Annotated in this window: 53 protein-coding genes and 1 pseudogene (1 of these 54 only partly in view); 22 read left to right on the forward strand and 32 right to left on the reverse strand. The window is 70.1% G+C overall.

Features of this window, described 5'->3' with window-relative positions; translation table 11 throughout:
• Positions 1–2 precede the first annotated feature (2 nt).
• Both ABN273_RS40930 and ABN273_RS40935 read right to left on the reverse strand, forming a co-directional pair.
• Entirely contained in the window at positions 3–1643 is a 1641-nt protein-coding gene (locus ABN273_RS40930; protein ID WP_502911203.1) for a monocarboxylic acid transporter, read from the reverse strand.
• Positions 1640–1930: a DUF485 domain-containing protein gene (locus tag ABN273_RS40935; protein ID WP_349454747.1), complete on the reverse strand. Its 291-nt coding sequence runs from the start codon at positions 1928–1930 to the stop codon at positions 1640–1642. Before ABN273_RS40935 ends, ABN273_RS40930 begins: the two co-directional genes overlap by 4 nt.
• Positions 1931–2769: 839 nt before the next feature.
• Between ABN273_RS40935 and iscB the strand changes: the two genes are divergently transcribed.
• Both iscB and ABN273_RS40945 read left to right on the forward strand, forming a co-directional pair.
• Complete coding sequence (gene iscB, locus ABN273_RS40940) at positions 2770–4077, forward strand: RNA-guided endonuclease IscB (RefSeq protein ID WP_349454748.1); 1308 nt, start codon at positions 2770–2772, stop codon at positions 4075–4077.
• Positions 4078–4200: 123 nt separating this feature from the next.
• A complete protein-coding gene (locus tag ABN273_RS40945; RefSeq protein WP_349454750.1) occupies positions 4201–4572 on the forward strand; it encodes a substrate-binding domain-containing protein in 372 nt (123 codons plus the stop codon).
• Positions 4573–4608: 36 nt separating this feature from the next.
• Here the strand turns inward: ABN273_RS40945 and ABN273_RS40950 are convergent, their stop codons facing one another.
• From ABN273_RS40950 to ABN273_RS40995, 10 genes are all read right to left on the reverse strand, one after another.
• Entirely contained in the window at positions 4609–6096 is a 1488-nt protein-coding gene (locus tag ABN273_RS40950; RefSeq protein ID WP_349454752.1) for a sodium/solute symporter, read from the reverse strand.
• On the reverse strand, positions 6093–6521 hold the full coding sequence (locus ABN273_RS40955; RefSeq protein ID WP_349454828.1) for a hypothetical protein: 429 nt from the start codon (positions 6519–6521) through the stop codon (positions 6093–6095). Before ABN273_RS40955 ends, ABN273_RS40950 begins: the two co-directional genes overlap by 4 nt.
• Positions 6521–7273, reverse strand: a complete 753-nt coding sequence (locus ABN273_RS40960; RefSeq protein ID WP_349454754.1) for a LytR/AlgR family response regulator transcription factor — start codon at positions 7271–7273, stop codon at positions 6521–6523. The genes ABN273_RS40955 and ABN273_RS40960 overlap by 1 nt, the downstream gene beginning before the upstream one ends.
• A 33-nt stretch (positions 7274–7306) precedes the next feature.
• On the reverse strand, positions 7307–8485 hold the full coding sequence (locus tag ABN273_RS40965; RefSeq protein WP_349454756.1) for a sensor histidine kinase: 1179 nt from the start codon (positions 8483–8485) through the stop codon (positions 7307–7309).
• Between the two features lie 15 nt (positions 8486–8500).
• Positions 8501–8905 (reverse strand): HIT family protein, encoded by a 405-nt coding sequence (locus tag ABN273_RS40970; protein ID WP_349454757.1) that lies wholly within the window; start codon positions 8903–8905, stop codon positions 8501–8503.
• A complete protein-coding gene (locus ABN273_RS40975; protein WP_349454759.1) occupies positions 8895–9608 on the reverse strand; it encodes a DUF1838 family protein in 714 nt (237 codons plus the stop codon). The genes ABN273_RS40970 and ABN273_RS40975 overlap by 11 nt, the downstream gene beginning before the upstream one ends.
• 87 nt (positions 9609–9695) lie before the next feature.
• Entirely contained in the window at positions 9696–10121 is a 426-nt protein-coding gene (locus ABN273_RS40980; RefSeq protein WP_349454760.1) for a protease inhibitor I42 family protein, read from the reverse strand.
• Positions 10122–10154: 33 nt separating this feature from the next.
• Positions 10155–10757: a DUF3618 domain-containing protein gene (locus ABN273_RS40985; protein ID WP_349454761.1), complete on the reverse strand. Its 603-nt coding sequence runs from the start codon at positions 10755–10757 to the stop codon at positions 10155–10157.
• On the reverse strand, positions 10754–11134 hold the full coding sequence (locus ABN273_RS40990) for a phage holin family protein (RefSeq protein ID WP_349454763.1): 381 nt from the start codon (positions 11132–11134) through the stop codon (positions 10754–10756). Before ABN273_RS40990 ends, ABN273_RS40985 begins: the two co-directional genes overlap by 4 nt.
• A gap of 245 nt (positions 11135–11379) precedes the next feature.
• Positions 11380–12141: a class I SAM-dependent methyltransferase gene (locus tag ABN273_RS40995; RefSeq protein ID WP_349454764.1), complete on the reverse strand. Its 762-nt coding sequence runs from the start codon at positions 12139–12141 to the stop codon at positions 11380–11382.
• Positions 12142–12320: 179 nt separating this feature from the next.
• On the opposite strand from ABN273_RS40995, the gene ABN273_RS41000 reads away from it, so the two are divergent.
• The 4 genes from ABN273_RS41000 to ABN273_RS41015 all read left to right on the forward strand — a co-directional run bounded on the left by ABN273_RS41000 (position 12321) and on the right by ABN273_RS41015 (position 16052).
• On the forward strand, positions 12321–13259 hold the full coding sequence (locus ABN273_RS41000) for a diacylglycerol/lipid kinase family protein (RefSeq protein ID WP_349454765.1): 939 nt from the start codon (positions 12321–12323) through the stop codon (positions 13257–13259).
• A gap of 317 nt (positions 13260–13576) precedes the next feature.
• Positions 13577–14173 (forward strand): recombinase family protein, encoded by a 597-nt coding sequence (locus ABN273_RS41005; RefSeq protein WP_349454767.1) that lies wholly within the window; start codon positions 13577–13579, stop codon positions 14171–14173.
• Positions 14174–14304: 131 nt separating this feature from the next.
• The gene (locus ABN273_RS41010; RefSeq protein WP_349454769.1) at positions 14305–14868 is read left to right on the forward strand and encodes an RNA polymerase sigma factor; all 564 of its coding nucleotides are present in this window, start codon (positions 14305–14307) and stop codon (positions 14866–14868) included.
• Positions 14865–16052 carry a CU044_5270 family protein gene (locus ABN273_RS41015; RefSeq protein WP_349454770.1) on the forward strand — a complete coding sequence of 396 codons (1188 nt, stop codon included), beginning with the start codon at positions 14865–14867 and terminating at the stop codon, positions 16050–16052. The genes ABN273_RS41010 and ABN273_RS41015 overlap by 4 nt, the downstream gene beginning before the upstream one ends.
• Positions 16053–16324: 272 nt before the next feature.
• On the opposite strand, the gene ABN273_RS41020 is transcribed toward ABN273_RS41015, so the two are convergent.
• The 3 genes and pseudogenes from ABN273_RS41020 to ABN273_RS59840 form a co-directional block, all read right to left on the reverse strand.
• Positions 16325–17101, reverse strand: coding sequence for an SWIM zinc finger family protein (locus ABN273_RS41020; protein ID WP_349454771.1), 777 nt, complete (start codon positions 17099–17101; stop codon positions 16325–16327).
• A 2-nt stretch (positions 17102–17103) separates the two neighbouring features.
• Positions 17104–20241 carry a DEAD/DEAH box helicase gene (locus ABN273_RS41025; protein WP_349454773.1) on the reverse strand — a complete coding sequence of 1046 codons (3138 nt, stop codon included), beginning with the start codon at positions 20239–20241 and terminating at the stop codon, positions 17104–17106.
• Between the two features lie 130 nt (positions 20242–20371).
• Positions 20372–20470 (reverse strand): annotated as a pseudogene (locus ABN273_RS59840) (transposase); the annotation flags it as partial.
• 160 nt (positions 20471–20630) lie between these two features.
• On the opposite strand from ABN273_RS59840, the gene ABN273_RS41035 reads away from it, so the two are divergent.
• A complete protein-coding gene (locus tag ABN273_RS41035) occupies positions 20631–21935 on the forward strand; it encodes an RNA-guided endonuclease InsQ/TnpB family protein (RefSeq protein ID WP_349454774.1) in 1305 nt (434 codons plus the stop codon).
• A 42-nt stretch (positions 21936–21977) separates the two neighbouring features.
• Here the strand turns inward: ABN273_RS41035 and ABN273_RS41040 are convergent, their stop codons facing one another.
• The 7 genes from ABN273_RS41040 to ctaD form a co-directional block, all read right to left on the reverse strand.
• Positions 21978–24722, reverse strand: a complete 2745-nt coding sequence (locus ABN273_RS41040) for an immune inhibitor A domain-containing protein (RefSeq protein ID WP_349454775.1) — start codon at positions 24720–24722, stop codon at positions 21978–21980.
• 144 nt (positions 24723–24866) lie between these two features.
• On the reverse strand, positions 24867–25208 hold the full coding sequence (gene frdD / locus ABN273_RS41045) for a fumarate reductase subunit FrdD (protein ID WP_349454776.1): 342 nt from the start codon (positions 25206–25208) through the stop codon (positions 24867–24869).
• Positions 25205–25588, reverse strand: a complete 384-nt coding sequence (locus ABN273_RS41050; RefSeq protein WP_349454778.1) for a hypothetical protein — start codon at positions 25586–25588, stop codon at positions 25205–25207. Before ABN273_RS41050 ends, frdD begins: the two co-directional genes overlap by 4 nt.
• The gene (gene sdhB, locus ABN273_RS41055) at positions 25585–26337 is read right to left on the reverse strand and encodes a succinate dehydrogenase iron-sulfur subunit (protein WP_349454780.1); all 753 of its coding nucleotides are present in this window, start codon (positions 26335–26337) and stop codon (positions 25585–25587) included. The genes ABN273_RS41050 and sdhB overlap by 4 nt, the downstream gene beginning before the upstream one ends.
• A gap of 76 nt (positions 26338–26413) precedes the next feature.
• Positions 26414–28159, reverse strand: a complete 1746-nt coding sequence (frdA, locus tag ABN273_RS41060; protein ID WP_349454782.1) for a fumarate reductase (quinol) flavoprotein subunit — start codon at positions 28157–28159, stop codon at positions 26414–26416.
• A gap of 5 nt (positions 28160–28164) precedes the next feature.
• Positions 28165–28398, reverse strand: coding sequence for a hypothetical protein (locus tag ABN273_RS41065; protein ID WP_349454783.1), 234 nt, complete (start codon positions 28396–28398; stop codon positions 28165–28167).
• 32 nt (positions 28399–28430) lie between these two features.
• Positions 28431–30143: an aa3-type cytochrome oxidase subunit I gene (ctaD, locus tag ABN273_RS41070; protein WP_349454784.1), complete on the reverse strand. Its 1713-nt coding sequence runs from the start codon at positions 30141–30143 to the stop codon at positions 28431–28433.
• A gap of 252 nt (positions 30144–30395) precedes the next feature.
• On the opposite strand from ctaD, the gene ABN273_RS41075 reads away from it, so the two are divergent.
• On the forward strand, positions 30396–31601 hold the full coding sequence (locus tag ABN273_RS41075; RefSeq protein WP_349454785.1) for an aspartate aminotransferase type Ic: 1206 nt from the start codon (positions 30396–30398) through the stop codon (positions 31599–31601).
• Here ABN273_RS41075 and ABN273_RS41080 read toward each other — a convergent pair whose 3' ends face one another.
• Entirely contained in the window at positions 31602–32156 is a 555-nt protein-coding gene (locus ABN273_RS41080; protein ID WP_349454787.1) for a hypothetical protein, read from the reverse strand.
• A gap of 97 nt (positions 32157–32253) precedes the next feature.
• Here ABN273_RS41080 and ABN273_RS41085 point away from each other — a divergent pair, with 97 nt between their 5' ends.
• The 6 genes from ABN273_RS41085 to ABN273_RS41110 all read left to right on the forward strand — a co-directional run bounded on the left by ABN273_RS41085 (position 32254) and on the right by ABN273_RS41110 (position 42092).
• Positions 32254–33648 (forward strand): FAD-binding oxidoreductase, encoded by a 1395-nt coding sequence (locus tag ABN273_RS41085; protein ID WP_349454788.1) that lies wholly within the window; start codon positions 32254–32256, stop codon positions 33646–33648.
• Between the two features lie 157 nt (positions 33649–33805).
• Positions 33806–36037 (forward strand): serine/threonine-protein kinase, encoded by a 2232-nt coding sequence (locus ABN273_RS41090; RefSeq protein ID WP_349454789.1) that lies wholly within the window; start codon positions 33806–33808, stop codon positions 36035–36037.
• 118 nt (positions 36038–36155) lie between these two features.
• Positions 36156–37688 carry an acyl-CoA carboxylase subunit beta gene (locus ABN273_RS41095; RefSeq protein WP_349454829.1) on the forward strand — a complete coding sequence of 511 codons (1533 nt, stop codon included), beginning with the start codon at positions 36156–36158 and terminating at the stop codon, positions 37686–37688.
• Complete coding sequence (locus ABN273_RS41100; protein WP_349454791.1) at positions 37685–39562, forward strand: ATP-binding protein; 1878 nt, start codon at positions 37685–37687, stop codon at positions 39560–39562. The genes ABN273_RS41095 and ABN273_RS41100 overlap by 4 nt, the downstream gene beginning before the upstream one ends.
• On the forward strand, positions 39559–40320 hold the full coding sequence (locus ABN273_RS41105; RefSeq protein WP_349454792.1) for an enoyl-CoA hydratase-related protein: 762 nt from the start codon (positions 39559–39561) through the stop codon (positions 40318–40320). Before ABN273_RS41100 ends, ABN273_RS41105 begins: the two co-directional genes overlap by 4 nt.
• The gene (locus ABN273_RS41110; RefSeq protein ID WP_349454830.1) at positions 40320–42092 is read left to right on the forward strand and encodes an acyclic terpene utilization AtuA family protein; all 1773 of its coding nucleotides are present in this window, start codon (positions 40320–40322) and stop codon (positions 42090–42092) included. The genes ABN273_RS41105 and ABN273_RS41110 overlap by 1 nt, the downstream gene beginning before the upstream one ends.
• Here the strand turns inward: ABN273_RS41110 and ABN273_RS41115 are convergent.
• Entirely contained in the window at positions 42081–42944 is an 864-nt protein-coding gene (locus ABN273_RS41115; RefSeq protein ID WP_349454793.1) for an ROK family protein, read from the reverse strand. The genes ABN273_RS41110 and ABN273_RS41115 overlap by 12 nt on opposite strands.
• 27 nt (positions 42945–42971) lie before the next feature.
• Between ABN273_RS41115 and ABN273_RS41120 the strand changes: the two genes are divergently transcribed.
• The 5 genes from ABN273_RS41120 (at position 42972) to ABN273_RS41140 (ending at position 46516) form a co-directional block, all read left to right on the forward strand.
• Positions 42972–43778: a GNAT family N-acetyltransferase gene (locus ABN273_RS41120; protein ID WP_349454794.1), complete on the forward strand. Its 807-nt coding sequence runs from the start codon at positions 42972–42974 to the stop codon at positions 43776–43778.
• Positions 43779–43916: 138 nt separating this feature from the next.
• The gene (locus ABN273_RS41125; protein WP_349454795.1) at positions 43917–44930 is read left to right on the forward strand and encodes a phosphotransferase family protein; all 1014 of its coding nucleotides are present in this window, start codon (positions 43917–43919) and stop codon (positions 44928–44930) included.
• A gap of 81 nt (positions 44931–45011) precedes the next feature.
• Positions 45012–45272 (forward strand): hypothetical protein, encoded by a 261-nt coding sequence (locus ABN273_RS41130; protein ID WP_349454796.1) that lies wholly within the window; start codon positions 45012–45014, stop codon positions 45270–45272.
• Positions 45273–45329: 57 nt separating this feature from the next.
• On the forward strand, positions 45330–46181 hold the full coding sequence (locus ABN273_RS41135; protein ID WP_349454797.1) for a helix-turn-helix domain-containing protein: 852 nt from the start codon (positions 45330–45332) through the stop codon (positions 46179–46181).
• A gap of 68 nt (positions 46182–46249) precedes the next feature.
• Complete coding sequence (locus ABN273_RS41140) at positions 46250–46516, forward strand: hypothetical protein (RefSeq protein ID WP_349454798.1); 267 nt, start codon at positions 46250–46252, stop codon at positions 46514–46516.
• A 49-nt stretch (positions 46517–46565) separates the two neighbouring features.
• Here the strand turns inward: ABN273_RS41140 and ABN273_RS41145 are convergent, their stop codons facing one another.
• From ABN273_RS41145 to ABN273_RS41175, 7 genes are all read right to left on the reverse strand, one after another.
• Complete coding sequence (locus ABN273_RS41145) at positions 46566–46745, reverse strand: hypothetical protein (protein ID WP_349454800.1); 180 nt, start codon at positions 46743–46745, stop codon at positions 46566–46568.
• Positions 46746–46900: 155 nt separating this feature from the next.
• Positions 46901–47032 (reverse strand): hypothetical protein, encoded by a 132-nt coding sequence (locus ABN273_RS41150; protein WP_349454801.1) that lies wholly within the window; start codon positions 47030–47032, stop codon positions 46901–46903.
• Positions 47033–47204: 172 nt separating this feature from the next.
• Complete coding sequence (locus ABN273_RS41155; RefSeq protein WP_349454802.1) at positions 47205–47588, reverse strand: VOC family protein; 384 nt, start codon at positions 47586–47588, stop codon at positions 47205–47207.
• Complete coding sequence (locus ABN273_RS41160; protein WP_349454803.1) at positions 47585–47947, reverse strand: ArsR/SmtB family transcription factor; 363 nt, start codon at positions 47945–47947, stop codon at positions 47585–47587. Before ABN273_RS41160 ends, ABN273_RS41155 begins: the two co-directional genes overlap by 4 nt.
• Positions 47934–48368 (reverse strand): SRPBCC domain-containing protein, encoded by a 435-nt coding sequence (locus tag ABN273_RS41165; protein WP_349454804.1) that lies wholly within the window; start codon positions 48366–48368, stop codon positions 47934–47936. Before ABN273_RS41165 ends, ABN273_RS41160 begins: the two co-directional genes overlap by 14 nt.
• A 253-nt stretch (positions 48369–48621) precedes the next feature.
• Positions 48622–49212 (reverse strand): ATP-binding cassette domain-containing protein, encoded by a 591-nt coding sequence (locus ABN273_RS41170; RefSeq protein WP_349454805.1) that lies wholly within the window; start codon positions 49210–49212, stop codon positions 48622–48624.
• Positions 49213–49257: 45 nt separating this feature from the next.
• Positions 49258–51630: a GMC oxidoreductase gene (locus ABN273_RS41175; protein ID WP_349454806.1), complete on the reverse strand. Its 2373-nt coding sequence runs from the start codon at positions 51628–51630 to the stop codon at positions 49258–49260.
• A 130-nt stretch (positions 51631–51760) separates the two neighbouring features.
• On the opposite strand from ABN273_RS41175, the gene ABN273_RS41180 reads away from it, so the two are divergent.
• The 3 genes from ABN273_RS41180 to ABN273_RS41190 are packed head-to-tail and all read left to right on the forward strand — an operon-like array spanning position 51761 to position 55658.
• Positions 51761–52825, forward strand: a complete 1065-nt coding sequence (locus tag ABN273_RS41180) for an alpha/beta hydrolase (protein WP_349454807.1) — start codon at positions 51761–51763, stop codon at positions 52823–52825.
• Positions 52822–53721 carry an acetoacetate decarboxylase family protein gene (locus ABN273_RS41185; RefSeq protein ID WP_349454808.1) on the forward strand — a complete coding sequence of 300 codons (900 nt, stop codon included), beginning with the start codon at positions 52822–52824 and terminating at the stop codon, positions 53719–53721. Before ABN273_RS41180 ends, ABN273_RS41185 begins: the two co-directional genes overlap by 4 nt.
• 23 nt (positions 53722–53744) lie before the next feature.
• On the forward strand, positions 53745–55658 hold the full coding sequence (locus tag ABN273_RS41190) for a peroxidase family protein (protein WP_349454810.1): 1914 nt from the start codon (positions 53745–53747) through the stop codon (positions 55656–55658).
• A 62-nt stretch (positions 55659–55720) separates the two neighbouring features.
• Here ABN273_RS41190 and ABN273_RS41195 read toward each other — a convergent pair whose 3' ends face one another.
• A protein-coding gene (locus ABN273_RS41195; RefSeq protein ID WP_349454811.1) for an ArnT family glycosyltransferase crosses the window boundary here: on the reverse strand, positions 55721–57671 show its 3' portion. It continues 137 nt past the right edge of the window; only the last 1951 of its 2088 coding nucleotides appear in the window; its start codon lies beyond the right edge, outside the window — the gene reads right to left on this strand; the stop codon is at positions 55721–55723.

Below are 57671 nucleotides of genomic sequence, written 5' to 3' on the forward strand. Positions count from 1 at the left end.
CGTCAGTGCTGGCTGGCCTTCTCCGCACCGACACCGGTGAGGGAGCGGACCTCCATCTCGGCGTACTTCGCGGCGTTGTACTCCTTGCTGAGGACCGTCCCGAGCCACCCGCACAGGAAGCCGATGGGGATCGACACGATGCCGGGGTTGCTCAGCGGGAACCAGTGGAAGTCCACGCCCGCGATCAGCGCCGTCACCGCGGTCCCGGGCGGGGGCGGCGGCGCGGAGACGACGGGCGAGAAGATGACCAGGATCAACGCGGACCCCAGGCCGCCGTAGATGGCCGAGACGGCGCCCGTCGTGTTGAACCGCTTCCAGAACAGGCTGTAGAGGATCGCGGGCAGGTTGCCGGAGGCGGCGACGGCGAAGGCCAGGGCGACCAGGAAGGCGACGTTCTGCCCCTGGGCCAGGATCCCCAGGCCGATCGCGACGGCGCCGATGACCAGGGCGGACAGGCGGGCCACCACGACCTCCTGCCGCTCGGTGGCCTGGCCGCGCTTGAAGACGTGCGCGTACAGGTCGTGGGAGAAGCTGGAGGAGGAGGCCAGCGTGAGGCCGGCCACCACGGCGAGGATCGTGGCGAAGGCGACGGAGCCGATGAGGGCCAGCAGGATCGTGCCGCCGACCGGGCCGAAGATCTCCTGGCCGACGCGCTCGGCCAGCATCGGGGCGGCCGTGTTGCCCGCCTTGTCGCCCTTGACGATCGCCTCCTTGCCGACCAGGGCCGCCGCGCCGAAGCCGAGGACCAGGGTCAGCAGGTAGAAGACGCCGATGATGCCGATGCCCCACAGGACCGACTTGCGGGCGTCCTTGGCGGTGGGGACGGTGTAGAAGCGGATGAGGATGTGCGGCAGGCCCGCGGTGCCGAGGACGAGGGCGAGGCCCAGGCTGATGAGGTCGATCTTGCCGGCCAGGCCCTGGGCGTCCGTGCCGTACTTCAGGCCGGGGATGAGGAAGTTGCCGGGGTTCGCCTTGGGGCCGCTGGTGGCGGCGGCCTGGCCGAGCAGGGACGACAGGTTGAAGCCGAACTTGCCCAGCACCAGCACCGTCACGAGCGCGGCGCCGCCCATGAGCAGCACGGCCTTGACGATCTGCACCCAGGTGGTGCCCTTCATGCCGCCGAACACCACGTACACGATCATCAGCGCGCCCACGCCGACGATCGTCCACGCCTTGCCCGCCTCGCTGGTGATGCCGAGCAGCAGGCCGACCAGCGCGCCCGCGCCCACCATCTGGGCCAGCAGGTAGAAGATGCTCACCACGATCGTGGACACGCCGGCCGCCGTGCGCACGGGGCGCGGGCTCATCCTGAACGCGAGCACGTCGGCCATGGTGAACTTGCCGGAGTTCCGCATCAGCTCGGCCACCAGCAGCAGCGCGACCAGCCAGGCGACCAGGAACCCGATCGAGTACAGGAACCCGTCGTAGCCGGACAGCGCGATGATGCCCGCGATGCCGAGGAAGGAGGCGGCCGACATGTAGTCGCCGCCGATGGCCAGGCCGTTCTGCACGCCGCTGAACGACCGGCCGCCCGCGTAGTAGTCGGCGGCCGTCTTGGTCTGGCGGCTCGCCCAGAACGTGATCCCCAGCGTCGCGGCGACGAAGGCGAGGAAGAGGATCATCCCCAGGGTCGTGGAGCTCACTTGGACTTCTCCTCAACCTCGTGGCGGAGCTTGTCGGCGATCGGGTCGAGCTTCTTCTCGGCGTGCCTGGAGTACGCCCACGCGATGAGGAACGTGGAGACGAACTGGAGCAAACCGAAGACAAGGCCGACGTTGATGTCGCCGAGCAGCTTGATCCCCATGAAGCCGCGCGCCCATCCGGACAGCACCACATAGAGCAGGTACCACACGAGGAACGCCACGGTCATGGGGAACGTCCAGGCGCGGAAGCGCCGTTTCAATTCCTGGAACTCACTGCTCTCCTGCACTTGTTCATATACCGACGTGTCATGTTCTCTAGTCGTCACGAGACCTCCAGTGTGATGCGGATCACGCCCAACGTAAGAGCGCAACCTACCTGTCGTGGAGGTCCGTGGCGGGGTTGTTCGGCGAGCCGCTGGGGTCCGGCGCTTAGTTGGGCATGGCTTGCGGTGAAAGGTCCTTCCAGCGCGACGAACGGTCGGTTATCCCTTTATCTCACCATGGCCTCCCTCGACCCCATGGGCATACCGACACCAGCGCATGTCGCACTCAAGGTCAACCGGGCGAGCCGGGGTGCGCCCGAGCGCCAATCCAGCATTTTCGAATCGCTCAAACATTCGACATACACGTCAAGTGACGGTAATCTTACGGTCACTCAACGTGAAGATTTGAAGAGTCCGGAGGTCCTGCAGGGGCTACGTATTCTCTTTCATATCGGACGTTCTGTACTCGTTCCCGGAACCGTTAACAGCGCCCAAAGCTCATCCTCACACAGCCGACCACAGATCCATTCGTCATCCGTCACTCGCTCCTTGGGCTGAAGGTCGGGGCTTGTCCCGCTGAAGTGGGGCGGCCGGAGTGACCAGACCTAGCCATCACCGATAGGGAGGTGACCTTGGTGGCTACGTTGGACACACGTCAGCAGATCCACTCCGCCGTGCTTCCTCAGCGGCGGACCCTGGAATCCGCGTCAGCAGACAACCCAGGAACAGGGACGAAACGAGGAGCGGACGCCGTTAGGCAGCGGAGTGCCCAACATGGTCGAGGGGAGATCCTCACCGCCTCACCTGGCGGGGAGGGCGTCACCCGCGCAAGCGGAGCCCGCGGTCGTGAGACCGCACCTCGCGTGTTCGTCCTGGCATCAGACGGCACGCCGCTGGATCCGTGCCATCCCGCCCGGGCCCGCAAGCTCCTGAAGGAGGGGCGGGCGGTGGTGGCCCGGCATACCCCGTTCGCCATTCGACTGAAGGACCGCACTGCGGAGCAGTCCGAGGTCGAGGGCGTGGAGGTGGCCCTGGATCCCGGCAGCAGGAGCACCGGCATCAGCGTGTTCCAGGCTCACGATGGCACCCGGCATGGCTTGTACAGCATCCAACTCGACCATCGCGGCGGCAAGATCCGCGACAAGCTTGCGGCTCGCTCGGCCTATCGCAGGCGTCGTCGCACGGCGAACCTGCGTTACCGCGCCCCCCGCTTCGCCAACCGCCGCCGCCCGAACGGCTGGCTGCCGCCGAGCCTGCAGCACCAGATCGACACCGCGATGAGTTGGGTACAGCGGCTATGTCGTCTGGCCCCCGTCCGCGCGATCCACGTGGAGACCGCGCGGTTCGACACCCACGCCCTCGCCGCTGGCAGGCCGCTGGACGGCGTGGCGTACCAGCACGGCACGTTGCACGGCTCTGAGGTGCGCGAATACCTGCTGGAGAAATGGGGGCGGGCGTGCGCCTACTGCGGAGCGAGCGGCGCCCCGTTGAACATCGACCACATCCAGCCCCGATCCCGAGGCGGCTCCGACCGGGTCAACAACCTGACCGTGGCGTGCGTGCCCTGCAACCAGGCCAAAGGCAGCATGCCAGTCACCGAGTTCCTGGCCGACCGCCCGGCGGTTCTGGCCCGGGTGCTCACCCAGGTCAAGGCACCGCTTCGGGACGCTGCTGCCGTGAACGCCACCCGCTGGGCACTCTATGGGGCATTGACGGCGATCAAGCTGCCTGTGCGTTGCGCCAGCGGCGGCCGCACCAAATGGAACCGGCACCGCACCGGCGCCGCCAAATCCCACACCCTGGACGCGTTGCACGTAGGTGAGCTCAACCACGTGGCATCCTGGCCAAGCCAGGTGCTGACAGTTGTGGCCACCGGGCGAGGCTCGTATTGCCGGACCCGCACCGACGCCTTCGGCTTCCCCCGGCTGCGACTGCCCCGCACCAAGCAGATCTTCGGCTACCAGACGGGGGATCTCGTGCGCGCGATCGTGCGGAAGGGCAAGCACCCAGGAATTCACACCGGACGGGTCGCCGTCCGCACCAGCGGCAGCCACACTGTACAGACAGCGCATGGCCCCATCACAACCTCGCACAAGAATCTTCGCCTGCTGCATCGAGCCGACGGCTACTCCTACACGACCAAGAAGGAAGAACATCCGTGCGCACCCTGACGGTGGTTCGCCCGGCGGCGAACCACCGTCCCCTGCCCGCTACGTGGGAGTCCGTCTCTTGCCCGGCCTGAAGGCCGGAGTATCAACGGAAAGGTCAGATGACAGCGCCGCCTGGAGAAGGGCATGAACGCCCATAGGCCGATCGTGGCCGAGGTGGTGCGCGGGATCTTCGACCCGTGGCGGGTCTCGCACGAGGTCAGCCGACTCCTCGACCTCGCCGACCCGCCGACGGCCTTCTTCGCCACCAACAACCGCGCCGCGATCGGCATCCTCCAGGCGCTGCGGGAGCGACCCGAGCGGCCCGCGTACGTGGGGTTCGACGACTTCGCCCTGGCGGACGTCTTCAACCCGGGGGTGACGGTGGTCCGCTACGACACGACCCGCCTGGCCCGCAGCGCGGTGGACCTGCTGCTGAACCCGTCACCGTCGCCCCGCCGGGTCAAGGTTCCGGTGGAGCTGGTGGCGAGGGGCTCGGGCGAGCTGTCGCCTTCCTGACCACTGTGCTCCGGCGAGCCGTGATCATCAGCGGGATCACGACGAGCGGGGCCGCCAGTCGCCGCGGTCGAGGTCGAGGTCTTCCGGGGCGTGCAGCCGCACCATGGTCCTGGCCACCCCGGGCGGCACCCGGTGCGGCGTCAGGAACGACACCGACACCATCACCGCGAACGCGACCGGCACCGTCCACGCCGCCGGCTGGGCGAGTAGAGCCCCCGCCGGCCCGTCGTGCGGGCCGGCGGTGATCGTGACGAGCACCGCCGCGCACGCCAGCCCCCCGCCCACGAGCAGCCCGGCCAGGGCCCCCGTGGTGGACAGGCGGCGCCACCAGATGCCCAGCACGAGCAGCGGGCAGAACGACGAGGCCGCCACCGCGAACGCCAGCCCCACCACGTCCGCCACCGGCAGCGCCCGCGCCCACAGCGCCAGGGCCAGCGGCACCACCACCGCCATCAGCGTGGCGATCCTGAACGAGCGCACCCCGCCCTTGAGCAGGTCCTGCGCGATCACGCCCGCCACGGACACGGTCAGCCCCGACGAGGTGGACAGGAACGCGGCGAACGCCCCCGCCGTGACCAGCGCCGTCAGCACGTCGCCGAGCGTGCCGCCGACCATCCGCGCGGGCAGCGTCAGCACGACCGTGTCGGTACGCACCAGGTCGGTCGCATAGAGCCGGCCGAGCCAGCCGTAGACGGCGGGCAGCAGGTAGAAGGCCCCGAGCAGGGACAGCACGACCAGCGTGGTACGCCGCGCGGCCCGGCCGTCCGGGTTGGTGTAGAACCGCACCAGCACGTGCGGCAAGCCCATGGTGCCCAGGAACGTGGCCAGGATCAGCGAGTACGTCGAGTACAGCCCGTACTCCTTGCCGCCGGACAGCGGCACCTGCCAGGTGGCGGCGTCCTGCGCGCTCACCGCGGGCGTCCCGCCGGCCTTCCACGCCATCATCAGGAACACCAGCGGCACGGCCAGCGCCGTCAGCTTGAGCCAGTACTGGAACGCCTGCACGAACGTGATCGACCGCATGCCGCCGGACAGCACGTTCACCGCCACCACGACCGCGACCAGCAGCCCGCCGACCCACACCGGTGCGCCGGTGATCGTGCGCAGCACCAGGCCGGCGCTCTGGAACTGCGGCATGAGGTAGAGCCAGCCGATCAGCACGACGAGCACGCTCGCGGTGCGGCGCACGGTCATCGACTCGAGCCTGGCCTCGGCGAAGTCCGGCAGCGTGTACGCCCCCGAGCGCCGCAGCGGCGCCGACACCAGCACCAGCAGCACGAGGTACCCGCCGGTCCAGCCGACGGGCAGCCAGAGCATGTCCACGCCGAACGACAGGATGAGCCCGGCGATGCCCAGGAACGAGGCCGCCGACAGGTACTCGCCGCCGATGGCCGAGGCGTTCCAGAGCGGGCTGACCGTGCGGGAGGCGACGTAGAAGTCGGAGGTGGTACGGGAGAACCTGATCCCGAACGCTCCGATGAGCACGGCCGCCACCACGACGACCAGCACCGCCGTCAGACTCATCGGCGTTCGACCAGCTCGGCGAAGTGGCGTTCGTTGCGCTCGGCCTGGCGCACGTACAGCCAGGCACCGATGACGAAGGCCGGGTAGATGAGCCCGCCGAGCACCGCCCACGGGAGCGGGACGCCGAGCAGGTGCACCGAGCGCAGCTGCGGGATGAGCAGGAACAGCAGCGGCAGCCCGCCGACCACGCAGGCCAGCACCGTGCACACGAACAGCGCCAGCCTGAACTGGGTACGCAGGTACGAGCGCATGTAGACCTCGCCGAGCCGGGTCTGCTCGTCGATCTCCCTCGTGGCCGGGTAACGGGGGCGGCGCGCGGCGGCCGTGCGCGGGCTCATCACGGCCACCCTGCGCGGGGTCTCCCGCCGCGAGGCGTCGGTCTTGGGCAGGGGCACGCGGCGTCCGGGCCGCGGCTCGGGGCTCATCACGGCGCCGACCTCGCCTTCCTGGCTCGCCGGACCAGCAGGTCCCGTAGTTCGCGGGTGTGGCGGCGGCTGACCGGCAGCTCCGTGTCGCCGACCCGCACCGCGCACTTGCCCGAGTCGATGTGCAGCTCCTCGATGTGCTTGACCGCCACCAGATGGCTGCGGTGCACGCGGACGAACCCGGCCGAGGCCCACCGCTCCTCCAGGGTGGCCAGCGGGATGCGGACCAGATGGCTGCCCGCCGCCGTGTGCAGCCGCGCGTAGTCCCCCTGCGCCTCCACGTAGATCACGTCGGCGCTGGACACGAACCGCGTCACCCCGCCCAGCTCCACCGGGATGGTGTCCGTCTCCCCGCCCTCCACGGGCACGTCGGCGGAGACCGCCACCCGCCTGATCGCCTCCGCCAGCCGCTCCGGGCGTACGGGCTTGAGCAGGTAGTCCTCGGCCTTGATCTCGAACGCGTCCACGGCGTGCTCCTCGTACGCCGTCACGAACACCACCCGCGGCGGGTTCGCGAACTGCGACAGCAGCCGCCCGAGCACCACCCCGTCGAGCCCGCGCATGCGGATGTCGAGGAACACCGCGTCGATCGGCCGCCCCTCGGCGATGGCGCGGTCGAGCAGCCGCAGCGCCGCCGCGCCGTCCCTGGCGGTGGCCACCTCGCCGATGCGGGGATCGGCACGCAGCAGGTACGACAGGTCTTCGAGGGCAGGCAGTTCGTCGTCGACCGCGAGAACCCGTAGTTGTGCCATAGACAGTGATAAAACCGACAACAAAGATCGAGGTCAACGGGCAGAGACGCCTGGGTGATATTTCGGCAACCTGACGTTGACCTTAGTGCCCGCCCCCTGGGCGGTCTCGACGACGAGGCCGTACTCGTCGCCGTACACCTGACGCAGCCGCTCGTCCACGTTGGCCAGCCCGACGCCGCCCGAGGCGGGGATGTCACCCGCGAGGATGCGGCGCAGCCGGTCGGGGTCCATGCCGAGCCCGTCGTCCTCGACGCTGATGCGGCACTCAGCCCCCGCATCCTCGGCGATGATCGTGATGCGGCCGACGCCGTTGCGGCTCTCCAGGCCGTGCCTGACGGCATTCTCGACCAGCGGCTGCAGACACAGGAACGGCACCGCGACCGGCAGCACCTCGGGCGCGATGCGCAGCGTCACCTGGAGCTGGTCGCCGAACCTGGCCCGCTCCAGGATCAGGTAGCGGTCGATCGAGCGCAGCTCCTCGGCGAGCGTGGTGAACTCACCGTGCCTGCGGAAGGAGTAGCGGGTGAAGTCGGCGAACTCCAGCAGCAGCTCCCTGGCCCGCTCCGGGTCGGTGCGGACGAAGGAGGCGATCGTGGTGAGCGAGTTGTAGATGAAGTGCGGCGAGATCTGCGCGCGCAGCGCCCGCACCTCGGCCTCCATGAGCAGCGTGCGCGAGCGGTCCAGCTCGGCCAGCTCCAGCTGGGAGTCGACCCACCCGGCCACCTCCTGCGCCGCCCTCACCAGACCCGCGGAGGCGGTCTGCCCGTAGGCGGCCAGGGCGCCGACCACCCGGTCGTCGGTGGTGAGCGGGACGACCACGGCGTGGTGGATCGGGCATTCGAGCAGTTGGCAGTCGATGGTCAGCACTTGGGTGCGGCCGTCCTTCAAGGTGGCGGCCGCGTGCTCGAACGCCTGGCCGGCGTGGTGGTCCCCGGCGCCGTCGTACACGAGCAGCCGCTCGCCGTCGGTGATGGCGAGGGCGGCGCAACCGAGCAGCGCGCGCAGGTGCCGCGAGGCGCGCTCGGCGCCGTCGGCGGTCAGCCCGGCCCGCAGCGGCGGCCCGGCCAGTGAGGCGGTGTGCAGCGTCTCGAACGTGGCCCGCTCCGCCGGGCTGGTGCCCAGCTCGCGGCGGCCCCGCATGACGCGCCAGAGCACGATCGCGGGCACGCTGACGAGCACCGCCACCACGACGACGCCGACCACGTACTCCACGCAGCGGAGCTTACTTCAGAGTGCTTTGGCGATCAGATCCGCGTACGACCCGGCCTCCTCGGCGGAGTCGTACTTGGTCCGCGGCCAGAAGAAGCCACGCAGCCCGTCCTTGTTGTTGCGCGGCACGATGTGCACGTGCAGGTGGGGCACGCTCTGGCTGACGCGGTTGTTCATGGCCACGAACGTGCCGGCGACCTGCAGCCCCTGCTCCACCGCCCTGGCCATGGCCTGCACCCGCTCGAAGAACGGCCCCACGTTGGTCAGGTCGGCGAGCGTCTCCACGTGGACCCTGGGCACCACCAGCACGTGCCCCTTGAAGACCGGCCGGGCGTCCAGGAACGAGACGGCCACCTCGTCGGAGTGGACCATGGTCGCCGGTCGATCACCCGCGATGATCTCGCAGAACAGGTCAGTGCTCACGCCTGACCTTATCCACAAAGGCCGTCCAACTGGTCATATTGGGCGCCGACCAGTCGGTGGGGGCGTGCAGGAACCGCTCGCCCACCCGCTCGCGCAGGCGCTGCGGCACCTCGGCCACCTTGGCACCCCTGCAGTGGTAGACCAGCCCGCCCCCGCGCTGCCCCATCGCCATCCACGGCAGCCACGGCGACACCCGGCACCACGAGAACACGCACGGCACGTCCGGCACGCCCGAGTCGAGGTCCTTGGCCGAGACGAAGAACTGGAACAGCTCCAGCGCCCGGTACGTGTCACTCGCCGAGTTCTCGGGATGGTCTGCGACCTTCAGCGGCGAAGGGTAGGCCAGCCGGATGTCCACGTTGTAGACGATCTGGTCGCCCAGGCGGGTCGTGGGCACCGGGTAGGCGCCGAGCCGCTGGTTGACCGGGTCGTTGAAGACGTGCTGCACCTCGACCGTGCGTTCGGTGAACGGGTTGTCCCAGGAGTCGAGCACTTCCCTGCTCTTGGGGTCGAGGTAGAGGGCGGCCTCCCTGGTCAGCAGCTGCCAGCCGCCGTCGGCCTCGACCGCCCTGGCCACGTTGAGCCCCTCGAACCCGAACAGGTGGTGCGGCCCGCCGTCGTCCTGCCAGCCGTACACGTCGCCGGTCCAATAGGAGATCGTCTCCGCACCGTCGGAGGACGCGCGCACCCGGATGAAATCCATGATCCCCACAGTACCCGCTGCTTCGTGACATGTTGTCACCATCTTCGGCGACGGTTCAGTCGCACTGGACGAGCGTCAGGGAAGACGTCAATGCACGGTGACGGAGAATACGGCCTCGCCCGACTGCTGCCTGCTCTCCTCGTTGGGCGGCGTCGTGGACTGGCCGCACCGCCAGCAGTTGCGCAGCCTGATCTCCGTCGTTCCGGGGCGCTTGCTGTTGAACACGAAGTAGGTGGTGCGGCCCGCCCCGACCCCCTCGCCCTTGCTCTCGTGCTCCTCGCTGATGAACGAGGCCACCTTCGGGTCCGGGACCGCCACCAGGTCCCAGTTGTCGCCCACCGACGGGTTGTCGGCGACGGCCAGCGAGAACCGCTGCCCGGGGCGCAGCTCGGCACGTACGGTCGAGCCCTTGGCACCCTTGACCACGGTGCCGAGGTCGCTCACCGCTGAGCCCCCGCCGCACCCCGCCACCAGCAGAGCCAGCATGGCGGCGGCGGCCGTTCGACGAATCATTCCGGCAGGCTATCGGCCCGCACCTGCGCGTCCTTATCTGGACCTGCGGCGATGGTCCCGCATCATGCTGCGCACGGCGAAGGCGGCCGCGGCGCCCCCGGCGGCCATCAGCAGCAGGGGCCGCTTGCCCGCCGACGCCTTCCCTTTGACGGACCCGGCCACGCCCGCCGCTCTTTCCTTGACGGACCCGGCCGCGTGGCTCGCACGGGCCTTCACGTCCGCCTTGGCGGCCAGCGCGCTGAGGGTGTCGCCCAGCTCTCGCCGGGTCTCCTCGATGTCCTTGCGTACGTCGCCCTTCTCCTGGTGGCGCGTCCCCGTGGACGTCGACGAGTGGCGCACCCCATGGAGCGGGGAGGACTCGTCATGGAGCGGCGATCTGTGTGGCGTGGGCACGGTCTCCTCCTCGGCTCGCTGGCTCTCGGCGACCTCGGCCCGCTCGTCGCGGATGGGGGGTTCGGGGATGAATGTCTCGTGCTCCGCACGGGCGTCCTCCGCGTGCTGGGCGTTCTCCGCCGCGCCCGGCCTGGTCGGAGGCACGTTGATGGACTCGCGCTCGGTCGGTGTGCCCACCATCGCCCGGCGGGCGCCTACGTTGCCCGCGTGTTGCTCGCTGTATCCGGGGTCGGTCTCGCTCATCGCCGTGCCCTCTCCTTGACCATGTCGATGTCGGCCTTGACGCTCGCGAGGGTCTCGTACGGGACGGGTGGGCCGACTCGTTTCACCTGGCTCCTACCGGTCAGGCCGAGCAGCCCGGCGACGATGAACAGCGCTCCCGCCACGATGGCGGCGGCCGCCCAGCCGGGGAGCGCCAGGGCGAGCAGCAGGATGACGGCGGTCACGAGCGCGGCACCACCGAAGAACGCGGCCGTCCCCGCCGCGCCGAACAGCCCCGCGCCGAACCCCGCGCGCTTGCCCTTTTCCGCCAGCTCCATCCTGGCCAGGCGGAACTCGTCCCTCACGAGCCTGGAGACCTGCTCGGAGAGGTCGTTGACCAGCTTGTGGGTGTCGTTCACGACGTTCGCCTCCTCCGCTGAGGAAGGCGACTACCCAGGCAAACGGTCTTCTATCACCGGCTATTACGCTTGGCGACCTTCAGCAGGAGCCCCAGAGCGGACACCACAGGGTCCTTCTCCACCTCGCACCAGCTGTCCGGCTGCTTCGGCTTGCTCCATGGAGACGGGAGCTCGCAGGAAGGAGCCTGTGGCTCGGGCCGCTCACACCACGATCCCGGAGGTTTCATACCAAATATTCTACAACTTCAGGTATGGCTTATATAAGTCTTCTCGCAGATGAGGTGAGTCAGCGCGGCCACCCTCCGATAGGGGTCGGTCCTGCCCGCCCGCTCCTCCGCCGCCAGCAACTCCTCGAGGTCGTCCGGGACAGGCTCGTCGTCGGGCACGGCGTCGCAGAACACGCGCACGCCGTACCACTCACGTACCTTCAGCCCGTGTACGGCGAGCCGCCGCGTGAGCTCGCCGAGCCGGTCGGCCCTGGCCTGGACGCCGAGCCTGTTGACGTAGTGGTCGCCCTCGAACGCCCGCAGCGCCTCCGGCCAGGCGCCCATGAGCCCGGGCCGCATGGCGAGGGCGTCGCCGTTGCGGACGAGGAGGGAGAGCATGCCTCCGGAGGTCAGGAGGCGGGCGAGATCGGCGAGGAGCGGGCCGGGGTCGTCGAAGTACATCAGCAAGCCGTGGCAGAGGACGACGTCGAAGCTGCCCGGCTCGAACAGCTCTCCCAGCCGCTCGGCCTCGGCCTGGACCGTGCGGACGGCCATGCCCGGCTGGATCCCGGCCTCCAGGAGGCGAAGGAGGTCGCGGGAGGCGTCGAGCGCGATGACGTGATGGCCCCTGGCGGCCATCCTGAGCGCCTGCGTGCCCTGGCCGGAGCCCACGTCGAGGACGTGGCAGGGGGACTTCGGGAGGTGCTCGGCGAGCTGGCGGGTGACGAGGTCCTGCCGGACGACGTCGCGCAGCGTGCCCAGCCGCGCGCGCCACTTGTCCTCCGCCCCCGAAAACCTCATGTCAGGATCCTAAGCGGGCCCGATCTTCCACCTGGCGGCGCGGGGGGGCATGCGGACCTGATCTTCCATCCACGGCGGTAAGCTCAAGAGGCCGCCGGGCCACCCCGGCGGACCCCTATGGTCAGTCGCGTTCAGCGGGCGGCCACAGGTAGCGGGGTCTTGCACCTACGATGATGACCATGAGCGAACTGCGCACCAAGGACGAGCACACCGAGGCGATCCAGAGGGATCGCAAGGTGGCAGTGGTGGTGAACACTCGCTCGCGCCGTGGCCGCCGCCACTACTTCGAGGTCATCGAGCAGATCCACAACCTCGGGTTCGAGCCGCTGGCCGAGCTGTCGGTCTACAACCCCAAGCGGCTGCGCGAACTGCTCGACACGGCCCTGGCCACCGACCCCGACCTGCTCATCGTGGGCGGCGGCGACGGCACCCTCTCCTCCGCCGTCCGCCACGTGGCCCACCGCGACGTGGCGCTCGGCGTGCTGCCGCTCGGCACCACCAACAACTTCGCCAGAAGCCTCGGCCTCCCGCTCGACCTGGCCGGGGCGATCAGGGTGTTCGCCACCGGCAAGGTGGCCGACATCGACCTCGGCATGGCCGACGACCGGCCGTTCGCCAACCTCGCCAGCTTCGGCGTCTCCGTCGAGGTGGCGGGCAAGGTCAAGCCGTGGCTCAAACGCATCGTGGGGCGTCCCGCCTACCCGCTGACCGCGCTGACCATCCTGCCCGGGCACACGCCGTTCCGCGCGTACATCACGGTGGAGGGGCAGCGCCACGAGCTCCTCACCCACCAGCTCAACATCGCCAACGGCCGCTTCCACGGCGGCTGGCAGGTGGCCAGGGACATCAGCATCGACAACGGCATGCTGGTCGCCTACCAGCTCGGCTCGGGCAAGAAGCTGCGGCTGCTCGGCGAGACCCTGATCAGGGCGACCACCGGGCGGTGGCGCAGCCTCGCCGGGGGACCGTTCGTGGTGGGGCGGGAGATGCTGCTGGAGACCGACCCGCCGATGGCGGCCGACGTGGACGGCGAGGTGCGGCTGCGCACCCCGATCCGGCTGCGCGTGGTCCCCAACGGCGTACGCGTCATGGTGCCCGCCTCCTTCGAGGACCGCTGACCTCACCTGCGACCGCCGCCGCACACGTGCCTGCCGCACCCGCGCCCGCTGACGTGGCGCTCCCAGCACGGCCGTGTGTCCCCCGTGGGCGCGTCGGCCCGATCGTGGGCCCTCCACTCGGGTCCGCGTCACCAGCCGCAAAGTAGCGCTGCGTAATCATCGCTACCCTGTGCGGTCACGAGGTTGGTTATGTCAGTGTCGAGTAACGGTCGTCTGTCGACACTCGCCGAGTCGATCATGGAACCACAGGTGGGTGCTGTCGATAACTCGTGTCGAAAATCAATGTCGGTGAACGGTCCGTGGAGTAGATTTCGACAGTGCTCTTCGGCTACGCGCGGATCAGTACCGCCGACCAAAACCCCGACCACCAGATCGACGCGCTGCTGCGCGCGGGCGTCGACCGCGATGCCATCCATCTGGACAAGGCCAGTGGCGCCAAGTCCTCCCGGCCCAGCCTCGACCTGGTTCTCAAGCTGCTGCGCGAGGGCGACACGCTGAAGGTCACCCGGCTGGACCGGCTGTCGCGCTCGGTCCTGCACTTGGTCACCCTCGGGGCGGACCTGCGCGAACGCGGGGTGGGACTGCATGTGATCGAGCAGGGCATCGACACTGCCACGATGGAGGGCCGCGCGATGTTCGGCATGCTGTCGGTCCTGGCCGAGCTGCAGCGCGAGCTGATCGTGGCCAACACTATGGACGGCCTGGCCTCCGCCCGTGCCCGCGGCCGGGTCGGTGGACGCCGGCCCAAGCTCACCGCCGACCAGGCCGCTCTCGCCCAGGAGCTGTACGACATGCGGGACAAGACCGTTCAGCAGATCGCGGACTTGTTCGGGGTGCCGCGCTCGACGGTGTACGGGCATCTGAAGGGCGACACCGTGCGCCGCCAGCCAAAGAAGGTCCCGGAGAGGGCGTAGGCGGGACACGGGGTCGGTCAGTCGGCCCGCTCGGGGTCGGGTCCTGGTAGGGGCCCGAGGTCGAACTGTTGGGAAGAAGCGGAATCGGGATGTAAGAAAGCCGTCCTTCGGACCACTTGCTCTATGAACGTTTGTCCCTGACCGAAGGAACCGGCTTGCCAAACCCACATGAGCGCTTCACCGCGCTCTACGACACCTACCAGGCGCGGGTGTACGGCTATGCAGCAAGTCGCGCCGGACATCAACTCGCGGAGGAAGTGGTCAGCGAGACCTTCCTGGTGGCTTGGCGGCGTCTGAACAGCATCCCCGCCCACGCGCAGTTGCCATGGCTCCTCCACGTTGCTCGCAACATCCTGCGCGACAACTTCCGGCAGGCTGCCCGGCGTGAATCTCTAGAAGCCGAACTGAGAACGTGGATGGAAGAGGCGGCCACCGACGTAGGCGAACACGCCACGGAGCGAGTCGCCGTACTCCGCGCCCTGGCCGGCTTGTCCGAAGCCGACAAAGAGATCCTGACCCTGACCACCTGGCATGGCTTATCCACCACGGAAGCGGCCGAGGTAGTCGGTTGCACCAAGGCGGCCTTCTTCGTCCGACTGCATCGAGCGCGTCGCCGACTGCAGTCGGCGATCGAAGTCACCAGTACCACCACATCCCGAAAGCCCGTGACCGTTCCAGGAAGGAAACTCCGATGAGCCGCAAGCCCGACGCGATGGACCTGCTTGCCATGGCCCGCCCGGCTTCACTGGATCGCGGATCACGCATCTCCGCTGACGACATGCTGTCGATGGCCACCGCCGAGGCACAAGGAGAACCCTCGCGCAGGCTATTGCGCCAGGGACGGAGCCGCTCGACGCCCGTCCCAGGCTCGCGGGCCCGGCCCCGCCTGTGGGCCTTGTGGGCGCCGCTGGCCACGGCGGCGATCGTGGCTCTGGTCTTCGCGCTGGTGACGAATCTGGCATCAGCCCCTGCCGTGCTCAAGCCGCCGAGAACCAACCAGGAACTGTTCGACTTGGCCGACAGGATCGAGAAGTTCCCCGCGGAAAGCGGCGCCTACTGGCGCGATGTGAGGATCGACGGCAACCACCTGTCCAGCGGCGGTTACACGCTTGTAGTGGTCGACCGCAGTGAGACCTGGGTGCCGCGCGACCCCGCCAATCTGGTGCTCAGGCAGTTGTGGCGGCAGGGCGCCGCCCGCCCGGCCACGACCGAGGACGAGCGCGACTGGCGGGCGGCGGGAGCTCCTGACCGGGTCAAGGGCCACTGCGAGAACAGTGGGCCGTGCGGTTCGATTCCGGTCGCCAATGAGCCGAAGGACTGCAGGTACACGTTGAAGGTCGATCCCACGGGAACTTATCCCGACACAACGGTCAGCGAGTTCACCATGGTGGATCTGGCGGCGATCCCCACCGATCCGGCCGAGCTCATGAAGCAGCTTCACGCCTACCACGAGATCTGGAACGGCCGCGGCTTCACGCAGCCTTTCGAGAAGTTCCTGCCGACTATCGCGAACCTCCTGGGCATGCCGCTCAGCCCTGCCCAGCGCGCCGCGATCATCCGCGTCCTGGCCGATCTGCCGGCCACCAAGGTCGTGGGCACTGTGACGGATCCGCTGGGCAGAAGGGGCATATCCGTGGATTTCGGCGGGGCCGGAGGCTCCCTGGTGTACTCCAACAAGCCGCGCAAGGAGTTGCCGGTCTACTACAGGCAGATCCTCGACCCGGGGACGGGGGAGACGCTCTCGCGCGTTTCCTATGCGGCCCGCACCGCTCTGGGGGCGACCAAGGGTGAGGTCATGAGCTACCAAGCCCGCGGCCCCGAGTCGGGCTGGACCGGGCCGCCGGCGTCTCCGCCGAAGGGGTGCAAGAAGGGGGAATGAATGTGTGCCGACCCCGGCGGCGATGAGCGCGCGGCCGGGGTCCGCGCGGTAGACGACTCAGCTGACAGGCGCGTTCATGTCGTTCTGGATCTCTGTAGGGACGACAACGGCGCTCACGCGGCCTTGGCCTCCTGCATGGATCAGCGGGCCTGCTGGACTTCCAGGCCCGAGACTGGCCCGAGGTCGAGCTGTTTGCTCATGTCGAGCTCGAACGGACCGACGCGCGCCCGCGATGCGACGTCGCCACCCGGGGTGCCCGGGGCGGGCCCGGGTCAGGAGTCGGCGAGCGACCGGTAGGCCGGGGTGAGCGTCCTGGCCAGGTCGGCGGGTGGCGGGAAGACGCGCAGGAGCAGGTCGGGGGCGCCCGTCGTGGGGCGGCGTTCTGGCCGGTGCGCGGTGGCGCCGGGGGCGTAGAAGTCGGCCAGCCGGTCGGCGAACGGCACGTCCTCCACCTCCAGCCTGGGCACGTCCTCCGCCAGCGAGCCGAGCAGCTGCTCCCGGGTGCGGCCGCGCCAGGCCAGCACCAGGAACGGGTCGTCGTCGAACGACTCGGCCAGCAGATAGAGCACCGCCGACAGGTGCTTGCACGGGAAGCCCCAGTCGGGGCACGAGCAGTCCATGTCGAGATCGCGCGGGAACAGGTCGATCCCCAGCGCCGCGAACAGCTCCTCGATCTCCGTCGGCATCTCTCCCGCCAGCAGCTTGGCCCGGTAGACGGCCTGCTCGGCGATCGACTCCTCGATGGCGGCCCAGCGCCGCTCGCCGTACGCCTCGATCCTGATCACGACCTCGTACGGCTTGCGCCGCGACCCCTGGACGGCCGCCCGGACCTCCCCGGGAGACAGGTCGACCGACAGGACCTGGCCCTGGCGGGCGTAGGCGCGCCCGCGGGTGAGGCGGCCCTTGTCGCAGATCCGCTCCAGGATGTCGATGAAACGCCTGGACCACCAGGTGGACCCGATGGTGCCCCGCCGCGTGCGGGCCTTGAGTCCGCCCTCCACCTTGATCGGCTTGGCGGCGTGGAACCAGGTTCGCCTGTCGTCCGGCATCGTCAGCCCACCCCTTCCGCCGTGAGCCTGAACACCTCACGCAGCTCGTCGGTCGACAGGTCCGTCAGCCAGTCCTCTCCGGTGCCCACCACCCGCTCGGCCAGGGCCTTCTTGCGCTCGATCATCTGGTCGACGCGCTCTTCGAGGGTGCCCGCGCAGATGAGCTTGCGCACCTGCACGTTCTTGCGCTGCCCGATGCGGAACGCCCGGTCGGTGGCCTGGTCCTCGACGGCCGGGTTCCACCAGCGGTCCACGTGGATGACGTGGTTGGCGGCCGTCAGATTGAGCCCCACCCCGGCCGCCCTGAGCGACAGCACGAACAACATCGGCTCGTCGTCGTGCTGGAACCGGTCGACCAGGCGGTCGCGCGTCTTCTTGGGCAGGCCGCCGTGCAGCCAGAGCACGGTGGTGTCGAGCCGCTGGGCGAGGTACGGCTGGAGCATGCTCCCGAATTCGGCATATTGCGTGAAAAGTAGGGCCTTTTCACCTTCTGCCAGGATTTCTTCGGACAATTGCTCCAGGCGGATGAGCTTGCCGGACCGGCCCGACAGCCGGGAGCCGTCCTTGAGCAGGTGGGCCGGGTGGTTGCAGACCTGCTTGAGCTTGGCCATGGCCGCCAGCACCAGCCCGCGCCGCTCGATGCCCTCGCTTCCTTCGATCTTGGCCAGCATGTCGTCAACGACGGCCTGGTAGAGCGTGGCCTGCTCCGTGGTGAGCGGGCACCACTCCTTGACCTCCAGCTTCTCCGGCAAATCAGAAATAATCGATTTGTCGGTTTTGACGCGCCGGAGGATGAACGGGCCGGTCGCCCGCTTGAGCGCCTGAGCGGCCTGCTCGTCCTGGCGGGCCTCGATCGGCTCCTGGAAGCGGGTCCTGAACCGGGAACGCGGCCCCAGCAGCCCCGGGTTGGCGAACTCCATGATCGACCAGAGCTCGGCCAGATGGTTCTCGACCGGGGTGCCCGTCAGGGCGAGCCTCGTGCCGGTGGGGATGGACCGTACGGCCTGGGCCTGCAGTGTGCCGCTGTTCTTGATCGCCTGGGCCTCGTCGCACACGACCCTGCGCCACTCGTGCTGTTTGAGCGACTCCAGGTCGCGGTGGGCGGTGCCGTACGTGGTGATCACGAGATCGGCGTGCGGGATCAGGGCGGCGTCGCGCCCGCTGCCGTGGTGCACGTAGACGCGCAGGTCAGGGGCGAACCTGGCGGCCTCACGCTGCCAGTTGCCGACGAGGGACATGGGACAGACGAGGAGTGTGGGCGTGTCGGCCCGCTCGTGGACGAGCAGGGCCAGCGTGGTGACGGTCTTGCCCAGCCCCATGTCATCGGCCAGCACCCCGCCGAGGCCCAGCTCCGACAGGAAGCTCAGCCAGGCCAGGCCGCGCTCCTGGTAGGGCCTGAGCGTGGCGTCCAGCCCGGCCGGGGTCCTGACCGGCACGAGCCGCCGCTCGGCCTGGCCGGACAGCAGGTCGCCGAGCACGCCGTCGGCGTCCACCTCCACCAGCGGCAGCTCGTCGTCGCCCCAGAGGTCGGCGCCGACGATGTGGCGCAGCATGTCGGAGGCGGTCGCCTCGCCCGTACGGGAGCCCGCCACGGCCCTGAGCGCGGCCTTGAGCTGCCGGTCGTCCAGCTCCACCCACTGGCCGCGCACCCTGACCAGCGGCACCTTCAGCCGGGCCAGCTCGGCCAGCTCCGCCTCGCTGATCGTCTCGCCGCCCACCGCCAGCTCGACGCGGAAGTCGACCAGCTCCCGCATCCCGAACCCCTGGCCGGTGGCCGCCGTCTGCGCCTTGGTCCTGGTGGTCAGTTTCAGCCCCAGCTTCGTACGCCCGGCCCAGCGCGGCAGCTGCACGCCGAACCCGGCCGCCTGCAGCAGGGGCGCCGCCTGCCTCAGGAACCCGAACGCGCCCGCCGTGTCCAGCGCCAGCTCGCTCGGCCTGGGCCCGCGCAGGGCGTGGTCCAGCTCGGGATAGAGCCTGACGGCCCGGCCCAGCCCGGCGAGCAGCTCCCTCTCGGGCCTGCCCGGCAGCCCCGTCACCTGCCCGCCGCTCCAGACGCGGGTGGCGGGGACGTACAGGCTGGGGTCGTCGGCGGCCTGCAACGCCAGCTCGACCCGCCAGTCGTCGGTGTCGGCGGGCTCCAGCAGGCGGAAGCACACCCTGGTCGCGCCCTCGGCCGACCCGACCGAGTCGCGCCACTTCTCCAGCTCCCGGCGAAGGTCCGGGACATCGGGACATTCCGGCGTGTCGCCGGTCAGGGCGGCCAGCCAGCGCTCGTGGAGCGTCCTGGGCCTGACGACCAGGGGCTCGGTGAGCGCCTCCCGGACGAGCGCGTCGGTGAACGCTTCGAGGGACTCGCGGAGGACGTCCGCGGACGGCCGCTCGGTGCTGGAGGTTCGGCACGCGGGCGGCATGGCCAGCGCCAGCTCCCGGAAATACCCGGCATCGACCCCGGTCACCACGGGCCGCCACACGGCCCGCGCGCCGTCCCGCGGGATCGACCACATGGCCATGGACTCGTCCAGCTCGGGCTCGGGCTCGGGCTCGGGCTCGGGCTCGGGCTCGGGCTCGGGCTCGAGGCCGGGGTCGGGGTCGGGGCCGGTGGCGGGCTTGGGGGCGGTCGCGTCGGGGATGAGCTGCGGGATGACGCGGCCCCGGCGTACCAGGTCGCGGGCGAAGGCGGCGACGGCGGCCCAGTGACGCATGGTCGCGGTGCCGGTCTGCTCGGCCAGCACGTGCAGCGCCTGCGCGGCCGGCGGCACGACGGCGGGAACCTGCCAGAGGCGCAGCCGCGGGCGCGCCACTTCGGCCAGCCGCCCGGTCTCCGGCGAGGGCAGCGGCCCCTTGGCCGAGCCGGGCAGGAGCAGCTCCAGCGTCCGTGACGGCGGCTCGTCGAGGCCCAGCTCGGCGGCGATGCCGGCCGCCGGGACGGCGAACGGATGGGGGGCGCCACCTGGGCGCTGCACGCCGTCGCCGCCACTCTGGCGCGGCCGGCCGTCGCCGCGGGTTTGGGTGGGCAGCCGAGCCGCCGAGGGCGCATCGCCGGTCCGGGCGTGCCGCCGCCGGGTCGCAGAGGGCGCGGCGTCGGCGGTCTCCGCCCAGAAGGCGAGCCCGTCGGCCGACCAGACCCCGTGTACCAGCACCCCGGCAGGTTACCGGAGATCCGCAGAAGGCCTTGGCCTTCACTGCAGGCCGGGGGGTGAATGCGATCCCCTTTGGGGCTGACCCGCCGTAGGCGGGGCAGCCCGGAGCGCGGAGTGCGGACCCGGAACCTCAGACTGGTCGGCGCTGCTGTTCGATGTACTGGCTGATGATCGATAGTGGGGCTCCGCCGCAGGAGGCGGCGAAGTAGCTGGGTGGCCAGAAGTGGCCGTGACGTTCCTGCGGTATTTAGTGACGAAGACCAGATGGACGTGCATCGCTGAAACTACGTGTCTGCCACGTCGGTATTCCGTCTCCTGACTCAGAGATCGGACGATAATGTGTTCGAGTCGCTGTGAGCGGAGGGACCGCTGGGGGAGGTGTTTCGCACGTGTTGGCTGGGCGCAGGTACCGGTTAGAGCTCGACTTCGGCCAGGTTCTGATCGCCGAGAAGGTGGCAGGGATCTGCCGCAGCGTGTGGAACACAGCACTGGAACAGCGCCGGGAGTACCGGCGGCGCGGCGCGTATATCGGCTACGCGCAACAGTGCGCCCAGCTGGCCGAGGCCAAGGCGGACTTTCCCTGGCTGGCCGAGGCGCCCGCCCAGGTCCTGCAGCAGATTCTCAAGGACCTGGACCAGGCGTGCCGCCGCCACGGCACCTGGAAGATCCGCTGGAAGAGCCGGGCGCGGTGGAAGCCGTCGTTCCGCTTCCCCACTCCCGCGCACACCCCGGTGGAGAAGCTGGGCCGTAAGTGGGGGCGGGTGTTCTTGCCCAAGTTCGGCTGGGCCAAGTTCCGCCTGTCCCGCCCCTTGGGTGGGCGGGTCAAGTCTGCCACCGTCTGTTTCGACGGACGGCACTGGTTCGTCAGCTTCCTCATCGACGACGGACTGCCCGGAGCTGCCGAGCACCTACTGCCCGGCACCGAGGCCGGGGTGGACCGGGGCGTGGTCACCGCCGCGACCACCTCGGAGGGGGAGTTCTTCGACCGCGCGCATGTGACCGAGCACACCGTCTCCACCCACACCCCACCCGGCGAGGGCGAGCCTGGTGGCGCGTTCCTTTCCGCCAAGGAGGCCGAGCGCTACCTGCGGCTCCAGCGCCGTCTGGTCCGCACGCAGCGGGGGTCGAAGCGGCGTAAGAAGGTGGTGGCCGCGCTGGGGGCACTGATGGGGCGCCTCCGCACGCGCCGGGCGGACTTCAACACCCAGACAGCCCACCGCCTGACCCGCGACCACGCCACCGTGGTCGTGGAAGATCTCCAGGTCACGAACATGACCGCCTCCGCCAAGGGCACCCTGGAACGCCCGGGCAAAAACGTCGCGCAAAAGAGCGGCCTCAACCAGGCGATCCTCAACAAGGGTTGGTACGGGCTGGAGAGGGCGCTGATCTCCAAGGCGCGCTACACCGGCAGCGTCATCGTCAAGGTCAACCCCGCGTACACGTCCCAGAGGTGCTCGGCGTGCACGGCGGTGGACCCGAAGTCCCGCGAGAGTCAAGCGGTCTTCAGGTGCACCACGTGCGGTCATGTCGAGCACGCCGACGTCAACGCCGCAAAGAACATCAAAAACCGCAAGGCGGCCGGGCTGGTCGTCTCAGGGCGTGGAGACCTCCAGGCACCGGCCGGGTCCGTGAAGCGTCAAGCACCCCGTTCCATAGCTCGCGGTACGCACTGCGCACCGCGAGCTGCCGCGTAAGCGGCACGGGAATCCCCGCCCTCCTTCAGGGCGGGGAGCAGGTCAATTCTTGGGCGGGACAACCTGGACGATGGCGCCCAGGTTGCCCGGCAGCGGGCTCACCAGCTTGAACTGCACGCCCAGTGCCTTGCCCTCGTCACCGGGGTTGCCGGTGCCGAGCTTCGAGCCGGCGACCTCCTGGCCGTACAGCTCCGTGGCGGGGGTGCCGTCCGGGTGCACCACGCGGGTGGTGTACGCCTGGTCGCCCTTGGACGGCACGACCACCGAGGCGTCGAAGTCACGGTAGTAGAGACCGTTGTTGATGACTTCGAGGCCCGGGTACCAGGTCTTGGCGTCGGTGAAGGCCGGGACGCCCTTCTGCGCGGGCAGGTCCGTGCAGTACTCGCTGTACGGCTCGTCCGCCGCCTCCAGGCACTCCTTGAACGGGTACGTCTTGCCGAACCCGAACGCGGCGTTGGACGACTGGACGCGCCCCTGGAGGTTCTTCTGCAGCGTCGGGTCCTTCTCGGCCGCGGTCCCGGTGCGGCGCAGCGGGTCGAAGTGGGAGTCCACGACCAGCAGGCTGCCCTTCGGACCGAGGCTCGGCGGCAGCCGCAGGGTGCTGCCGATGTTGTTGTTGATGAACGTCGAGTCGCGGTACCAGACCAGCAGGCCCGGCGCGTTGTACTTCAGCTTCTGCACCTTCCACGCCCCGTCGCGGGAGTAGTCGGTGTCGTAGGCGTACTGCAGACCCTTGTCGAAGCCGTCGAAGTTACGCCATTCGGCCAGGTAGAACCGGGAGATCTCGCGCTCGCCGTTGTTGCGGGTCCAGCCCTGGCCGCTGGTGTTGGTGAACGTGCCGCCGGTGGCCTTCCAGCCGTTGTCGCCGCCCTCGACGTCGTCGCTCCACACGGCGGTGCCGCCGTTGGTGAGCTGGAGGTCGTCGACGTGCCAGCCGCGCTCCTGGAAGGCGGCGTCGGTGTTGTACGTCAGCCGCAGCTTGACCGTCTGCCCGGCGAACGGCGTCAGGTTGACGTAGTCGTGCCGCCAGCCGCCGCTGTCACCGGTGAGGCCGTACTTCTTGTTGCCGAAGGTCTTGAGGTTCTTGTTCGGGTCCGGGTAGTCGTCAGGCGTGCTGACTTCGTTGCCGGCCTCGGCGAAGACCTTCTGCTGGGCCCAGGTCTGGCCGCCGTCGGTCGAGACCTCGACGAAGCCGTAGTCCCAGTCCTGCTCGATCACGTAGTTGTTCCACATCCACAACTTGAGATCGGTCCCGGCGGGGACGGCCAGGTCGCGGGTCAGCGCGAGGTTGGCCCAGTCCTGGTCCAGGCCGCTCCACCAGGCGTTCGAGCCGCTGTGGAGGTCGATCATCTTCAGCGGCGTGGAGGCCAGGTTCACCCGGACGCCGTCCTCGGTGAACTTGGGCGTACGCGAGGACTGGCCGACCGTGACGAGCTTGGCGGCGTCGCCGGGGTTGAACGTCTTCGGGTTGGCCCAGCCGAGCACCCACTTGTCCCACAGGCCCATGTGGGCCGGCATCGACTGGAAGATCGGGCCGGAGTGGGAGCCGCTGGACATGAGGTCCCAGAAGTCCACGGCGGAGCTGGCCTGGCCCGAGGTGTCGTACAGGTCGGGCAGGCCCAGGTCGTGGCCGTACTCGTGGGCGAAGACGCCGACGCCCGAGTCCTCGGGCTGCACGATGTAGTTGGAGATCTTCTTGTCGCTGCCGGGGACCTGGTAGCCGCCGGCGACCGCGCTGGAGTGGGCCCAGATCGCGTACGTGCCCTCGGCGCCGCCGCCGGAGGACTTGTCCTTGCCGGCGTGGACCAGCACCAGGTGGTCGATCACGCCGTCGGGCTCGGTGAAGTTGCCGTCGCCGTCGGCGTCGGAGGTGTCCTCGAGGTCGTAGTCGGCCCAGGGGAAGTCCGGCTGGGCCTTGGCCAGGCTGTCGACCACGTCGATGGGCAGCTGCTGGGCGCCCAGCTGGTTGTCGGGGTGGCCGGACATGTCCTGCGGGGCGCCGCCGCACTTCGCCGCGCCGTACCAGGCCTCGGAGTGCGGGACCTTGATCCAGCCGACCGCCGAGCCGGTGACGGAGTAGGCGCCCTTGGACATCTCCTCGTACATCTTCTTCATCGTGTAGCCGGAGATGTCGATGCCCGGCTTGCCGTCGCGCGGGTCCTTCAGGTCGGGGCGGACGCGCTCGGTGATGCCCTTGTCGGTGTAGAGCATCTTGTTGAAGTGCTCGGTGCTGAAGTCCTTGACCCAGAAGGAGTTGTTGTCCTTGTGCGGCAACGTGGCCGGGTCCGGGATGTTGTTGTGCAGGGGGCCGTTCTGGCGTGTCCCGGCCGGCTCCACCACGCAGTCGTCGGGCTGGCTGTCGATGGTGCGCAGCCGGTTGAAGCCCGAGAAGTCGTCGTTGGCCTGCTCGTTGAACTCGACGAGGATCGTGAGCAGCTTGGCTGTACGGGTCTGCTGGGAGTTCTTGAAAATCCATTCAGCGGGGTTGCGGCCGGTCCTGACGGCCTCGTTCTCGCGCGCGGCGAGAATGCGACCGGCTGCCGGGTTTCCGCTGGTGAACTTCCTGTCGAACTTCTGCGCCGGAGTGAGCGAGCGCTGCTTGGCGTCGTTCACCGTGGGCTCCTGCGGTTCCTTCTCGACCGCGGGCGGAGCGTAATTGATGTAGTAGTCCGCGGCCGTGGGCTCGTAGTTCGCGGCAGACGCGGCTTGAGCGGTGGGCGCGGACAGGGCGGCGCCGAGAAGGGCGACCGCCGGGAAAGCTGCTAATAAGCGCTTCGTGCTGGGCACCAGTTACCCTCTCTGCCCGGGGTATCCGGGCGCATGGCCATAGGGTGTGCAATGCCGGACGCTAGAGGGTAAGTCAACGAAACGTAAAGTACGTTGTTGAAACGTGATCAAAGGGGGACATTTAGTGCATCACTGGCACGGGACCTAAAACAGTATTAGGCCAGCCGTGATCCCGCCCGCGACCGCGCCCCCGTAGCAGATCGCCGCTATGACGAGGTCGAACCTGGCGATGCCGAGCAGCTCCTCGCTGGTGAACCTGATCCGGTGCGCGGCGTGGAAGAGGCACAGCACGACGACCGCCAGCAGCGCGAGCCGGACCAGCACGTTGTCCACCAGCGCGCGCAGGTGCCCGGCGGCCGGCCAGTCCACCACGCCGAGCGGCATGAGCACCCCGAAGAGCAGCACGAGCACCGGCAGCAGCAGCGCCGCCACCACTCCCCCGCCGCTGAAGAGCAGCCACAGGTACGGCTCCAGGGTGCGTCTCATGGCGACCTCAGGATGAAGTAGGCGATCAGCACGGAGATCGCCACCCAGGCCGAGTGGTTGCCGCCCTGGATCATCCAGGCGGGCACCCGCCAGCCGTCCAGGCGGACGACGGTGGCCTTGGGGGCGAGGTTGAGGAACGTGATCGTGTGGAAGGCGGTCGCGGCCAGGGCGAGCACGTTGATCACGATCATCCACGGCCGCGCGGCCAGCACGGCGAACTCCTGGAGGCTCCCGGTCAGCACGGCGTCGGCGAACATCAGCAGGAAGACGATCGACCAGGCCACGAAGACGCTGGTGAGCTCGCGCAGCACGAAGAAGGTGTAGTGGCGGGTGCGGGTGAACCACAGGTTGTCGCGCCGCGGCCGGTAGGCGGTCGTCATCGTCTGCTCCACGGCAGGACGGAGCGCAGGGCGGCGGTCAGCTTGTAGCGCTGGATGGCCTCGGCCGGGTCCACGTGCTTGGGGCAGACCCGCGTGCACTCGCCGACGAACGTGCACCCCCAGACGGCGTCCTCCAGGTTCAGCACGTCGAACCGGTCTCCCATGTCACGCGAGTCCAGGTTGTAGCGCTGGGCGAGCGCGATGGAGGCCGGGCCGAGGAAGTCGGGGTCGAGCACGTAGACCGGGCAGGCCGAGTAGCAGAGCAGGCAGTTGATGCACATGCTGTACTGCTTGTACGCGTCCAACTGCTCGGGCGTCTGGGCGTACTCGGTGGTCAGCGGCAGCTCCTCGCCCTCTCTGATCAGCCAGGGCCGCACGGACGACAGCTTGGCGAGGAAGTCGTCGATGTCCACGACCAGGTCCCTGATCACGGGGAAGCCCTTCAGCGGCTCGATCCTGATCGGGCCCTCGCCGTACTCGGTGAGGAAGGTGCCACAGGTCAGCCTGGGCTCGCCGTTGACGGTCATGCCGCAGGAGCCGCACACGCCCATCCGGCACGACCAGCGGTACGACAGGCTGCCGTCGAGCTGGTCCTTGATGTAGTTGAGCCCGTCGAGCACCGCCCAGTCGGCCATGAGCGGCACGTCGTACCACTGGAACACCGGCTCGTCGTCCTCGCCGGGCCGGTACCGGGCGACCTCCATCCTGATCGTCCGCGTCGCCGTCTCCTTGATCTCAGGCGTGCTCATTTCTTCCCTCACCTCCTCATTCGCTCCGCGGGTGGCTTGCTTCGCGGCGCCCCCCACTCCGCTCACTGCGTCGGGTTCAGTCACGGCCATAGACCCTTTCTCCCGGGGGCCAGCGGGTGATCGTCACGGGGAGCAGTCCGACGGACGGGGTGCCGTCGGGCGCGCGGTGCACCAGCGAGTGCGCGAGGTAGGCGTCGTCGTCCCTGGCGGTGAAGTCGGTGCGCTGGTGCGCGCCGCGCGACTCCTGCCTGTTCAGCGCGCAGGCCACGATCGTCTGCGCGACCTCCAGCATCGTGTGCAGCTCCTGCAGGTTGATCAGCTCGGTGTTGAACGCGGTGCTCGTGTCGTCGACGCGCGCCTCCTCGGCGCGTTCGCGCAGCTCCGCGAGCGTGTCGACGGCTTTGGTGAGCACGTCGCCCGTGCGGTAGATGCCGGCCGCCCCTTCGAGCGTGTGCTGCATCTCCTCGCGCAGGTCGGCGATCCGCTCACCGGTCCTGCTGCCCTCCCGGGCGCGTTCCAAGCGCCGCCGCTCGTCGGCCCCCTGAGTCCGTACGGCCGCCGCCTCGCCGTCCCGGTGGGACCTCGCGAACCCGGCGGCCGCGATGCCCGCCCGGCGGCCGAAGACCAGGCACTCCGGCAGCGAGTTGGAGCCGAGCCGGTTGGCGCCGTTGATGCTCACGCAGGCGGTCTCCCCCGCCGCGAACAGCCCGGCGATGGGGGTCGCGCCGTCGATGTCGGTGTGGACGCCGCCCATCATGTAGTGCACCACCGGGCGCACCGGGATGAGGTCGGTGGCCGGGTCGAGGTTCTGGTAGCTCCGGCACAGCTCGCGCACGAACGGGATGCGGGCGTCGATCTTGTCCTCGCCCAGGTGGCGCAGGTCGAGGTAGACGACCGGCCCGTACGGCGTGTCCACCGTGCGCCCCATCTGCTGCTCGTGCACGAACGCCTGGGAGAGCCGGTCGCGCGGGCCCAGCTCCATGCTGCGCAGCTTGGGCGTGGGCGTGGGCTTGCCGAGGTCGTAGTCCTGCAGGTAGCGGTAGCCGTCCTTGTTGATCAGCCAGCCGCCCTCCGACCTGGCCGCCTCGGTGATGAGGATGCCGGTGAACGGCAGGCCGGTCGGGTGGTACTGGACGAACTCCATGTCCTTCAGCGGCGCCCCCGCCCGGTAGGCCAGGGCCATGCCGTCGCCGGTCTTGATGGCGGCGTTCGTGGTGAAGGGGAAGACGCGGCCGCAGCCGCCGGTGGCCAGGATGACGGTCCTGGCGGCGATGGTCTCGATGCGGCCGGTCCTGATCTCGACGGCCACGACGCCGTGGACGCGGCCGTCGTCGACGACGAGCTTGGTGACGTACCACTCGTCGTACCTGATGACGTCCTGATATTTCAGAGATGTCTGGAACAAGGTGTGCAAGAGATGGAAGCCCGTCTTGTCGGCGGCGTACCAGGTGCGCATCTTCTTCATGCCGCCGAACGGGCGCACCGCGACGCGGCCGTCGCTCTCCCGGCTCCACGGGCAGCCCCAGTGCTCGAGCTGGATCAGCTCCTTGGGCGCCTCGGCCACGAACGCCTCGACCGCGTCCTGGTCGCAGAGCCAGTCGCCGCCGGAGATCGTGTCGTAGCAGTGCTCGTCGAGCGTGTCGCCGAGGCCGATCACCCCAGCGGCGCCGCCTTCGGCGGAGACCGTGTGGCTGCGCATCGGGTAGACCTTCGAGACGACCGCCACCTTGAGCTCCGGGCCACCGGACTTGACAGCCTCGGCGACCGCGATGGCCGCCCGCAGGCCCGCTCCGCCGCCTCCGACGATGAGCACGTCGATCATTTACGTCACTTCCCGTGGTCGGGTTGTATCGGGTCCTTCACCCGCTTGCCGTCGTGGCGGATGGCGGACAGGTGGATGCTGCCGTCGTGGTACTCGTGCCGGATCCGCCGGCAGCCGCAGTCGAAGAGCTGGTCACGGATCACCAGGCCGTAGCCGTCGTCGTCGACGAGGCGCTCACCGCCGGACTTCTTCCCGCAGGGGGCCGCCTCGGGGGTGAAGGGGATTTTCGTGCCTGTCATCGCCGATCTCCCTAGATAGGCGAATTTCATGATCAGTCGAGGTCTTCCTCGGCGCTCTTGCCCGGCTCGACCTCAGGGGCCTCCTCCCGCTCCACGACGGATGGCCGCTTGGCCTGCTCACGGGGATAGTGCAGGTCGAAGGCGGGCCGCTCGGAGCGGATCGGGGGCATGCTGACGAAGTTGTGGCGCGGCGGCGGGCACGAGGTGGCCCATTCGAGGGAGTTGCAGTAGCCCCACGGGTCGTCGAGTGTGACCTTGGGCGCGTGCCTGGCCGTCTTCCAGACGTTGTAGAGGAACGGCAGCGTCGAGGCGCCGAGGAGGAACGCCCCGACGGAGGAGATCTCGTTGAGCGCCGTGAATCCGTCGTGCACGCCGTAGTCGGCGTACCGCCTGGGCATGCCCAGCTGGCCGAGCCAGTGCTGCACCAGGAACGTGGTGTGGAAGCCGATGAACAGCGTCCAGAAGTGCACCTTGCCGAGGCGGTCGTCGAGCATCTTGCCGGTCATCTTCGGCCACCAGAAGTAGAAGCCGGAGAACATGGCGAACACGACCGTGCCGAAGACGACGTAGTGGAAGTGGGCGACCACGAAGTACGTGTCGCTGATGTGGAAGTCGAGCGGCGGCGAGGCCAGGATGACCCCGGTGAGCCCGCCGAGCAGGAACGTCACCAGGAACCCGACCGCGAAGAGCATCGGCGTCTGGAAGCTCAGATGGCCCCGCCACATCGTGCCGATCCAGTTGAAGAACTTCACCCCGGTCGGCACCGCGATGAGGAACGTCATGAACGAGAAGAACGGCAGCAGCACCTGGCCCGTCGCGAACATGTGGTGCGCCCACACGGTCATCGACAGCCCGGCGATGGCGATGGTCGCGCCGACCAGCCCCAGGTAGCCGAAGAGCGGCTTGCGGCTGAACACCGGGACCACCTCGGAGATGATCCCGAAGAACGGCAGCGCGATGATGTAGACCTCGGGATGCCCGAAGAACCAGAACAGGTGCTGCCAGAGCAGCGGGCCTCCGTTGGCCGAGTCGAAGACCTGGGTGCCGAGCTTGCGGTCCGACTCCAGCACGAGCAGCGCCGCCGCGAGCACGGGGAACGCCATCAGCACGAGCATGCTGGTCAGCAGCACGTTCCAGGTGAACAGCGGCATCCTGAACATCGTCATGCCGGGCGCCCGCATGCCGATGATCGTGGTGATGAAGTTGACCGCGCCGAGGATCGTGCCCAGACCCGACAGCGCCAGGCCCATGATCCACAGGTCGCCGCCGATCTGCGGCGAGTACATCGCCGTCGACAGCGGCGTGTAGGCGAACCAGCCGAAGTCGGCCGCCCCGCCCGGCGTGAAGAACCCCGCCACCACCATCAGCCCGCCGAACAGGAACAGCCAGTACGCCACCGCGTTCAGCCGCGGGAAGGCGACGTCCGGCGCGCCGATCTGCAGCGGCATGACCACGTTGGCGAACCCGGCGAACAGCGGGGTGGCGAACAGCAGCAGCATCACCGTGCCGTGGATGGTGAAGAGCTGGTTGTACTGCTGCTGAGTGACCAGCTGCATGCCGGGGGCGACGAGCTCGGCCCTGATGAGCATGGCCATGACGCCCGCCACGAGGAAGAACCCGAACGAGGTGATCAGGTAGAGGTACCCGATGACCTTGTGGTCGGTCGTCGACATCCAGGAGGCGATGACGGTCCCGGTGCGGCGGCGCCTGACCCGCTCGAACGAGGTCTCGCGAACAGTCGTCACGGCTGCTCCCTCCTGCGCGGAGTGCTACCTGCGACGGACCGCCGGATGCGGCCCGGACTGCCCCGATCTACCCATTCCACGCCAACCAGCGCCGCTCGGGAAGGCGTTCTTTAACATTTCGACCGGAAGCTTTGACGTGCCTTCGCAACATGCGGCTCACGGCTGGCGTCCCATATCGCGGATATTTACCGGCTCACCGGGTGGCGTCTTCTATCCTTTCGTAGCCGGACCGACTTCGGAGGAGAGAGATTCGTGACTGCTCAGGCTGACTACTCCGCCCTCGTCCAGCGAGGGCTCTCGCTCGACCTCACCAGGGGCAAGCCGTCGCCGCGTCAGCTCGATCTCTCCGACGACCTGCTCAAACTGCCCACGTCATACCGGGCGGCGGACGGCACCGACGGCCGCAACTACGGCAACCTGCAGGGCCTGGCCGAGCTGCGCGAGCTGTTCGCGCCGCTGGTGCAGGTGCCCGCGGGCCAGCTCGTCGTCGGGGGGAACTCCAGCCTGGCCCTGATGCACGACACGATCGTGCACGCGCTGCTCACCCCGGTGCCGGGCGCCGCGCGGCGGTGGGTGGAGGAGCCGCAGGTCACGTTCCTGTGCCCCGTGCCTGGATATGACCGGCACTTCACGATCACCGAGCGGTTCGGGATCAAGATGGTGCCCGTCCCCATGGACGCCGACGGCCCCGACATGGACGTGGTCGAGGGCCTGGTGGCCGCCGACGCGAGCGTCAAGGGCATGTGGTGCGTGCCGAAGTACAGCAACCCGTCCGGCGCCACCTACAGCGACGAGACGGTGCGCAGGCTGGCCACCATGCCGACCGCCGCCCCCGATTTCCGGATTTTCTGGGACAACGCCTACGCGGTGCACCACCTCACCGACACCCCGGACGAGCTGGCGGACCTCCTGACGCTGGCCGCCGAGCATGGCAACGCCGACCGCGTGTTCGTCTACGCCTCCACCTCCAAGGTGACGCTGGCAGGCTCCGGCGTGTCGTTCTTCGGCTCCTCGCCGGCGAACGTCGAGTGGTTCCTGCACAACACCGCCAAGCAGTCCATCGGCCCGGACAAGCTCAACCAGCTCCGCCACGTGGAGTTCCTGCGCGACCCGGCGGGCGTTACCGCGCACATGAAGCGGCACGCCGAGCTCATCGGGCCGAAGTTCGAGCTGGTCGACAAGGTGCTGACCGAGCGGCTCGGCGACCTCGGCACCTGGACGAGCCCCAGGGGCGGCTACTTCATCAGCCTGGAGGTGCCGCACGCCGCCGAGGTGGTGGCCAAGGCGAAGGCCGCGGGCATCGCGCTGACGCCCGCGGGCGCGACGCACCCGTACGGCAAGGACCCCGGCAACCGCACGATCAGGCTCGCCCCCACCTTCCCCGGGCTGGACGAGCTGGAGCAGGCCATCGAGGGCCTGGCCGTCTGCGTCCGTCTGGTGGCGGAGGAGCTGGGCTGATCAGCGGCCGTTGCCCCGGAAGCCGAAGATGTACTCGCGCGTCTCGCTCGGATGGAACGAGACGCCGACCCCCGGCTCGAACACGACGTTGTCGCGGGCGCAATAGCGGAGGCGCTCCCAGACGGCCAGGGCCTTCTCCCTGGCCGGAGCCTCGAGGTTGTCGCGCTTGCGGGCGCCGTACGAGCCGAGCACGTTCAGCAGCCCCAGCCCCCAGAACAGGCCCGTCAGGCAGAACGGGGCGAGCAGCACCTCGCCCCACTTGGGATCCTGGCCCATCGCGATGACCAGCGACACGACCAGGTGCACCAGAGCCGCCACGCCCAGCAGGATGTAGCCCTGGTTCCTGGCCCACGGGGTGTAGTGGCGGCTGGGGAACGACAACCAGACCGCGAGCTGCGTGCGGCTCATGACGTGCTTCGACGCGCCGAGAGCCGCCCTGCTGGGCAGATCGGCGACCTCCCGCGTGCCAGGTAACCGGACTCTGCCGATCTTGTACGTGGTCCCCGCGGCGACCGCTCCGGGGACCGCAACGACCTGGTCAGTCTCCGAACACACCGGGCACCTGACATCCACCCGGGCAGTTTGGCCTTAAGTCACGACCTGCGCAAACCGCCGGGTGTACCGCGGCGTTTTGCACCCTAGGGTGCATAGTGTGAGACCGATTGACGCATTGGTGAGCTCTCTGCCCGAAGCCCGCGTCGTGACCGACCCGGACGTGATCGACTCCTACGCCCGTGACCGCACGTTCGTGGAGCCCGGCAAGCCGCTCGCGGTGGTGCTGGCCGCCTCCCGCGACGACGTGGTGACGACGATGAAGTGGGCCACCGAGCACCGGGTGCCGGTCGTGCCGCGCGGCGGGGGCACCGGCCTGGCGGGCGCCTCCGTCGGCGGTGACGGCTCGGTCATCCTGTCGCTGGCCAAGATGACCGCGATCAGGGAGCTCTCCCCCGCCGACGAGATCGCCGTGGTCGAGCCCGGCGTCATCACCGCCGACCTGGACCGGGCCGCCAGGGAGCACGGGCTCATGTACGCGCCCGACCCGTCGTCGTACGAGATCTCCACGATCGGCGGCAACCTGGCCACGAACGCGGGCGGGCTGCGGTGCGTGAAGTACGGCGTGACCAGGGACTCGGCGCTGGGCCTCGAGGTCGTGCTGGCCGACGGCCGCATCCTGAACACCGGCCGGCGCACGATGAAGGGCGTCACGGGCTACGACCTGACGGGGCTGTTCGTCGGCTCGGAGGGCACACTGGGCGTGATCACCGCGGCCACCGTGCGCCTGCGCCGGGCGCCCGCCGCGCCGCCGGCCACGTTCGCGGCCGAGTTCGGCTCGCTCCGGGACGCGGGCGCGGCCGTCTCGGCGATCATGGCGGCGGGCTGCGAGCCGTCGCTCATGGAGCTGCTCGACCGGGCCACCCTGGAGGCCTTCGACGACTGGCGCAACATCGGGCTGGAGCCGGCCACGCAGGCCATGCTGATCGGCCAGTCCGACGCCGTGGACAACCAGGGCGCGATCGAGCGCATGGAGCGGCTCTGCGTGGAGAACGGCGCCTCCTTCGTGGCGGTGTCCTCCAGCCCGCAGGAGGCCGAGGAGCTGATCGCGCTGCGCCGGCTGGCGTACCAGGCCAAGGAGCGGCTCGGGGCGTGCCTGGTGGAGGACGTGTGCGTGCCGCGGTCCGTACTGCCCGACATGATCAGCGCCATCGAGGCGACGGCCGCGCGGCACGACGTGAAGATCGCCACGGTCGCGCACGCCGGGGACGGGAACCTGCACCCGGTCTTCATCTTCGACCGCGGGACGGCGGAGCCGCCCGCGGAGGTGTGGGCGGCGGCGGACGAGATCTTCAAGCACGCGCTGGAGCTCGGCGGCACCCTGACCGGGGAGCACGGGGTGGGCCTGCTCAAGCGGCGCTGGCTGGGGCTGGAGTCCGGCCCCGTGGTCACGGAGATCCAGCAGGGCATCAAGGCGGTCTTCGACCCCCTGGGCATCCTCAACCCGGGCAAGGCGATCTGGCCGGACGCCTCCGGCACCTTGACCAACCCGTGACATTGGGGGCGGATGCCCGCACGACCTGCGGCGGAAGACGAACTAATGCCTGACATTCTCCGTCAAAACGTGAAACTTCTGGCAGGTCCGGCAGACGCCCCAACCATCACGCTGGTAGCGTTTTGCCTCATCCATTGGGTTGTTATGGGGGTCGGACGTGAATCAGTTCCAGCCGCTGGCGGCGGACGATCCGCGGCGGCTGGGGACGTATGACATCGTCGCCCGGCTCGGCGAGGGCGGTCAGGGCGTTGTCTACCTGGGCAAGGGCGAGTCCGGCGACCAGGTAGCGGTCAAGCTGCTGCATCATGCCCTCGTGGCCGACGCCGACGCCAGGACCAGGTTCCTGCGCGAAGTGTCGGTGGCGCAGCGGGTGGCCAGGTTCTGCACTGCTCCGGTGCTCCACGCCGACCTGGAGGGCAGCCGGCCGTACATCGTGAGCGAGTTCGTCCAGGGGCCGTCGCTGCGTGAGCTCGTCATCAACGAGGGCCCGCGGCGGGGCGCGGCGCTCGAACGGCTCGCGATCAGCACCGCCACGGCGCTCGCGGCCATTCACCGCGCCGGGATCCTGCACCGGGACTTCAAGCCCGCCAACGTGCTCATGGGGCCCGAGGGTCCCGTGGTGATCGACTTCGGCATCGCCCGTGCCCTGGACTCCCCTGGCGCGACGGCCACGGGGATGGCCATGGGCACGCCTTCGTACCTGGCGCCCGAGCAGCTCAGCGGTGCGGCGGTGTCGGAGGCGGCCGACGTGTTCGCGTGGGGCGTCACGATGGTGTTCGCCGCGACGGGCAAGCCCGCCTTCGGCGCCGACTCCATCCCCGTGGTGATGAACCGGATCCTGAACGAGGAGCCGGAGCTCGGGGGGATGGAAGGCGTGCTGGCCGAGCTGGTGGCCGCCTGCCTGTCGAAGGACCCGACGCAGCGGCCCAGCGCGGACGACCTCATCGTCCAACTCACCGGCCAGCCGGCCCCGAAGTCCGCCATCGAGCCGGTGACGGGCCGGCAACTCACCTCCATCGCCGGCGCCGGGGCTGCCGTCGCCGGTGCCGGGGCCGCTGCGCAGGCCGCCGGCACTCCTGGTGGGCAGGTCGGCCCGGAGGGCGGCAAGCCCGGGCCTGGCGGCGACCTCTATCCCGGCCCCTGGACCCAGCCGGCTCACCCAGCGGGCGGCCCTCTCCAGACCGGCCCCCAGCCCATGCCGCAGACGGGCGCGTACGGCCGCCCGGCCGCAGCCGCGCAGGGCGGCCCCGGGCAGGCGGCGTCCCCCATGGGCGGCGCGCAGGCGGGGATGCCCGGCAACGGCCCCATGCCCGCCATGCCGGGCACGCCGCCCGGCCATGCCCCGCAGGGCGGCGCTCCCCACGGAGCCCCTCAGACGCCTCAGGGCGTCCCCCACGGCGCCATGCCGGGTGCGGCCGCGTCCGGCATGCCGCCGCACGGCCCCGGCATGCCTCAGGGCCACTCCCCCTTCCAGGGCGGAACCCCGAACGGACCGGCGAGGCCCGGCGGCCCGTCCCGCCCGGGCGGCGGCGCCCCCGCGAAGCAGCACCGCGCCCTGATGCTCTCCCTGTCCGGAGCCGCGGTCGCCACCCTCCTCGTGGCCGGCGCCGTGATGATCAACGCGAAGAGCGAAAAGGTCCCGGTGGTGGCCGTGGGCAACTCCTCCAACAACACCAACGGCGACGGGCAGGGCGCGGGCCAGCCCGTCGACCCGCCGACCACGGCGCAGACCCCCGACCCGGCGGTCCCCACCGACACCGCGGTCCCGGTGCCCACCCTGGACGTCGAGCCCACCAAGACCAAGAAGGTCACCAAGCACACCGAGAAGCCCGTCTCCCAGGTCCCTGACCCGGTCACCCACGCCCCCACCACGCAGCCCACGACGGCCCAGCCGCCCAAGCACACGCCGACCCCGACGCAGACCAAGAAGAAGAGGTCGCAGACGATGGTCGATCCGGACAGCGTGGATCAGGGGGGCCAGCCCAACGGGCAGCCGAGCCCCGGCCCCACGTCCACCGTCCGTCCTACCGGCGGGACCAACAAGACGTACACCCCGCGCAAGCCCAACACGGCCAGTGCGACGGCCCTGTGCGGCGCCGGCTACAAGGTCATCGACTCGCACGCCCTGGGCCCCACCGCCACGATCTACCTCCTCTACAACACCGGCGCGGGCAAGAACTGCGTGGTCACGATGTCGCGCATGATTTACCCGGAAAAGGTGCAGATGAACGCGATCCTCCAGGTGAAGGGCGGTTCCAGCGCCAGCGCTCCGGTCAAGGTCCCCGCCAACGCGGGCCCGGTCCGCCTGCCTGCGAAGCAGAAGTGCGTGATCTGGGGCGGCTCCTGGGCTGAGAAGTCCTGGAAGTCCGGCTGGAGCCACTGCTCCTGACCAACGACGTACGCGCGAACAGGCCCCTGTTACGGGGCCTTTCGTGCGTTAGCGTGTTGACGTGATCAGGAGCAGGCTCGACCCCGAGGGCGCCGACTACCGCAGTCGCCGCGAATCCATGCTCGCCAAGCTGAGCGAGCTCGACGCCGAGCATGCCAAGGCGGTGGCCGGGGGCGGCGAGAAGTACGTCGAGCGGCATCGCAGGCGTGGCAAGCTGCCGGCCAGGGAGCGCATCGAACTGCTGGTCGATCCCGACTCCCCCTTCCTGGAGCTGTCGCCGCTGGCCGCCTGGGGCAGCGAGTTCCCCGTGGGGGCCGGCATGGTGTCGGGGATCGGGGTGATCGAGGGTGTCGAGTGTGTGATCACCGCCAACGACCCCACGGTCCGCGGTGGCGCCTCCAACCCGTGGACGCTGAAGAAGTCACTGCGCGCGGCCGACATCGCGCTGCAGAACCGGCTCCCGTACGTGAACCTGGTCGAGAGCGGCGGCGCGGACCTGCCGACGCAGAAGGAGATCTTCATCCCGGGTGGGCGGATATTTCGTGACCTGACCCGGTTGTCGGCCGCGGGCGTTCCGACCATCGCGCTCGTGTTCGGGAACTCCACGGCAGGCGGCGCGTACGTGCCCGGAATGAGCGACTACGTGGTGATGGTGCGGGAACGAGCAAAAGTGTTCCTCGGCGGTCCGCCCCTGGTGAAGATGGCCACCGGGGAGGAGTCGGACGACGAGTCGCTGGGCGGCGCCGAGATGCACGCCAGGATCAGCGGCCTGGCCGACTATCTGGCCCAGGACGAGCACGACGCGCTGCGGATCGGACGGCAGATCGTACGTTCCCTCAACTGGCGCAAGCAGGGCGTCACCCCGCAGCCGGCGCGCGAGCCGAGATACCCGGTCGAGGAGTTGCTGGGGATCGTCCCCGAAGACCTGAAGGTGCCGTTCAACCCCCGCGAGGTGATCGCGCGGGTGGTGGACGGGAGCGAGTTCGAGGAGTTCAAGCCGCTGTACGGCGCCTCGCTGGTGACCGGCTGGGCGCGCGTCCACGGCTACCCGGTGGGCGTGCTGGCCAACGCGCGCGGCGTGCTGTTCAGCGAGGAGTCGCAGAAGGCGACCCAGTTCATCCAGCTCGCGAACCAGTCGCGCACTCCGCTCCTCTTCCTCCAGAACACGACCGGTTACATGGTCGGCAAGGACTACGAGCAGGGCGGCATCATCAAGCACGGCGCCATGATGATCAACGCCGTCTCCAACTCGACCGTGCCCCACCTCACCATCGTCATGGGCGCCTCGTACGGCGCGGGGAACTACGGCATGTGCGGGCGCGCGTACGAGCCCCGCTTCCTGTTCAGCTGGCCGAGCGCCAAGTCGGCGGTGATGGGGCCGGCGCAGCTCGCCGGGGTGCTGTCGATCGTGGGAAGGGCGTCGGCGCAGGCCAAGGGGCAGGTGTACGACGAGGAGGCGGACGCGGCGATGCGCGCGATGGTGGAGGCCCAGATCGAGGCGGAGTCGCTGCCGTTCTTCCTGTCGGGCCGCCTGTACGACGACGGGGTCATCGACCCGCGCGACACGCGTACCGTGCTGGGCATGTGCCTGTCGGCGGTCAACAGCGCGCCGGTGCCGGAGCCGGCCGGGTTCGGGGTGTTCCGGCCATGATCACCCGTCTGCTGGTCGCCAACCGGGGCGAGATCGCCCGCCGGGTCTTCCGTACCTGCAGGTCGCTCGGCATCTCCACGGTCGCCGTCTGCTCCGACCCCGACGCGGACGCGCCGCACGTGGCCGAGGCCGATCTGGCGGTACGGCTGCCCGGCGCCCGCCCGGCCGACACGTACCTGGACATCGCGCGCATCCTGGATGCCTGCCGCGCCACCGGCGCGGACGCCGTGCACCCCGGATACGGCTTCCTGTCCGAGAACGCGGACTTCGCGCGGGCCGTGCTTGAGGCCGGGCTGGTATGGGTCGGCCCGCCGCCGGAGGCCATCGCCGCCATGGGGTCCAAGGTCGAGGCGAAGCGGCTGATGGCGGAGGCGGGGGTGCCCGTGCTTGCTTCGCTCGATCCGGCGGCGCCCGGGGAGTTCCCGGTGCTGGTGAAGGCGTCCGCGGGCGGGGGCGGGCGCGGCATGCGGATCGTGCGTGAGCCCGGGGAGCTGGCCCTGGCGGTCGAGTCGGCGCGCAGGGAGTCGGCGGCGGCGTTCGGGGACGGGACCGTGTTCGTGGAGCCGCTGCTGGAGGCGGCCAGGCACGTCGAGGTTCAGGTGCTGGCCGACCGGCACGGGACCGTGTGGGCGCTGGGCGAGCGGGAGTGCAGCGTGCAGCGGCGGCACCAGAAGGTCGTCGAGGAGTGCCCCTCGCCCGGGATCACGGCCGAGCTGCGGGAGCGGCTGTGCGAGGCGGCGGTCAGGGCCGCGCGGAAGATCGGCTATGTCGGGGCCGGGACGGTGGAGTTCCTGGTCAAGGGCGATCGGGTGGCGTTCCTGGAGATGAACACCCGGCTCCAGGTCGAGCATCCGGTCACCGAGCTGGTCTACGGGGTCGATCTCGTCCGGCTGCAGCTGGAGGTGGCCGAAGGGGTACCGCTCCCGGCGGCGCCGCCCGGGCCTGTCGGGCATGCGGTAGAGGTGCGGCTTTACGCGGAGGACGGGGACTATCTGCCGCAGAGCGGGGTGTTGCGGCGGTTCGAGGTCTCCGGGGATGTGCGGGTGGATTCCGGGGTGGAGTCCGGGTCGGTGATCTCGCCGTACTACGACCCGATGCTGGCGAAGATCATCGGGTCCGGGTCGACGCGGGCCGAGGCGGTGCGGAAGCTGGTCACGGCGTTGCGGCGGGCGAGGCTCCATGGGGTTACCACTAATCGCGATTTACTGGTGGACATCCTGATGAATCCGGCGTTTGCGGCGGGCGACACCCACACCGGCTTCCTCACCCCCGACGGCCCCCTCCGGGGCGCCGCACCGCGGCAGGAGGCCGGCGAGCTGCCGGTGCTGGCCGCCGCCCTCGCCATGGCCGCCGCCAACCGCCGCCGGGCGAAGGTGCTGCCGGGCCTCCCGAGCGGCTGGCGCAACGTACGCTCCCAGTCCCGCCGCGCCCGCTTCGAGGAGGCCGAGGTCGTCTACGATCCGCTGCCCCGCGGCGTCACCGTGGTCGGGGCGGAGCCGCAGGAGGTGGTCCTGGAGCGGGACGGCGTCCGGCAGAGCTTCCAGGTGGCCCGGTACGACGAGGACGGCAAGATCTACGTCGACCACGCCGGCGGCTGCGCCGAGCTGACCCCGGTCCCCCGCCTCCCCCAGCCGGTCGAGCACGTGGCGCCCGGATCCCTGCTCGCCCCCATGCCGGGCAGCGTGCTGCGGGTCGAGGTGGAGGCCGGTGACCGGGTGGTGAAGGGGCAGGCGGTGCTGGTGCTCGAGGCGATGAAGATGGAGCATCGGATCGCGGCGCCCTCCGACGGAGTGGTGTCCGGCGTACACGTCGAAAAGGGCCAGCAGGTCGACGCGGGTGCGGTGCTGGCGATCATTCAGGAGGAGACTTCATGACGAGCCTGGTGCACAAGGACCTGGCGAAGGGCGTCGCGACCATCACGCTGGACTCGCCGCCCAACCGCAACGCCCTGTCCGTACGGCTCCTCGCCGACCTGGCGGAGCGGCTGCACTGGGCGCTGGCCGAGCCGGAGGCCAGGGTGATCGTGCTGACCGGCACGGGGAACGTGTTCTGCTCGGGCGCGGACATCAAGGAGCAGAAGGCTTCCGGCGCGCCGGTGACGGCGTCGTTCCCGGAGATCCTCACCTTGATCTGGGAGAGCCCGAAGCCGGTCATCTGCCGGCTCAACGGCACCGCGCGGGCGGGCGGCCTGGGACTGGTGACCGCGTGCGACTTCGCGATCGCGCCGCTGACGGCGTCGTTCGCGTTCTCCGAGGTACGGCTCGGGGTCGTGCCCGCCATGATCTCGGTGCCGGTGCTGCGCAGGGTCGAGCCCAGGGCGGCGGCCGAGTACTTCCTGACCGGCGAGGTGTTCGACGCCGCTCGTGCGGCGGAGATCGGGCTGCTCACGCGGGCCGTGCCGGAAGAGGAGCTGGACGCGACGGTCGCCCACTACGCGGACCTGCTGATCAAGGGTGGGCCCGAGGCGCTGGCCATCACGAAGCGGCTGGTCAGGGAGGTGCCGGGGATGTCGTTCGAGGAGGGGCTGCGGCGGATGACCGAACTGTCCGCCGAGCGCTTCACTTCGCAGGAGGGGCAGGAGGGCATCGCCGCGTTCAAGGAGAAGCGGCCTCCCAAGTGGGCCGCCCTCTGATGACGCTGCGGGTCGCGAACTGCAGCGGCTTCTACGGCGACCGCCTCTCGGCCGCGCGCGAGATGGTCGAGGGCGGGCCGATCGACGTGCTGACCGGCGACTGGCTGGCCGAGTTGACCATGCTCATCCTGGCCGGCAACCGCCTCAAGGGGCGCCCGGGGTACGCGCCGACGTTCCTCCGTCAGCTGGAGGACGTGCTCGGCCCTTGCCTCGATAAGTCCATAAAAATCGTGACAAACGCTGGCGGTCTGGACCCGGCCGGTTGCGCCGAGGCCGTTCACGACCTGGCCACCCGCCTCGGCCTCTCCCCCACGATCGCCCACATAACAGGTGACGACCTCACCGGCCACCCCCTGGACCTGACCAACGCGGACACCGGCGAGCCCTTGGCCGCCACCCCGCTGGCCGCGAACGCCTACCTCGGCGGCCGCCCCATCGCCGCCGCCCTGTCGGCGGGCGCGGACGTGGTCGTGACCGGCCGCGTGACGGACGCCGCCCTGGTGACGGGTCCGGGCATCTGGCGGTACGGGTGGGGGCCCGACGACCTCGACCCGCTGGCGGGCTCGGTGGTCGCGGGGCACATCATCGAATGCGGCTGCCAGGCGACGGGCGGGAACTACGCGTTCTTCCAGGACGTACCGGATCTGGCGCACTGCGGCTTCCCGCTCGCGGAGCTGCGCGCGGACGGCTCCGCGGTGATCACCAAGCACCCGGGCACCGGCGGTCTGGTCTCGATCGGCACGGTGACGGCGCAGCTGGTGTACGAGCTGGGCAGCCCGCGCTACCTGGGCCCCGACGTGGTCGCCCGGTTCGACACGATCACGTTGTCGGACGACGGCCCCGACCGTGTCCTGGTCTCGGGCGTCCGCGGCGAGCCGCCGCCGGACACGTTGAAGGTGGCCGTCAACTACCTGGCGGGCTACCGGAACACGATGACCCTCGTGTTGACGGGCTTGGACGTGGCGGCCAAGGCCCGGGCGGCGGAGGAGGCCCTCTGGGCCCGCATCCCCCGGGAGTCGTTCGACGAGGTGGACGTGGCGCTGACGGACTCGGGGCTGCTGCGGATCACCGTCATGGACGCCGACGAACGCCGGGTCGGCCGCGCCTTCTCCGCCGCCGTGGTGGAAACGGGGCTGGCCAGCTACCCGGGCTTCTACGGCCTCACGCCACCGGGCAACGCCTCGCCGTACGGGGTGTACTGGCCTGTGCTCGTGCCGGCCTCGGAGGTCCACCCGCGGATCTTCCTCAACGGCAAGGAGCTGCCCCAATCCGCCCTCAGCTCCGGCGACCGGCCGACCCGCGCAACGGCCGCCCCCATCACGCCCGGCACAGCGCGCGCCGCAGACGCGACAAGCGACGCGCCCGAGGCCGGCGCACAAGCCGCAGGGCCGGAGAGCGGCCAAGGAGCCGAGGCGGGGGCAGCAGGCGGGCGCCTGGGGACCGTGCGGGTGCCGCTGGGGCGGATCGCCGGGGCGCGCTCGGGAGACAAGGGCGGGAACGCCAATCTGGGCGTCTGGACGGACACGCAGGAGAGGTACGACTGGCTGGCGGCCCACCTGACGCCGGACACCCTCACAAGCCTCCTCCCGGGCCTCGCGCCCCACCGCGTCGACCGCTACGAGCTCCCCGACCTCAAGGCGCTCAACTTCGTCATCCATGGCCTGCTGGGCAGGGGCGTGGCGGCCAGCCCGAGGATGGACCCCCAGGCGAAGGCCCTCGGCGAGGAGCTGCGGGCGAAAGAAGTCGACATCCCCCAGCACCTACGCGGCTGACCGCCAGCCCAGCAGCCCCGCCCCGAGCAGCCCGGCCCCGGTCCCGAGCGACGACGTCACCACCTCCGGCGGCCGGCGGGACTCCAGCCGCGCCGCCAGCCGCTGCCGAAGCGGCGCGAGCAGCGCGTCCCCGGCCAGCGACACACCGCCCCCGATGACGATCCGCGCTGGGTCGAGCAGCAGCGTGTACGTGGCCAGCGCCAGGGCGAGCGCGTCCACGGCCGACGACCAGACCTCGGCCGCCCGTGCGTCCCCCTCGGCGGCCCGCCGCACCACGTCCGGCGCCGTCCCCGAGCCGTACCGCGCCGCGATGGCCCCGCCCGACGCGTACGCCGCCAGACATCCCCGCTGCCCGCACCCGCACGCCACCCCATCGGGACGCACCGGGATGTGCCCGATCTGCCCGGCCCATCCCCCGGCTCCCCCGTACAGCGAGCCAGAAAGGACGACAGCGCCCGCGATGCCCGTGCCGATGGGGAGGAACAGCACGTCGTCCCCGCCGCCCCCGTACGCCAGCTCCGCCTCCCCCGCCGAGCGGACGTCGTGCCCGAGCGCCACCGGCAGGTCCACGTCCGTGAACGACGAGACGGGCACGTCCCGCCACCCGAAGGCCGCGGAGAAGACGGCGTGGGTGGGCGTGACCAGCCCGGGCACCGCCAGCCCCACGGCCACCGGGCGCAGCCCGGGCCGGGGCCGCGACAGGTCGGCGACGAAGGCGGAGACGGCGGCGATCACCCGGTCGGCGCCACGGGGTGTGTCACGGCGCTCGAAGTGCAGAATCGTCCCGTCTCGGGCGACAAGCCCGCCCTTGATGGTCGTGCCGCCTACATCAACCGCAACGACGCAATCCATCCGTCCATCGTCCCTTAAGGTCCCACTATGACCATCCGTCGCCTCACTCGACACGACCTGGACGACTGCGCCCGCCTGGCCAAGGATCGCGGCTGGCTCCCCGAGCGGCACAAGTGGCGCCTGCTGTTCGAGGTCGGCGAGCCGTACGGCATCGACGCCCCCGACGGCGACGGCCTGGCCGCCACGAACATCCTGACCCGCTACGGCGACGACCACGCCGTGATCAGCATGGTCCTCACGGCGTCGAGGTTCGGGAGGCAGGGCCTGGCCCGCAGGCTCATGGAGCACGTGCTGGAACAGGCCGGGCCCCGTACGGTCTCCCTCCACGCCACGGACAACGGCCGCCCGCTCTACGAGCAGCTCGGGTTCCGCGTGGTCGGCAGGGCCGCCAAGCACACGGGCGTCTTCGCAGGCGAGCCGTCCGGCAGGACCCGCCCCGCCACGGAGGCCGACCTCGGCGAGATCCTGGATCTGGACGCCGAGCTGTTCGGCACGGACCGGTCGGCGGTGCTGCGGCGGATGTTCGGGTTCGGGGTGCAGGTGCGGATCGCGGACGGCGGCTTCGGCCACTGCTGGCGCAACGACGACAACACCGTGATCGGCCCGGTCGTGGCGCGGGACGAGGAGACGGCGCGGGCGCTGATCGGCGACCTGGCGCTGCACGCGGGTGGCGAGGTGCGGATGGACTTCGACCTGGCCATGGACGGCATGGTCAGGTGGGCGGCCGAGCACGGCATCGGCGACCCGTGGCCGGTCTCGAAGATGGTGCGCGGCGGCGACCTGCCCGGCGACCGCGCCTGCCAGTTCCTCCCGTTCATGCAGGCCCTCGGCTGACGCCCCGCCCGGTCACGGCGCGGCCCCACGGGTGACGGCGGTGGGGTGGCGAGCGGGCGGTGGGGCGGTGGGTTGACCATGGGTGCGGCGCTCTCGTAAGGTCGGCAACCCGAACAAGGTTCTGTCGAAGGGCGGGTCATGACCTCCACCCACATCGACGTCACCACCATCGACTTCGCCGCGCTCGGCACGTGGATGGACGCCCGGGGACTGCCCGGCGGCCCGATCACGGGTGAGGCGCCGGTCCTGGGCGGTACGCAGAACGTCATGGTCCGCTTCGAGCGCGGCGGCCGCCCGTACATCCTGCGCAGACCGCCCATGCACGCCCGCCGCAAGAGCAACGAGGTGCTGCGCCGCGAGGCGCGGGTGCTGGCGGCGCTGCGGGACACGCCCGTCCCCGCGCCCAGGCTGGTGGCCGCGCAGACCGCGCAGGAGCCGGTGTTCTACCTGATGGAGCCGGTCGACGGGTTCAGCCCGTCGACCGGGCTCCCGGAGCCGCACGCGTCCGACCCGGCGATCAGGCACCGCATGGGGCTGGAGGCCGCCGCCGCGCTGGCCGAGCTGGGGCGGGTCGATCCGGGGGTGCTGCCGGGGTTCGGCAGGCCGGAGGGGTTCTTGGAGCGGCAGGTGCCGCGCTGGCTCAAGGAGCTCGACTCGTACGGCGAGCTCGACGGCTATCCGGGGCCCGACATTCCGGGTCTGTCCGAGACGGCCGACTGGCTCGCGCGCCATCTCCCCCGTACGTTCACGCCGGGCATCATGCACGGCGACTATCACTTCGCGAACCTGATGTTCGCCTGCGACGGCCCCCGCGTCGCCGCGATCGTGGACTGGGAGATGTGCACGATCGGCGACCCGCTGGTCGACCTCGGCTGGCTGCTGGCCACCTGGCCGAGCAACAACGGCCACGTCCCCGGGCTGCCGGAGCCGCGCGAGCTGATCGCGTACTACGCGGCGCTGTCCGAGCGTGACCTGTCGGCCATCGACTGGTACGCGGTCATGGCCTGCTTCAAGCTCGGCATCGTCCTCGAGGGCACGCATGCGCGGGCCTTCGCAGGGAAGGCCCCCAAGGACATAGGGGACACACTCCACGCAACCACCCTGGAGCTGTTCGAACGGGCACGGGAGTTTATGGACGGGATTCTCAGCTGATTTCCGGAAAAACGATCACTTGTTCTTCCCCGAGCCGTACAATTGCGCGCAATTGCACCTGGTTATCGGGGAAGGATCGTCATGCGCATGCGGTTCCTCGGCTCTACTTCGGAGGCGGGCGCCTGCCCCACCTTGTATGAGACCGACCGCGGCACCATCGTCGTGCAGGGTCTGCAAGTCACCGACGCCGAGGCTCTCGCGGACCTCCGGGACGTGCTCGACGGCGAGGTCGCGGTCGAGGTCCCGCGCGAGCTCATCACCGAAATCGCCCGCCGGGTCCTGCCTGACGGTACGGCAACCGCTTTCCCAAGCAGTGAAGGAACACCCTCGGCAACCGGTTGATCACATTTCCCTTCGGCTCTGGCATGATCGATACGGACCGGGCTAGCCTCTTGCGGCGTGACGTCGTTTCAGCAGGCGCGCGTCGACCTGGGCAGCCAATTACGCCAGCTGCGTGAGGCCGCACATCTGTCCGGCAAGGAGCTGGCGCAGCGGCTGCGCTGGCAGCCGTCCAAGGTCTCCCGCCTGGAGAACGCCCGCCAGACCGCCACCGAGGATGACGTGGTCGTGTGGGCGCAGGCCGTGCGCGCCTCACCCGACACGACGGACGAGCTGATCCGGCAGGCCATCGCGCTGCTGGAGCGGCACGACGACTGGAAGCAGCGCCACCGCAGCGGCCTGGCCGCCATCCAGGAGGACATCCGCGACCTGGAGGCGCGAACGAAGCTGTTCAGGGTGTTCGAGCCGGGCATCATCGTGGGCCTGCTGCAGACCTCCGAATACGCCAGGCACGTGTTCCGCAAGGTCAAACGCCTCTACAGCGCCGCCGACCAGATCGACGCCGCGGTGCGGGTACGGATGCAGCGCCAGGAGATCCTATACGACCGGACGCGGACGTTCAGGTTCGTGGTGACGGAGGCGGCGCTGCGCACCGCCCTCGCGCCGCCCGAGGTGATGCGCGGCCAGCTGGACCGATTACTCGCCGTCAGTACGCTGCCGAACGTGGAGTTCGGCGTGATCCCCTTCGACTCCGAGCTGCCGTCCAGCCCGATCAACGGCTTCTGGATCTACAACGAGGCCCTGGTCTCGGTCGCCACCATGACGAAGGACCTGGTCCTTCGCGAACCGGATGACATCGCCTTCTACGTGCGGGCCTTCGACGACTACGCGAAGGTGGCGCAGCTCGAGGAAGCCGGACGGGACATCATCCTCAGAATTCTCCACGAATACCGCAAACAACCATCACATTAACCACAGCAATTGCTTGCCTCCCACCCAAGATCGTGCAATTCTGTCGCGAGACGTTGCGGAGGTGACGCATGATGCTTGATACCGCGCTCTGCCTCGAGCGGTTCGCCTGGCACGCGGGCCGTCACGCCGACCTGTCGGTCCAGAGCCTCGCCTTGTCGAGCGACCCGGCATATGTGTCGGTCCGCAACCGCTTCTCGGCCACCCTCGCGGAGACGGTGACATGCTCCGACGAGGGCGCGTACATCACCTCATGGGGCTACCGCCTCGGCACGGCGCAGGACGTCGAGTCCGCCGCCGCCCGCCTCGCCTTCCTCCTCGCCGCCCTCCCCGCCTGACCTTCACCTGCCCTCGCGCTTCTGCCACCCTGAGGTGCCTGCGAGCGGGTCAGCAGCCCGCCTTGTAGAGGATCTTCTGCACCTCCGGCTGGTCCACGTTCTGGGTGGTGACGATGGTGGCGTCCGTGGGGATCGACGGAGTGACCTGCTGCCCCTTGACGGCGGCCACGGCCTGCTCCACGCCCTTGGCGCCGATGTCGCCGGGCAATTGCGCGATGAGCGCCTGCACGACGCCGTCCTTCAGCTGCTTGACCTGGGCAGGACCAGCGTCGAACCGTTCCTAAGGACTGAGCATGCACCCCGCACAACTGGTGATGGGCACCGACGGGCAGATCGGCGCAGTGCTGGGCGTGCTCGCCAGTCACATCGCGCTCGCCGTGCAGTTCATAGGTCAGCGCTGCCCCAGCTGCGGCGAAAGACCGGCTCCAGGCTCAGGTACGGCAGCGAGGTGATCGTCGGCGCCGACAACACCGCGTCAGTGAGCTCGAACAGAAGATCGGCGATGGCCGTACTCATGTCACGACGACGTGCCGCTCCGCCACCCAATCGTGATTATCCAGGACGAGTGACTGTCCTGCGACAGCAAACCTTGGGCTTGTGTCATCGAAGCTTGAGCGACTCGGGAAGCTGGGCGTTTGGCTCCGCGATACCGCCGAGGGCACCTGCTCACCTCATCGGAGCATCAGGATCAGCCGGACTCCGCGAGCAGATGTATGACACCGGCTGGGTTCTTGATCCAGTGGGTTCTGGAATCGAGGTTCTCCAGGGGCTCGACCTCGTCACACGGATGGATACCGATGTCGGCCAGTTTGCTCGCTGCCGCGTCCAGGTCGTCGGTGTGGAGCTGCAGCCACAGGTCGGGCTGGCTGTAGTTGTCGACACAGTCGAGCCACAGCGTATTGGGTCCGAACCGCACCGAATGAGTTCTCGAGACGGTCGGAGCGTAGGAGACGTCGTCTTCTTTGACGTCGAAGCCCAGAGTGTCGCGGTAGAAGGCCACGGTGGCCTCGTACTGTGCCTTGGGGATCTTCATGGCGATGTTCAGGCCGGCCGTGAATTCAGGCTTGCTCATTGTTGCGTGACTCCTCGGTTCGTGTTGGTGGCGTCCAGTGCACCTTCCAGCGCGGCCAGCCGGTCATCCCACCTGTTGGCGAGCCTGGCCAGCCACACCTGGGCTGTGCGAATGGCGGCTGGTTCCAACCGGTAGGGATGGCGGCGGCCGGCCGGTTCGCCGGAGCTGATCAGGCCCGCTTCGGCGAGCTGGCCCAGGTGCTTGGCGATCGCCTGGCGGCTGATCGGCAACCGTCGCGCCAGATCAGTGACGGTTGCGGGCCCGGCGCGGGCGAGCTCCTCCAGCAGCGCCCGCCGCATTGGATCGGTGAGCGCCGCGAACACCGCAACGGCCTGCCCTTCCACATCAGGCGGTCGCATCGAGGTAGGTCTCCAGGTCAACGAGCTCCGAGTCCCACCCCTGACTGTTGGCCTTGTGGGCAGACTGGGCCACGTCCCCGGCGGCCTGGGCGAACCCGCTCTCCACCAGGCGCAGCCGAGTGCCGTCCGGCACCGCTTCCAGGGTGAAGTCCACAAGCGTCTGAGATGCGTCATCCTCCGGCAGGCCCTCGATTGCCCACCTGAACGCGAAACGGTGTGGTGGGTCGACCACCGCGATGGTGGCGACGGATTCCTCGTCGAGGTCGTCCCAACGGAAGAATGCACGCCCACCGGGCCGCAGATCCATCTCCGCCACCGAGCCGAACCACCGCGAGAGCCCTTCCGCGGTGGTCAGCGCTGCCCACACCCGCTCGATGGGGTGCCGCAGCACCACCACACGTTCGATCGCGTCCGAAACCATGCTCACACTCTCCTTCGCAACCTGCAGGTTGCCTATCAATGGCAACCTACAGGTTGCGATCTTCGCCTCGCAAGCCTGGCACGGAGGGCGACTTACCACGCACCCGCAAATGCGGCATCCCTCTGCGTCAAGCTCAAGGCTCGCTGTCACGGAACACGGAACAGCGACCTTAAAACGCAAGATGCGTAACGCAGCCTCACGGTCTGGAGGCGACGACGGAGTTCACGATCGGCGTCTGCAGCGTCGGGTCGAACTACTGCGGCCCCTGGACGTCCAGCGCCACACTCGGCTCCTTGGCCTTCGCGCCGCAGGCAATGGTCTCGCAGAACTCCTCTTCCGCCAGCCCCTGCACGAAAGTCACCCTGATCTGCCCGCTCCCACCGCTCTGCCCGCCGGACAGCGCGGAGACCGGCGCGGTCTGGGACGCGAGCCGCACGCCGAGCCGCACGCAGGCCTCGCGCGTGGCGCGGCGCATGGCGGCGTTGTCCAGCACGCCGAGCAGGCCGAGCAGGCCGGTCTTGAGCCGTTCCCTGCCGAGGAAGAAGTTGGCGGCGGGGCTGAGGTCGGCGCAGAGCGCGAGGTCCTGGTAGACGGTCTCGATCCCGGCGCTCCTGGCCTCCTCGACCGACCCGAACGCCACCGGCTCGCCGTCGATCTCGATCGTGCCCGAGTCCGGCCGCTCGACACCTGAGAGGATCTTCGCCAGCGTGGACTTGCCCGCGCCGTTGTCGCCGATCAGCGCGACCACCTCGCCGGGCGGCAGGGTGAAGTCCGCGCCGCGCAACGCCTCGACGTGGCCGTAGCTCTTCACGATCCCGCGGGCGGCGATCAGCGGTACGGCCATAAGAACATCAACAATGCGATTGACATCGTTGTCAAGGCGCACATTTCACGGCACCCGTGACACCGCCGCGAGATCACGGTAGGCGTCCCACAGCTCGCCCAGGAACAGCCGGCCGAACCTGCCCAGCGCAGCCGGCCCGTCCGGCCCCCAGGTGCGGAACGTCGTGAGCTGGTGCATGAAGTCCGGCAGGTGGATCCTGATGACGCCCGCGGCGACCACCTCGGCCTCCGCGTCGTCCGCCGGGGCGGTGTGCCCGCGCAGGATCCGGACGTACAGGGTGGAGGTGTCGCGCCACACGTCGGCTCCGGGGTCGTCGTGCACGTCCTTGTGCCCGGTGAGGGTGAACGCGGCGCCGCCGTCGCCGGTGAAGTGGAGCCGGTAGAGCATGCGCCGCCGCGACGGGTCCTCGCCGGGCACGAAGAGGTTGAACCACCCGGCCCGCACCGGCAGGCGGCCGCCGCCGAGCACGGGGCAGCTCACCCACCCGGCCGCGGACGCCTCGTGCCCGGCGTCCGCCGCGAACCGCTCGACGTCGTCGGCGGTGATGGTCAGGTGGACCGCCAGCCGGTGCTCGTTCGCGCGCCCCAGCCGCTCGCCCTCGTCCGGGTCGGCGGAGCCGGGCATGACGTGGCCGCGCATCTTCTCGGTGAAGCTCAGGCCCGTCGCCTCTCGCCCGGCCCCGGCCCCGGCCGCCACGAACGCCGGCGAGGTCTCCAGGACACGCTCGCAGGCCCGGTCCGAGAGCGCGGCGATGGTGAGTGCGGGATTGACGCCGACCGGGCCGGGCACGCACGCGCCGTCGAGGACGTACAGGCCCGGATGGCCGAACACCTCGCCGTACTCGTCGACGACGCCCTCGCCGGGGTGCCGTCCCATCGGGGCGCCGCCGAGCGGGTGCACCGTGATCACCTTGCGGGCCAGCCAGAGCGGGCTGTCGTGGTAGCCGGCCTCAAGGAGCCGGGCCATGTCCCGCATGACCGAGCGCATCGCCGTGAAGTACGGCATGGACGTGCTCGTCGTCCAGTCGACGTCGAGGTAGCCGCGGCGCAGGCGCATGACGCCGTCGGGAACGTCGCGGCCCATGCCGAGCAGGCCCAGCGACCCGTCCGACAGGCGCCCGTCGCCGAGGAGCGCGGCCAGTTCGGCGTTGATCCGGGTCTGCGGCGAGCGGCTCAGGACGGCCGCGAGCCTGCCCAGCGCGAACATGCCAGCCCTCCTGGCCACGCCGCGCACCCCGGCGAACTCCGCCAGCCATTCGACGAAGGGAGGGTAACCCGCGTCCTCGACCAGGAATCCCCGGCGGTTCCCAGCCCCTGTGTCGGCCGCGTCCGGCACCCGGATGGCGCTGGTGATCACCGGCCCGCGGCTGCCCTCCAGCGAGCGGTGACCGCCCGCGCCGGCCCGGGCGCGCGTGAGCATGGTGAGCAGGTCGCCGTTGCCGCTGAAGCGGGTGCCGAGCATGGGGCTCAGGCCGGGGAACTCCGACCTGCAGGTCAGCAGCAGGTACGTCGTCCCGAGCGCGCCCGCGGCCAGCACGAGCCGATCGCAGGTGATCGTGCGCTGGGGCAGCCGCCGGGTGCGGACCCGCCGCCGCTCCTCGCGCGGTTCGTGCACGACGTAGCTCACGGCGTAGCCGCCGCGCGGGGCGGGAGCCAGCCACCGCACCTCGTGCAGGGTGCGGATGTCGGCGCCGGCGTGCCGGGCCGCCGACAGGTAGGTGTGGTCGAGGGAGTTCTTCGCGCCGTCGTTGCAGCCGAGATCGCACTCGCCGCGCAGCCTGCACGTCGTACGCGGCAGGCCGTGCAGGTTGCCGTACTCCGGGTCCGGGATGGGCAGGCCGGGAACGGGACGGGCGCCGGGCGCCGGGGCGAAGGCGACGGCAAGCGGCGGCAGCTCCCACTCCAGCCCCAGCCGCGCGGCCGTCTCGCGCATGGCGAGGGCCTTGGCCGTCGTGTCGTACGGCGACACGTCCAGGGGGTAGCGCTGGGGCCGCAGCATCCGCTCCACCGCGTCGTAGTGCGGGTCGAGGTCGGCCCTGGTCACGGGCCAGTGCTCGTGGCCGCCGCCGGGCAACGGGCTCTCCCGGACGAACCACCGCTCCGGCTTGCGCAGCAGCACATTGGCGTAGATGAGCGAGCCGCCGCCGAGGCCGCTGGAGACGGCCGCCGCGAGCCCGCGGAAGCTCCACAGGTCGAACAGGCCGTACATGCCCTCGCTCGGGTCCCACAGGTTGCGTGCCATCGCGGCGGGCGCGCGCGGGAACGAGCCCGGGGGATACGGCCGGCCGCGCTCCAGCACGACCACCCGCAGCCCGGCCTCCGCGAACCGGTGGGCCGCCACGGCGCCGCCGAATCCCGAGCCCACGACGACGACGTCGGCGTGCTCGTCGGCTGGCCGTCTCGCCTGCTGAGAGCGCATATCTCCCCCTCGCCCTTCCTGACCGGAAATGTGGGGGGAGGTAGACTCAAAGAGTAACCGACCGGTGAGCTGAGCACCGGGATCAGGAGTCCAGAGCAGGGTCGCGGCGGCAGGCCCGGATCGTGGCGATATGCATGGACGACCCGTCACACGTGAACGCCTCATACCCTTCACCGCCGGCGACGGCAAGAATCTGAGCCTCGTCAACGTGCGCGGGCCGGGCCCGCCGGCCAGGGCTCCGGTCCTGCTCGTGCACGGGGCGGGCGTGCGGTCCGGGGTTTTCCGGGCGCCGGTTCCGGTGAACGTCGTGGACGCGCTCGTCGCGCGGGGCTACGACGTCTGGCTGGAGGACTGGCGGGCGAGTATCGAGGTGCCGCCGAACCCGTGGACCCTGGACCAGGCGGCGAGGTACGACCACCCCGCCGCCGTGCGCAAGGTCGTCGAGGAGACCGGGGCGGACCGCGTCAAGGCGATCATCCACTGCCAGGGCTCGACCTCGTTCATGATGTCCGCCTGCGCCGGCCTGGTGCCCCAGGTTGACACGATCATCACGAACGCGGTGTCGCTGCATCCCGTCGTCCCGCCCTGGTCGCGGGCCAAGCTCCGCTACGCCGTGCCGGTCGTCTCCAGGTTCCTGTCCTACCTCGATCCCTCCTGGGGGGACCGTCCGCCGCCGGGAGCGGCCACGATGATCACGCGGCTGGTGAAGGCTTCCCACGCCGAGTGCGGGAACACGGTGTGCAAGCTGGTCAGCTTCACGTACGGCAGCGGGTTCCCCGCGCTGTGGCGGCACGAGAACCTCGGCGGCGACACGCACGACATGTGGATCCCGCACGAGTTCGGCCCGGTGCCGCTGACCTTCTTCCGCCAGATGGACCAGTGCGTACGCCGCGGCCACCTGGTCGCGTACGAGCACCTCGAGGGCCTGCCGGACGACTACACAGCGCAGGAGCCGCGTACCGACGCCCGGGTCGTCTTCCTGGCGGGCGAGCTGAACCGCTGCTTCCTTCCGGACAGCCAGCGCCTGTCCTACGACTTCTTCTCCCGCTTCGCCCCTCGCCGCCATGCCCTGCACATCCTTCCCGGATACAGCCACCTGGACGTGTTCTTCGGCGAGCGCGCCCACCTCGACGTCTTTCCACTGATCATCGAGGAGCTGGCCGGCACCCCGGCCCGGCACAGGGAGGACCGATGACCTTCGCCGCAGGGCGCCGGCGCACGGCCGGCCGCTTCGCCAACGTGGACGGCATCCCGTTCCGCATGCCGGTGGGGACGCCGGGCAGCCCGGCGCTGCTCGCCGCCTACCCGATCGACCCGCGCGGCGCGCGTGAGGTGGTGCCGGAGGAGTTGCGCCCGCACCGGATCCGCGGCGCGGGGGTGCTGGTCATCGCGGTCGTGGACTACCAGGACACCCCGATCGGCAGCTACGTGGAGCTCTGTGCCGGCATCCTGTGCGCGCGGAGCGACCGGCCCGCGCCGCCCCTGCTGGCCGGCAAGGTCTTCGGCACCGGCGTCTACATCTGCGACATGCCGGTGAGCACCGAGATCTCGGTCAAGGGCGGCCTCGGCATCTGGGGCATGCCCAAGCGGCGCGCCTCCCTCGACTTCGTGGTGGACGAATCCACAGTCAGCAGCCAGTACGACCTCGACGGGCGGATGGTCATGCGCGTGGACGTTCCGCGCCCGGCGCGGGCGTGGCTGCCGCTGCGCTTGACCGGCACCGGCTACGCGTCCTTCCGCGGGATGCTCGTGAAGTCGTCCGTCACGCTCCGCGGCCGGATGGGCGTCACGCGGGGAGGCGGCCCGGACAGCCGGCTCCTCATCGGCGACCACGAGCGGGCGGCGTGGCTGAAGCGGCTGGACGTGGGCGACCGGCCGTTCCTGACCGCCTTCATCCCCGCCGTGCGCGGGGTTCTCGACGACCACGTGGAGAGCTGGTTCCTCACCTCGGCCGCGCCTCTCCCGCCGCCCGGGGACGGCCTGGAGTCCGTGGTCGGCCTGGGGCTCGGGCAGGATCGGCTGCCGCCTCCCGACCGCGCCGGCAGCGACCGCCTCCTGGAGCCGCGCGAGCACGTCACGCAGATGCCGTAGCCGACCACTCACCGGGAGATCCGATGAAACGCCGCCCGATCCTCCGTGCCGCCGCCCGCGTCACCGCGCCCGGGCCCGAGTCCACCCGCGCCGCCGTGCCTTACACCGGCGGCCGGGAACGGCCGGTCACCGGGGCGGGTTACCGCAGCTCGTGGTTCTGGACGGCCTACGACGCCGTGGCCGAGCTGCTCGACCGTCGTTTCGGCTGGGACCGGCTGCCCACCCCGCTCGGCCTGGCGGTCCTGGTGGGGGTCCGCAACCGGCTACGCAAACGGAACCTGTACGACACCGGCCACCTACCTGCCGCCGGCCCGCCGCCACCCGCTCCTGACCCCGCCGGCCATGACGTACGGCGGACCGCCGACGGCTCGTACAACGACGTGGACCATCCGGCCATGGGCATGGCCGGGACCCGGTTCGGGCGCAACGTCCCGCTCGACCACGCCTTCGCCGAGCCGCCCGAGCGGGTCATGACGCCGAACCCGCGCCTGGTCAGCCGGCGGCTCATGACGCGCACCCGCTTCCAGCCCGCCGGCTCACTCAACGTCCTCGCCGCGGCCTGGCTGCAGTTCATGATCAGGGACTGGTTCAGCCACGGGCGCAGCCCGTCGGAGGACCCGTGGACCATCCCGCTGGAGCCGGGCGACGACTGGCCGGAACCCCTGCTGACGATCCCGCGGGTCCCGCCCGACCCGACTCGCCCGCCCGGGTACCGGGGGCCCGCGACCTCGCTGAACACGCTCACCCACTGGTGGGACCTGTCACTCGTCTACGGCACCAGCGACGAGGAGCAGCACGCCGTCCGCACCGGAAAGGGCGGCAAGATCCGGCCGCGCCCGTCGGGGGTCCGGGCGATGGCGGGGGGCGGGGCCGACCCGGCCCGCGAACCCGGCTTCTGGCTCGGCCTGGTGATGCTGCAGGGGCTGTTCGAGCGCGAGCACAACGCCATCTGCGAGCGGCTGCACGCCGAGTATCCAGGCTGGGGCGACGACGAGCTGTTCGAGCGCGCCAGGCTGATCAACGCCGCGCTGGTCGCCAAGATCCACACCGTGGAGTGGACACCCGCGGTCATCGGCCACCCGACGGCGGTGGTCGGCCTGCGGGCCAACTGGTGGGGCCTGGCCTCCGAGCGGCTCAACAGGGCGGTGGGCAGGATCAGCGGGAGCGAGGCGATCAGCGGCATCCCGGGCTCGCCGACCGACCACTTCGGGGTGCCGTACAGCCTCACCGAGGAGTTCACGGCCGTCTACCGGATGCATCCGCTGATGCCCGACGACTACAGCCTGCGCTCACTGCGCGATGACTCCGGCATCCGGCAGAGCACGTTGCGCGAGCTGTCCGGCCCCGCCGCGCTCCAGGTCGCCGCGGCCATCCCGGCCGCCGACCTGCTGTACTCCTTCGGGACCGAGCACCCGGGCGCGATCGTCCTGCGGAACTTCCCGCGCATGCTGCAGGAGTTCGAACGCCCCGACGGCCGCCTGATGGACCTGGCGGCCACCGACCTGGTCCGCTGCCGCGAACTGGGCGTGCCCCGCTACAGCGACTTCCGCGAACTGCTCCACCTGCCGCCGCCGAGCGGGTTCGACACGCTCACGGACGATCCGGCGCTGGCGGCGGAGCTGCGGGAGGTGTACTCGGACCGGCTGGAGGACGTCGACCTGATCGTGGGCATGTTCGCCGAGAAGCGCCCGCGGGGGTTCGCCTTCAGCGACACGGCCTTCCGGGTCTTCGTCCTCATGGCCTCCAGGAGGCTCAACAGCGACAGGTTCTTCACCACCGACTACGCCGAGCGCGTCTACACCGGGGCCGGGCTGGACTGGATCGCGGACAGCAGCATGGCCTCCGTGATCCTGCGCCACCACCCGGAGCTCCGCCCGGCCCTGCACCGCGTGGACAACGCGTTCGCTCCGTGGCGCCGATCCCGCGGCGCGGCCTGACCGGCCGTCCCAGCCGCGGCCCTCGAACGCGGTGGGGCGCCGTCAAGGCGCCCCGCCCCCGGTTACGCGGCGCAGTCGTAGAGACCGTCCTGACCCTCCACGGCCTTGCAGTTCTCCTGTACGTACGTGGTCACCTCCGTGTTGCCCCTGCCCGGGCCGCCGCGGTCGCCGCCCGACATGACGTAGCGGAGCTGTCCGGAGGAGACGAGCTCCTTGAGGCGATCCACTGTCATGGCCGGGTCGCTGCCGGTGAAGCCGCCCATGGCGAGCACGGGCTTGCCCGTGGACAGGATGACCGGCGAGGCCTGCATCGAGCTGTTCACCGCGACCAGCCAGGTGGCCTTGCCCTGGTTCGCCAGCAGGTACTTCACCATGGAGTCGCTGACACCGCCGCCCATGAAGCCCGCCCGGCCGGTCCGTTCCGTCCCCGAACCCGCGTCCTGGCCGGGCGGCTGTCCCTGCCCATCAGGCTGTCCCTGCCCGCCGGGCATCTGGCCGGACGGCATCTGACCTTCGGGGAACCGGCCGCCGGGGAACTGGCCGCCGGGGAACTGGCCGCCGGGGAACTGGCCGCCGCGGCCGCCTCCGCCCATCTGGCCGAAGCCCATCCGCCCCGCGTTCGGCCCGGCGGTCGGGTTCGACCCGTTCACCTGCGACTGCAACGGCGTGACGGCGAAAGCGGCAGGACCGGCCAGCCCCGCGACCGCCGTGGCGGCCAGCGCGACGGCGGCGATCTTCACCGTGACCTGCGCCCGTACCCTGGCCAGCACCAGCACCGCGACGGCCGCCAAGGTCGCCCCGAGCACGACCCAGGCCAGCCACGGCGCCCACTCGGGCGTGCGGCGCAGCACCACGAACGACCAGGCGCCCGTCACGGCCACCGCCAGCGGCAGCGCCCAGGCCCACACCCGTGACCGCCGGTACGCCTGCCACATGGCCACGCCGCCCATCCCGCACAGCGCGGCCACGGCAGGAGCCATCGCGGTCGTGTAGTACGGGTGGAAGGTCCCGCTGGAGAAGCTGAACACCACGTAGTGGACCACCAGCCAGCCGCCCCACACCAGCCAGGCAGCCCCGGACGGGCCATCCGGCAGCCGCCGCACCCGCATGATCACGGCGAACGCCAGCGCCACCACGCAGAACGGCAGCAGCCAGGAGATCTGCCCCGCCATGATGTCGTTGAACAGCCGCCCGGCCCCGGACTCCCCGCCGAAGCCGGCGCCCCCGCCACCGCGGCCCTGCCCCTCGCCGAAGACGCGGCCCAGGCCGTTGTAGCCGATCACCAGGTCCCAGACGGAGTTGTCCGTCGAGCCGCCGACGTACGGACGGGAACCGGCGGGCATGAGGTCGACGATCACCATCCACCAGGCGCTCGACACCAGCATGACGACGCCGGCCGCGAGCAGGTGCCCCACGCGCCTGGCCCACGACAGGCGGGCGCACACCAGGTACGCCAGTGCGAAGGCCGGCACCACGAGGTACGCCTGCAGCATCTTGGTGTTGAAGGCCAGCCCCACGAAGAGCGCGCACACCAGCAACGACCGCAGCCGTCCGGTACGCAGCGACTCCAGGCAGAACCAGGCCGCCAGCACCAGCAGCAGCACGAGGATCGTGTCGGGGTTGTTGTCCCGGTTGATCGCCACGGTGATCGGGGTGAACGTCATGACCACGGCCGCGACGAGAGCGGCGATGTGGGCGTGCCGGTCGCCGGAGTAAGCCCCGGAACAGGCCCCGGAACAGGCCCCGGAATAGGCACGGCGCACGGCGGAATAGACCAGGCCGACGGCGGCCACCCCGGCCAGGGCCTGCGGGAGCAGCATGCTCCACGTGCCGTACCCGAAGATCCGCGCGGACAGTCCCATCACCCACAGCGCCAGCGGCGGCTTGTCCACGGTGATGAACGACCCGGCGTCGAGCGCGCCGAAGAAGAAGGCCTTCCAGCTCTGGGTGCCGGAGAGGATGGCGGCGGCGTAGTACTGGTTGGCGTCGCCGCTCAACCCCCACGCGTAGAGG

Origin of the sequence: Nonomuraea sp. B19D2 (assembly GCF_040137845.1) — a bacterium.
Classification (GTDB): Bacteria; Actinomycetota; Actinomycetes; order Streptosporangiales; family Streptosporangiaceae; genus Nonomuraea.

Coding starts and splice junctions, on each gene's coding strand:
- ABN273_RS41105 (WP_349454792.1), top strand. CDS start 39,559: ATGACGAGCCTGGTGCACAAGGACCTGGCGAAGGGCGTCGCGACCATC.
- ABN273_RS41180 (WP_349454807.1), top strand. CDS start 51,761: ATGCATGGACGACCCGTCACACGTGAACGCCTCATACCCTTCACCGCC.
- ABN273_RS41140 (WP_349454798.1), top strand. CDS start 46,250: ATGATGCTTGATACCGCGCTCTGCCTCGAGCGGTTCGCCTGGCACGCG.
- ABN273_RS41110 (WP_349454830.1), top strand. CDS start 40,320: ATGACGCTGCGGGTCGCGAACTGCAGCGGCTTCTACGGCGACCGCCTC.
- ABN273_RS40945 (WP_349454750.1), top strand. CDS start 4,201: ATGAACGCCCATAGGCCGATCGTGGCCGAGGTGGTGCGCGGGATCTTC.
- ABN273_RS41185 (WP_349454808.1), top strand. CDS start 52,822: ATGACCTTCGCCGCAGGGCGCCGGCGCACGGCCGGCCGCTTCGCCAAC.
- ABN273_RS41150 (WP_349454801.1), bottom strand. CDS start 47,032: ATGAGTACGGCCATCGCCGATCTTCTGTTCGAGCTCACTGACGCGGTG.
- ABN273_RS41020 (WP_349454771.1), bottom strand. CDS start 17,101: ATGCCGGACGACAGGCGAACCTGGTTCCACGCCGCCAAGCCGATCAAG.
- ABN273_RS41120 (WP_349454794.1), top strand. CDS start 42,972: ATGACCATCCGTCGCCTCACTCGACACGACCTGGACGACTGCGCCCGC.
- ABN273_RS41015 (WP_349454770.1), top strand. CDS start 14,865: ATGAGCCGCAAGCCCGACGCGATGGACCTGCTTGCCATGGCCCGCCCG.
- ABN273_RS41065 (WP_349454783.1), bottom strand. CDS start 28,398: ATGACAGGCACGAAAATCCCCTTCACCCCCGAGGCGGCCCCCTGCGGG.
- ABN273_RS41125 (WP_349454795.1), top strand. CDS start 43,917: ATGACCTCCACCCACATCGACGTCACCACCATCGACTTCGCCGCGCTC.
- frdA (WP_349454782.1), bottom strand. CDS start 28,159: ATGATCGACGTGCTCATCGTCGGAGGCGGCGGAGCGGGCCTGCGGGCG.
- ABN273_RS41175 (WP_349454806.1), bottom strand. CDS start 51,630: ATGCGCTCTCAGCAGGCGAGACGGCCAGCCGACGAGCACGCCGACGTC.
- ABN273_RS41130 (WP_349454796.1), top strand. CDS start 45,012: ATGCGCATGCGGTTCCTCGGCTCTACTTCGGAGGCGGGCGCCTGCCCC.
- ABN273_RS41160 (WP_349454803.1), bottom strand. CDS start 47,947: ATGCGACCGCCTGATGTGGAAGGGCAGGCCGTTGCGGTGTTCGCGGCG.
- ABN273_RS40960 (WP_349454754.1), bottom strand. CDS start 7,273: ATGGCACAACTACGGGTTCTCGCGGTCGACGACGAACTGCCTGCCCTC.
- ABN273_RS41000 (WP_349454765.1), top strand. CDS start 12,321: ATGAGCGAACTGCGCACCAAGGACGAGCACACCGAGGCGATCCAGAGG.
- ABN273_RS41050 (WP_349454778.1), bottom strand. CDS start 25,588: ATGACGACCGCCTACCGGCCGCGGCGCGACAACCTGTGGTTCACCCGC.
- ABN273_RS40950 (WP_349454752.1), bottom strand. CDS start 6,096: ATGAGTCTGACGGCGGTGCTGGTCGTCGTGGTGGCGGCCGTGCTCATC.
- ABN273_RS41155 (WP_349454802.1), bottom strand. CDS start 47,588: ATGAGCAAGCCTGAATTCACGGCCGGCCTGAACATCGCCATGAAGATC.
- ABN273_RS40985 (WP_349454761.1), bottom strand. CDS start 10,757: ATGAGCGAGACCGACCCCGGATACAGCGAGCAACACGCGGGCAACGTA.
- ABN273_RS40980 (WP_349454760.1), bottom strand. CDS start 10,121: ATGATTCGTCGAACGGCCGCCGCCGCCATGCTGGCTCTGCTGGTGGCG.
- ABN273_RS41190 (WP_349454810.1), top strand. CDS start 53,745: ATGAAACGCCGCCCGATCCTCCGTGCCGCCGCCCGCGTCACCGCGCCC.
- ABN273_RS40995 (WP_349454764.1), bottom strand. CDS start 12,141: ATGAGGTTTTCGGGGGCGGAGGACAAGTGGCGCGCGCGGCTGGGCACG.
- sdhB (WP_349454780.1), bottom strand. CDS start 26,337: ATGAGCACGCCTGAGATCAAGGAGACGGCGACGCGGACGATCAGGATG.
- ABN273_RS41115 (WP_349454793.1), bottom strand. CDS start 42,944: ATGGATTGCGTCGTTGCGGTTGATGTAGGCGGCACGACCATCAAGGGC.
- ABN273_RS41095 (WP_349454829.1), top strand. CDS start 36,156: ATGCTCGCCAAGCTGAGCGAGCTCGACGCCGAGCATGCCAAGGCGGTG.
- frdD (WP_349454776.1), bottom strand. CDS start 25,208: ATGAGACGCACCCTGGAGCCGTACCTGTGGCTGCTCTTCAGCGGCGGG.
- ABN273_RS40955 (WP_349454828.1), bottom strand. CDS start 6,521: ATGAGCCCCGAGCCGCGGCCCGGACGCCGCGTGCCCCTGCCCAAGACC.
- ABN273_RS41170 (WP_349454805.1), bottom strand. CDS start 49,212: ATGGCCGTACCGCTGATCGCCGCCCGCGGGATCGTGAAGAGCTACGGC.
- ABN273_RS40975 (WP_349454759.1), bottom strand. CDS start 9,608: ATGGATTTCATCCGGGTGCGCGCGTCCTCCGACGGTGCGGAGACGATC.
- ABN273_RS41165 (WP_349454804.1), bottom strand. CDS start 48,368: ATGGTTTCGGACGCGATCGAACGTGTGGTGGTGCTGCGGCACCCCATC.
- ABN273_RS41100 (WP_349454791.1), top strand. CDS start 37,685: ATGATCACCCGTCTGCTGGTCGCCAACCGGGGCGAGATCGCCCGCCGG.